Consider the following 57,671-nt stretch of genomic DNA (forward strand, 5'->3'; position numbering starts at 1 on the left):
TTTTTTCACCAGGCAAGATTACACCGTGTATCTTGAACGGCTACAGCGCTATGCCCAGCAGCATCAGGTGGCGATCCACGCTTTTGTACTGATGACCAATCATGTTCATTTACTGGCAACACCTCAGGCAGAAAAGAGTAAGCCATTCAACTTTGGCAGCCATTACCTGCCTATTTAAGTTTGGGTAACACGGCAGATGAACGGGTCCCGCACCAACAGCGATAGCTTACAATTCGAATTTAGCACTGTTGTGGGTAGGGTCTATTAAATTACGGTCACAGCATAACGTTTAAAAAGTACTCAACAGAATTCTTGAATTTTAAAAATGCGTAATTTCCTGCACCGCCGCAAATTTTATGTAGTATTATTAGCCTATATGGACGATAAAAAATCACATCTCATCAAAGGGTCCAGCATTGTCCAGATGTTTGATCCACTCTCTGCTGACTGGAATCAATTTCCGCCACAAGGCGACGCTTTTTCTAAAGAAACCGCCTTTTTTAATAACGCTGATTTACATAGCCTAAATGCCATTTTCAATAGTTTCCTGCAAGTGATGGGGGTGGCGATAGCCCTAATCGATCTTAAAGGCAAAGTGATTGCTTCGTCTAAATGGCAGCGCGCCTGTATCAGCTTCCACCGCGAAGCAGAAATTACGCAGCAACGCTGCTATGAAAGTGATTTACAGCTTTCACAACATATGTTGGAAGGCAAAAACTATGCTATTTATCGCTGCAAAAATGGTTTAACCGATTGCGCCACGCCATTGATAGTCGACGGTGAACATATTGCGAACTTGTTTATTGGCCAGTTTTTATTAGACCACCCCGATGAGGCGTTCTTTGTAGCACAAGCTCAGCAGGCGGGTTTTACGCAGACTGAATATATGGCCGCAATTGCCGAACTGCCAATTATAAAAGAAGCGGCACTCCCCGCTTTGTTAGAATTAGTCAACGCCCTCGCACAGCAAATTGCCAGCTTATGTAAAGCTAACACTAAGAATCAGCTGATTATTAGTAGTGTGGAGCAACAAGTACACGAACGCACTCGGGAGCTGCAGCAACAGAACAATATTTTGAGCATGATTAGCCGCGATGAACCGCTAACGGATATATTGCACGCCTTAGTAAGACTACTAGAAGCAGAGCATCCCGACGTGTATTGCTCAATCTTGTTATTAAATACGGCCACACAAACTCTGCATACCGGTGCCGCACCTTCGCTACCTGAGGCTTATAATCAAGCACTAGACGGTGTGCCAATAGGGCCGACTATCGGCTCTTGTGGTGCTGCCGCTTTTACCGGCAAGGTGTGTTATGCCGAAGATATTTTCACACATCCCAATTGGCAGGCGTATCTTGAGTTAGCCAAGTTGGCTGGGGTAAGGGCCTGTTGGTCACAACCAATTATCAACTCGAAAGGTGAGGTTTTAGGCACCTTTGCACTTTATCATTGCCAGGCGACCATCCCTACGACGACCTTGTTAGCAAAAATTGATGCTTATAGTCACTTAGCCGAGGTGGCTATAAGCCGTCATCTCTCAACAAAAACTATTCGTCATTTGGCGCTATACGATGGCTTAACCGATTTACCTAATCGTACTTATTTATACGAGCGCCTTGAGTATGCTATGGCTCAGAGTACACGCAATCAGCAGTATTGCGCCTTACTGTTTATTGACCTCAATAACTTTAAACTGGTCAACGACTGCTATGGCCACTCAGTAGGAGATGCTTTACTGATTGAAGCTGCAAAACGGCTGCTAATACAGGTGCGTAAAACAGATACTGTTGCGCGTTTTGGTGGCGACGAATTTATTGTCTTGCTAACCGAGCTGAGCAATGAGCTTGCTTTAGCTGAGCAACAAGCTCAGCTTATTACAGCGAAGCTCAAAGTAGAGTTGCGGCAACCCTATCAACTTAATACGGCTACTCTGATTGATTACTGCAGCGCCAGTATTGGTATGGTGGTATTTCAAGGTAATCAGCTAACTACAGACGAGCTACTACAGGCTGCAGACACCTCGATGTATTCCGAAAAAAATTTACGGTAACAGTAAAGATTGGCTAAACCATATTAAAGTTGGCCAACACTTTGCTGTATGGTCATAAATCTTACGGATAACACGACATTCGAATGTGGCAGTTTTTATGCCCAAAGAATACTTAAAATAATTAACCCCACTAACGCACTGACAGCCAGTAAGTTGTAGCACGAACTGGTTAGCCAAAACTTCAGTAGTGTTTTCCCCCAACGCTGCTGGTAATAATATTTTTGGCACAGTAATAGATAAAGTGGCATCCAGCACAACACCAGCATAGCGAACCACTCTATGAGTGTCACGGCCCACGGTATAGTCACTGCCCCCGCCAGAGTTGATAACCCAACAAACAATACCGATATTTGCAAAATAAAACTATGGCTATGTAAGGCCACAATTAAATGCTCGGTATAGAAGCGATTCGAGCGAATATAGAACAGCTTTAGCAGTAAGGCGAACAGCGGCAGTAACAAAAACATCATTTGGGGGGCTAAGCTAAAAAATTTATTTATGGCTAACTTCGGGTTGGCCGCAAGCTCAGTGAGTTTTTGCTGAAACTGTTGGTTTAACTCAGCAGACAATAGCGGTATTGCGGTTCCTGTTTCAGCCACGCTGGCTGGCTTTGTTATGCCCTCGGCGGCCAGGTTGGCAGCGACCTCACCGGTAATGGCCTGGCGCAGCGCTATACTCTCGGCAGTGGGCACCTCTACGGTGGTTTCGGGTAATAGTTTGGCAAATAATAAAAAGGCAATAATAGAAGTAAACAAATATAATCGCAGCGGAGGGACATAGGGCGCACGATGGCCTTTAACATAGCGCAAACTTAAATAACCTGGCCAGAACCAAAGCGGCAACAAGGTACGCCACAGCCGGCCGTCCCAATTGCTAAATTCACCCAAAAACTCAGTAACTACCCCTGTGACATTACGGATGTAGGTTTTTTTCTCCTGGCCACATTGATGACAAAAATCACCCTGTAAGCGTGTATAACAATTATCGCAAAAGCGAACAAGGGGGGCTTGCGCTTCCATTGCAGCGAGTTCCAAAATAATTACCAAAAGTAAGCATTAATTGTTACTGTGAATAACAATAAACTCAATACTGAACTGGCAATATATTGCTGCTTTAGAGAAAAATATATTTAACGTTTTTGTTTATATTTTATTATTAGAAATAATGACGAGACTGCCGCCCACGATGTTTAACAAAATTTTTGTTCTTGCCAAGCGGGTTAAGGCACCTTATGTTTTTAACCCGCTATTTTTGCTTGTTGTTTTGCTGCTGGCTAGCAGTAACATTGCAGTAGCTTATCAGCTTGAGATCAAGCAAATCCCTGCCAGCCAGATGGCGCAAAGTTACCCTGCTACCATTGTTTTGCCCAATCGCTATCAGCAAACCAGTGGGCGCTTTCCGGTGTTATATTTACTGCATGGTTATGGTGGGGATCATCAAAATTGGTCCACTGAAACCACCATTCCCAGCTTAGCCGATCAGTACAATATTATTATAGTGATGCCCGATGGAGCTATCGATAAGTGGTATACCGATAGCCCGGTAAATCCACAATGGCGCTACGCTAGCTACCTAGCGCAAGATGTGGTGGCTTATGTAGATAAACATTATCGTACTATTGCATCGGCAGCAGGCAGAGGTATTAGCGGCCTGAGTATGGGCGGCTATGGAGCTTTGCATATTGGCATACAGCATCCTGAGCTATTTGGTGCCTTGGCCAGCACAAGCGGCGGTGTTGATCCCCGGCCTTTTGCCGGGCGCTGGAATTTAAATGCCGTGCTTGGGGAACCAACAGCCAACAGTAATAATTGGCAAGATGCCGCTATTATTAGTCATATTGCTAAACTTAAAACCCAATCTCAGGCGCTATATCTAGATTGCGGCAACGAAGATTTTTTTATTGAAGTAAACCGGCAACTGCATCAGGCATTACGCGAGCAGGCTATTCCCCATTATTATGCTGAGTGGCCAGGCAGCCACAACTGGCATTACTGGCGCAGCAGTATTGAATATCAACTGGTATTTTTTAGCCAGTTTTTTGCAAAGAGCCGATAGATCACCATATAGTTTAATCACCTGACACCGGCGCTTTTTAAACTATATGGGGCTCTGGCGGTATCGCTGCGCTAGATATCAGGGGCTCTATCTCAATGTTGCGTGCTACTTGCTTATTATGTTTGTCAACGCACAGAGCGCTAGCTGTGAATAGCGGATGATAAAAGCTGGCTGCATTTACGCAGCCTGCAGGAGCAAATAATGCAAACAACAACGCTAACATTAATTAGCATTGGCATAGTGCTAACAGGTTGCCTGGTGCTCAGTGGTTGCAAACCAGGCCCTAACACGCAACCTGGGCCACTGGCTTTAACAGTAACTACCGAAGACGGCAGTGGAGATGATGCAAATATCACTACAGCGGTGCACACTAAAATGCTGGCAGATCCTAAATTAAAACATCTGACCATTGATGTTGAAACCCGCAAAGGCGATGTAAAATTGTCTGGTGAAGTCGCAACAGAAGCGCAACGAGTTTATGTAGAGCTTATTGTAGCAGCTGTATCTGGGGTGCATGCGGTGAATAACCAACTAACAGTGAATAACCAGCTGGCAGTAAATTAATCGCAGGTAAACAACACGCCAAACTCCAAAGTGCGACTATGACGCCCGTCAGGGCGTCTAGGGTGTCTGCTAAAGGGCGCGGACTAAGCTCATGTCTTTAGCCAGCTTTTTGCTAAGGGTAACGAACTCACTTATCGCGAAAATAACCAGGGCTGTTGACGTTTGCCGCTTAGTAGCTATTTAACGAAGGTGACAGCTTAAATTACGCCACTTTAAAACGTGCAGCCAATTGTTGTAATTCATTTCCTAAGACACTTAAATCAGAACTGGCTGCGGCAGTTTGCTCACTGGCTGTTGCTGATTGCTCCGCCACATCGCGTATATTAAAGATACTGCGATTAATTTGTTCCGCCACTGTACTTTGCTGCAGTGCCGCAGCCGCTATTTGATGATTCATTTGCTGAATATTAACAACGGCTTCATTAATCACTTTAATCGCTGATCCCACGTTGTCGGCTTTATCAAGTGTACTTTCTACTAAGGTAGCGCTTTTTTGCATATTAGTGACCGAAGCTTCTGCTTTTTGCTGCAAACTGCCAATAAGCTGCTCAATTTTGCCGGTAGACTCTTGGGTACGAAATGCCAAAGCTCGCACCTCATCGGCAACTACCGAAAAACCGCGCCCAGCATCACCAGCGCGTGCGGCTTCTATTGCGGCATTCAGGGCTAACAAATTTGTTTGGTCAGCAATACTCTTTATAACATCGAGCACTTCGCCAATATTGCTGCTTTGTTGGCTCAACTCATTAATAGCCTGCGCTGAAACAGCCACTTCATGCGCCAAAGTCTTAATTTGTAATACGGTTTGCTGTACTACCTGCTCCCCCGCCACCGCCTGCTCGGCAGATTGATTGGCAGCATCCGATGCTTCTTCTGCACTTTTCGCTACGTCCTGCACTGTAGCGGCCATCTCGTTCATGGCCGTTGCCACCTGCTCAGTTTCTTCCTTTTGTTGCCGAACACCGGCAGAGTTTTGTTCAGAAATAGCCGCCATCTCTTCTGTAGCAGAGGCAAGCTGAGCAATGCCTAAAGTGAGGCTTTGTAATACATCGCGTAAACTTAAGGTCATTTGCTGCATAGCGCGCATTAGCTGCCCTGGTTCGTCCTGCCGAGTAGTGGGTAAATTGTTTGTCAGATCGCCAGCCGCAATTTTTTCGGCTACACCAATAACATGATGCAAGGGTGTTACCACCATAGAAGTAATGATTAACGCTGCACCTAAGCCAATAAACAAGGCGATGATGGCTGCTAAAGTGATTACCCGCTCGATGCGGGTTGTTTCTTGTTCCAACCTAGCAAGTTGGAGGGCTACCGACTCCGTAGCGGCCTGATCGGCGGCTCTGGCAGCAACGGTCATTAGCGCCTCGATGCGTAGCGCTTCGTCCGAACCTAAAGTTGCCGACCCAAGCTGTGCTAAGTGTTGTTGGTATACAGTAAGATGTTGCAGCATTTGCTGCATAAAGGCCTTAGCCTCTTCGGTAGTCATCTGTGTCAAGCTTTGTTGCCCAAGGGTATAGGCGTTGGCTGCCAGTTCTAACGCTTGCTGGTAGTAGTGTCGCTCATTACGCAGCATATAGTTTTTTTCTTGTTGGCGCGCTTCGCTAATCAGTAAATTAGCTTCGCTTACATCAGTCACCAGCTTAAATCTCGCCGTTTGGCTTTCTAAACCGTTATAACTTAACACTGAGATCATGACTAGAATTAATAATACTAAGCTAAAGCCAGATAAAAGCTTTTTGCGTACGCTGAGATTCTGTGTGCGTTGTAATAAAGAAGCCATAGCCACCCTTTAATTTATTGATTTAAATAAAATTTCAAAGGCTTCTTTAGAAAGAAGCTCGTTTTTAGTTTAGAAGTAAATTCGAATATCGCAAGCGGCATTGTGAGTTAGTTTCCGTGAAATTCTTTGTTTAGTTATTAGCCACTATTGACGATTCACTCTTTTACAGGTAAAACGTTTAAGATGGTAGGGCGATCCATTGATAATAGGACGCATATCAGTTGTAGAGGTTAACCAAAATCGGCAACACTTGAATAAAAAGCGATAAATAGCAGTAAAACCTGCTGTAACTGCCTATTTTAAGCGTTAAGAACACTATTATTATAAAAGCAAACAGGTGTGTACTTTACTTCTTAATCTGAATCGTTTTAGTTGCTGCTATAAAAACAACACTTTAAAGATCGACAAGGGAGACAACAAATGAAAAAAACACCATTCAGCCGTTCGTACTTAGCACTGGCTATTGGCTTAGCCTTTAGCGCTAATGTGTTACATGCTCAGCAAAATAATACCGAAGCAGATGCGGCTAATACCGAACAACCTGAAGCCACAACAGGCCTTGGTTTTGAGCGAATCCTGGTTACCGGCGCAGTGTCACGTAATCAAACCGTTATGCAGTCCAGTGTGTCGGTTAGTACCCTAACTTTTGATGATATTGATGCCAGCGCGCCCAGAAGCACCGCTGAAATATTTCGTATGCTGCCCGGTGTTCGGAGTGAATCAACCGGCGGCGAGGGTAACGCCAATATAGCCGTGCGGGGCTTACCGGTGGCGGCAGGCGGTGCTAAGTTTCTAACTTTGCAAGAAGATGGTTTGCCCGTATTACAGTTTGGCGATATCGCCTTTGGTAATGCCGATATTTTTGTACGGGCAGACGCCACCCTTTCGCGGCTGGATGTGATTCGTGGCGGCTCTGCCAGTACACTAGCCAGCAACTCGCCTGGTGGTGTCATTAATTTTATCAGTAAAACAGGTGTAGAAAACGCTGGTAGCATCGCGCTTACAACAGGTTTAAATTATGATCAGTTCCGCACTGATTTTGAATACGGTGGTGATATTAACGCAGATACCCGCTTTCATTTCGGGGGCTTTATCCGCCAGGGTGAAGGCATTCGTGATCCTGGCTATCAGGGTGAGCGCGGTTATCAGTTAAAAGCCAATATTACTAAAGAGTTTGATACTGGCTACGTGCGTATTTATGGTAAGCATTTAAACGATCGGGTTGCCAGCTATATGCCAATGCCTATGTTTGCCGACGGCAGTTCTGTACCGGGCTATGACTCTCAGAAAGACACCTTACAGTCGGTATATTTAAGCCAAACTGTGCGCTTAAACGGTGAGAATCAGATCTCACGTGGCGATTTACGTAATGGTATGAACCCGGAAGTAAACAGTTTTGGTGTTGAAGCCTTGTTTGATCTGGATGACAATTGGTCTATCGATAATCGTTTCCGGATTAGCAGCGTCAGCGGCAATTTTATTACCTTATTTCCAGCCGAAGTCGATAGCAGCCAAAGTATTGCGAACAGTATTGCCGGCGACGGAGCCATTGTAAGGTATGCCGTTGGGCCACAAGCAGGCGAGCTATATAACGCGAATGCTATGCGGGTACATACCTTTGATGTGGAAATTAATGATTTTGGCTCTATCGTCAATGATTTGAAGCTTAGCCGCAGTTTTGGTGATGTAAACGTTAGCTTAGGTTACTACCTGGCTGACCAATCCATCAATATGTCATGGTTGTGGAATTCATATTTTATGGCTTTAAAAGGCGATAATGCTGAATTGCTGGATGTGTATGCCGCGAATGGTGCCGCTTACTCTGAACAGGGATTATTAGCTTATGGGGTGCCGTTTTGGGGCAACTGCTGTCAACGCAATTACAACACCGATTACAGCATTAAAGCCCCGTATGCGTCGGCAAGTTGGGGGCTGGGTGATTGGTCGTTAGAGGCCAGCGTGCGCCGCGACATCGGCAAAGCCCGCGGCAGTTATGCCGGCGCTGTGCAAAGCAGCCGGGATATGAATGGTGATGGCATTATTAGCCTGGTAGAACAAAGCGTGTCAGGGATTGATTTGGGCAATCCACAATTAGTGAATTATGACTGGGGTTATAATTCATACTCTGTGGGTGCAAACTATCAATATAGCCGTGATTGGGCTATGTTTGGTCGGGTAAGTAAGGGCGGCAGAGCTAATGCAGATCGCTTATTGTTTGGTAAGGTTAATGCCGATGGCTCAGTGGCGAAGGAAGACGCCATTGATCAAGTGAAACAGTATGAACTGGGTAGCAAAAGCCGTCATGGCAATTTGAACCTGTTTGCCACCCTCTTCTTTGCCGAAACCGATGAGCAAAACTTTGAAGCGACTACCCAGCAGTTCTTTGACCGCGTTTACAAAGCAAAGGGGATCGAGCTGGAAAGTAGCTACCGTATTGGCGACTTTGACTTACGCGGCTCAGTAACCTGGACCGATGCAGAAATCAGTAAAGATGCCCTGAACCCTGACGTAGTTGGCAACAAGCCGCGCCGCCAAGCTGACTTTATTTACAACTTGTTAGCTCGTTACACCATGGACAATGCCCAAGTGGGCGTTAGCTTGGTTGGCACCAGTGCCTCTTACGCACAGGATAATAATGATCTGAAGTTTAGTGGCTATACCCAGGTAAATGTCTTTGCTAATTACGAGCTGGCGCAGAACTTAACGGTGTCGGTCAATATCAATAACCTGTTTGATACCATTGGTATTACCGAAGCAGAACAAGGTAGTGTGCCAGCAAATGGTATTATTACCGCCAGAACGATCAATGGCCGCACAGCATCTCTTGGATTACGTTATCAGTTCTAAGGCACTGCACCGCTTTTCCAACTGGTATTGTTGAGCAAGATATGCAAAGCTGCAAGTTTACTTGCAGCTTTTTCGTTTTAGTACAAAATAAGTCGGCGCCGTTTAGGTATTAAGGATAGTTAAGTTATGGCAAAAATCACCCTGAAATCTCTGGCGAAACACCTCGGTGTTTCTGTAGCGACGGTTTCAAATGCCTTCAACCGGCCCGATCAATTATCTGCCGATTTACGGCGGCATATTTTGGCTGAAAGTGAAAAGTTAGGCTTTACTGGCCCCAACGCCCAGGCGCGCAGTTTACGCACAGGGCGCTCAGATATGATTGCTATTGTGCTGTCTGACACGCTCGAATATTCGGTAAGTGATCCTGTGGCAAATCAGCTAATTAAAGGCATTGCCGAGGTGCTGCAGGCTCATGGTAAAGATATGCTGCTATTGTCGGGTGCGAAAGCCGTGCATAGTACTGCTGAAGCCTTACCCGATGGTTTTATTATTTACGGCAGCCCGATGAATCATGAACAACTAGACCGGGTACGACAAAGTGGCAAACCCATGTTAAGTGTCGATTGCAATTTACCGGGTATGGGCTCAGTCAATATTGATAATAGTCGCTACGCTTACGAGATTGCCTTGTATGCCATGCAAAAACAGCAAGGTAAAGTAGCTGTGCTGGGCTTACGCCTAATAGATTCAAACCGGGTTTGCCGTATGCAGCCGACAGAGCTATACGGGCAAGATGAGGCCATATCGCGCCGACGGCTTGATGGTTACCTGGCCGCCGCCGCAGAGCTAAAACGCGATTTACCAGCTGATCAGGTATGGCACATTCCGGTAAATACTCACCCGTACGCCGAAATTGCCGCACGTGAGGCTTTAACGCAACATCCAAGGCCGCAACTACTGTTATGCATGAGTGATCGCATTGCCTTAGGAGCTATGAGTGTGGCACGTCAGCTTGGTTTACGCATTCCAGAAGACCTTTGTATCGTTGGTTTTGATGGTATTGAAGAGGCGGAACGTGCCTATCCTGCCTTAACTACAGTAGCACAGCACAGTGATGAAAAAGGACGTACTGCAGCACGCTTGCTGCTCAACGGCGATTGTCAGCAGGATGTGATGCTGGAGTGCGAGTTACGTTTAAGAACCAGCTGTTAACGCAGCGGGTATCTAGCCCACCCTCTCCTAAAAGCCAAGCATGATAGCAGGCTAAGCCATTCCAATTTCACCTGCGGGTATAATCAGGCTCGTTCAGTATAAAAAAACAAACTTCGCCCTTGCATCTTAAACGTTTTAGATGTAGTTTTATGCTTATAATATACTCAACCGCATGCGCCCTGTTGCAATACCTGTGCAGACCGTTATCAGCATGGATGTGCATTAACGTTGAGTAAAAAATAATGTTCGCCGAGCGAGCCAAACAGGCAAGCGTTAAAAGCAGAACAACATAACTAATCAGCTAACATAAAGCTGATAACGACAGGGTAGAAAGATGCAAAAAACACAACCGCTCAATGCCGCTGTGGTGGCTAACCACACCCATTCTCAGGTTAAGTGGATGACTTGCCTGATGTTCTTTGTTTTTGCTATGACCACTGACGCTGTCGGCGTTATTATTCCGGAAGTCGTCAAGCAGTTTAACCTCTCCCTAACTCAAGCAGCGGCTTTTCATTATGTGCCGATGATATTTATTGGTTTATCAGGTCTCTTTCTGGGGCAACTGGCTGATCGTCTGGGTCGGAAAAAAATTATTTTATTTGGCTTGTTTATCTATACCCTGGCGTGTGTCGCCTTTGCGGTTGGCCAGAGCTTTATGTTTTATTTATTCCTGTTGGGGTTGTGCGGTTTAAGCATTGGTTTATTCAAAACCGGTGCTTTAGCGCTAATTGGCGATGTCAGCAATAATTCGAAAAGCCATACCAGCCTGATGAATCGGGTGGAAGGCTTTTTTGGCTTAGGCGCTATAGCCGGCCCAGCGCTGGTAGCCGTGTTGCTAACCTATGATATGGCATGGGAGCAACTCTATTTACTGGCCGGTTTAATTTGTGCCATTTTGCTGGTGATTGCTTGGCGCATGGAGTACCCCGCCTACACCGTACAACAGCAAAGCTCTATTTGGGATTGCCTGGCGTTAATTAAGAATCCTTATGCGCTGGGGTTTTCGCTGGCAATTGCTTGTTATGTAGCAACAGAAGTGGCTGTTTTTGTTTGGCTACCAACCTTGCTACAACAATACGATGGCCAGTGGACGACACTGGCCGCACATGCCATTACGGTATTTTTTATTCTGCGTACCATAGGCCGCTTTTTAGCAGAATGGCTGCTGAGTAAATTTAGCTGGACCATTTTACTGGCTTGGTTTAGCAGTGCTATTGCCTGCTGCTTTGTGCTCAGCATGCTAAATGGTGTGGCCTGGGCTCTTTGGTTAATGCCGTTATCGGGCCTATTTATGTCAATGATGTACCCTACTTTGAATTCAAAAGGCATTAGTTGTTTCCCGCGCAATAAACATGGTGCCGCAGCGGGGCTTATTTTAGCTTTTACGGCGTTAGCAGCAGCATTAGGGCCGCTCTTAATGGGTATTATCGGCGATATTTTTGGCGATGTCCGTTATGGTTTTTATCTGGCAACTGGCTTTGCTTTGCTGATGGCGGCAGGCTTATGGTGGAACCACTTTGCCAACCCGGCTGAAGCGCAGCTGCAAAAGTACAGCCACTGATTTCCCTCTCTTGGTTTAGCTCTCTCGAGTTATACTGTTTGCCCCGCGCTGCGGGGCTTTTTTATGCTAAATTACCGCTTTGTTTCTGATTATTACTCACTATAAGTCCGAGAATTGCCATGCGCCAACTATTAAAAATCTGCAGCTTGCTTATTGCGGCAGCCACCTTACCAGCCTGTGACGCACTAAAAGGCCCTTCACCTGCAGAGCAGGTGGAGCGCACCATTCGCCAGGAGGTTAATGCCAATCAGCGCGGCTTAGAAGCCCTTATTCAAGTAGCGGAACCCACTGCTTACGATGGTTTTGCCTGGCGTAGAGGCGAGCCACTGCAAATTCGCCAACGTACTGCCGAGGGCATGAAGTTGCAAGAAGACGCTTCAGCGCCAGAGATTATTGCCACAGCAGTAGAGTTTAATGTGCCCAGTTTTAGCATTGTGCGTTATCAGCAAGGTTGGTTAGTGGTGTTTCGTAATTATGTGAGCGAGCATTGTCAGGCGGTGTATGCCTATGCCTATCGCGGTACTCTGCCAGATACACCGCAATGTGCCGACACGCTTTTTGCAGAGCAGGCCAATGGCCAGTGTCAGTCAGCTATTAATTCAGAGTGGGTAGTGTTTAAAGAGTGGTTCTTTGCAGAGACCCTCGCGGATGACGGTAATCCGATTTGTCAGCAAAAAGCAGCAAAGGGCTGGCAAGCGGTAGCTAGATAATCTTACCAAGATTAGTACATCCGGCGGCTAAACGCGCCGTACAACTTTGCCGAGGGACGCCGTAAACCCATCCATGGGGGCTCCTGTTTTTCATCCATGAAAAACACGCCCTCGATCAAAGTGTACTATGCGTTTACCGCCTCGTTTGAACCTTGCTGATCTTTCACGAACGTTTTAAATAAACCTGTGTAGTCAGGCAGCGAGCCGATATTGCTAAACAAAGCGTGTACGGCATGGATGCCGGACAGGAGACCCCATGGATGGGTTTACGGCGTCTTTGTGTGCAATATCGGCTGCAAGCAGCCTAACGGTTTGACTAAAACGATCTAACAGAAGAAACCTCGAAGCCGGTGGAGAAAATTACTACCCAGCTAAGGGCATTGCGCCAATCTCAAATCTGCAAACTTAGCTAGCCGGCGTTAACCACAACACTTGATAAGGTTGTAAGGTAATTGTAGGCGCCTGATAGCGGGTTGCTGTTAGCTCGTCTTGCCAACTGCTGGCTGGCAAGCTAGTAAATGGCTGCGGCGCTTCACTAAAATTGACCACACACAGCACACTTTGCTGATCTAACTGCCGGCGATAAGCAAAGAGATGTTGATTGCCGCTTTGTAATATCTCGGTACTACCACTGCCAAGTGCCACTAGGCGACTACGCACCGCAATAAGCTGTTGCAATTGAGCATAGATTTTACCCGATAAGCTGCTGGCATCCGTCGCTTGCGCTAATTGTTGCTCGCTTACCTTAACCCGGTTTACCCAGCGGCTATCGTCTTTTTTCGCTTCATCTTGCGTATAGCGGTAATCGTTTAACAAGCCGAGCTCATCACCCATATACAACAGCGGTAAGCCACCAATACTTAAGATCACACTATTAAGCAAATATATGCGCGCTAACGCATGGGCTAACTTAGGTTGATCGTTGGCGGCAACCGCCTGCTCTACCCCAGTAAGGGAAGCCAGCATACCAGCAACCCGGCAATCGCCGGTTACCGGGTTTTGCTGAAAAGGCACGCCACTGGCAAAGCTGCCAGCAAACTGCCCGGTATAAAATTGATTTAAAAATTGTCGGTGATGATCAGGGTTAATCCCCAGTTGCCAGGCTACATTATCATCAAAGGTCCAGCCAATATCGTCATGGCAGCGAATATAGTTTACCCAGCTGCAATAGGGGTCAATAGCAAAACGCCGCTGTAAGGATTCGGTTAATAAGCGGGTCTTGCGGGTAGCCAGGCTGTTCCACAACAACGCCATCAACAACGGGTTATAAGATAGCTGGCACTCAGCAGGCGAGATGTATTTTACCACTTCGTCAGGATGCACTATCGCTTCTGATTTAAATTGCAGTGCCGGTGCGGCAATACTCGCTACTGCATTAAAAGCCTGAATAAGCGTATGCGCTTTGGATAAGTTTTCGCAGTTGCTGCCCGCTTCCTTCCATACAAAGGCCAAAGCGTCTAAACGTAATACCGCTGCTCCCTGGTTGGCTAAAAACAGCATTTCTTCTGCCATGGCATTAAATACTTCAGGATTGGCGTAGTTAAGATCCCATTGAAAGCTATTAAACGTGGTCCAGACCCAGCGCCCTACCGCGGGTTCAAAAGTAAAGCTGCCACGACGGATCTCCGGAAAAATCTCTCGCAGCCAAGGCGCATATTGGTCACGCTCTTGCTCGTCAAAAAAGAAATAATAATCTTGAAATTGTTGCTCACCAGCTTTAGCTTTTACCGCCCAGCGGTGTTCGTCAGACGTATGATTAAACACAAAATCTAATACTGGGCGAATGCCTTCAGCATGCAGTTTTTGCATCAGCTCAGATAACTGTGCCATAGAACCCAAATGCGGCATGGTTTTGCGATAATCAGATACTGCATAGCCACCGTCACTATTCGGCTCAGGTGCTTTAAACAGAGGCATTAAGTGCAAGTAATTAATGCCGGTTTGTTTAAGATAAGGAATACGTTGCGCCAAACCATTAAAGTCTCCGGCAAAGAGATCGACATAGCAGGCTGAACCTAACGCTGTTTGTGATTTATGCCATTGCTGTGGCGCTTCATCTTCGGCCAATAAGTAGTCTGGCCGCTGCACTAATGCACGAGCTAAAAGCTTTAATAGCTGCTCTAGGTGATAGTAGCAATCGTATCGCTCGCCATAAAGGTTTAAATACAGTGGCAATAGTTGGGGTAGTGTTTGCTGTAAACGCTCCTCAAGAATTGGCCAGCGCCCTTTTGCCGTTGCTTTAAGAGATAAGCTAAATCGTTTAAGTAAAATCTCACATTCAATATCAAGCTGTGTTGTATTCTGTAGTAATTCGCGGGATGTTTTTTTCATAATTACCTGCTGTGCCTTGCTAGCCTTGTTATGGCTATCTTTGCTCTATTCGGCAAGAATTTCAAGCAAAAGCTAAAAAATAATCAATTTTAGCTACTAGCTTCTTTACACCGTTACAGCAATCAGCTAATTTGAACTTAAACAATTAAGCATATGTGCAGTTAAGTGAGCTGTTATGCTTAAACATTATTGCAGCGTGATAACTCACTGCATTATGACAACAGACTCCAACATGACAAGAGCAGGCTTTTTATGACAATTCCCGTATGCTGTTTTGGCGAAGTATTAATCGACTTCTTACAAGATCCACAGCAACCCGCCCTGTTTCGCCGCTTTGCCGGCGGAGCGCCCGCTAACGTTGCGGTGGCTGTCGCCAAACTTGGCGGCAGTGGCCATTTTGTTGGCATGTTGGGTGCCGATATGTTTGGTGATTTTTTACAAACAGAATTAGAACATTATGGTGTGGACTGCAGCGCAACTGCCCGCACCAGTGCAGCTAAAACAGCCTTGGCCTTTGTGGCCTTAAATAGTGAAGGAGACCGTAGTTTTTCGTTTTACCGGCCGCCCGCTGCCGATTTACTCTATACCACAGCACATTTACCTGCTGATTTTTGGCGAAATCGGGGTATTTTGCATTTATGTTCTAATAGCTTAACAGACCAAGCCATCGCTGAAACGAGCTTTGCCATGATAAACGAAGCCAAGGCTCGTGGTTGGATAATTTCCGTTGACGCTAATTTAAGGCATAACCTTTGGCCAACAGGCTCTGCCGATCTCGCATTGGTCAACCAACTGTTAGCACTGGCTGACGTGGTTAAACTCAGTGATGATGAGTTAAGCTATTTAGCCGCGGCTCAATCTGAAACCGATTGGCTTTTAGAGTTACAGCACACCGCTAGCTGGATAATAGTAACAGCGGGCAGCAAAGCAGTAAAAAGCTATGTTGCGAGTCAGCAGCTCAGTGTAGCCGTTACCCCGGTAAAGGTGGTCGACACCACAGCCGCCGGTGACGCCTTTGTCGGCGCCTGGTTGTTCCAGCTCAGCCAACTACTGGCACAATACGAACTCACGGCAATAGCGCAGAATCTGAGCTTACAGCAGCAGATTATTACTAAAGCCATTCATGCTGGCTCGTTAACCTGCCAACATTTTGGAGCTTTTACCGCGTTACCTACCCGTTTTGAATGGGAAGCAAGCTAGCAGCTTGTTTTATACCGCAAGTCGCTGTAATAAGCTTACAGCGACTTTATCAAAAATAATAATGGCAAATCGAATATTCGAAACTACACTTGTTAAGTACCCTTACTAAAAGGAGTTTTGCCATGCGCAGTGTTCCTCTAATCCTCGTTGTAGCTTACTGTGTAAGCCTAAGTTTGTTAGTTACCGCCTGTAAGCCTGTTTCACAAACTCCACAGCAACAAAGCGTTTCTGTGACCGAAACAGCCCCGCCCCTAGAAAATACCTGTGTGCTAAGAGCTGGCTTTGATGCCTGGGAACCTTATCACTATCTTGGTCAAGGACAACAAGCTGTTGGTATGGATATCGACATTCTGCAAGCTTTAGCCGCAGAGCTAAACTGCGACTTGCAGTTGGAGCAAGATACCTGGACAGCTTTGCTTACCAAGTTAAGAGATGGCGAGCTTGACTTACTCCCTGGGGCATCCCGCAATATTGAACGCGAGAATTACGCATGGTTCTCTGAGCCTTACCGCCAGGAGCAATTTGTACTCTATACCCGCAATGATGCTAATCTGGAATTTGCCGATATACCCACCCTGCTTGCTGCAGGGAACAGAATTGGTTTGGTAAGCGACTATTACTACGGTGAAGAGATTGATAGCTTATATGGCAGCACACCACAAGCCTTTGTGAGCGCTCAGATAGCGGAGCTAAATTTGGCGAGGCTACTCGATGAAGACATAACTGCAGCATTAGAAGATAGTTATGTCGCCACGGCAATATTGCGCAGAAAAGGCCTGGATCGTGACATAGTTGCCAGCTCACTACGTTTACCTGCCTCAGACGTACACCTGATGTTAAGTAAAACCAGTATTAGTGAAGCACAGCTTGCTGAGCTAAATGCCGCCATTAATCGCTTAAAACAGAATGGCAGTTTAGCGCAATTATTACAGCAATATCAGCAGTAAGCGGCATGGTAAATGAAACTTAGCCAGTGACTTAGTGTTCAGCAGCCAACCGGCCTGTACGTTTCCTTTGCTTCTCTGCGTACATGGCCTTGTCTGCGTATTCCAGCATGGTGTCTGCCGTTAGCTTAGCATCAGTATACAAGACCCCAATGCTGGCGGTGACACTGAGTATTTGCTCACCATAGTGATAAGGCTGATTCAGGGAATCTTGTAGGCGCTGATGTAACTCTGTTAACTGCTGCGGTAAACTAATATCTTCACAAATTACTAGAAATTCATCACCACCTAAGCGGCCAGCCAGGTCGCTTTGCCGGCAGCATAGCAGCAGACGCTTACTCACTTCTTTTAGCACCCAGTCTCCAGCCTGATGACCAAATTCATCATTAACTTGCTTAAAACCATCCAGATCAATAAAAAAGAGCGCCATTTTCCGTTGATAGCGTAAAGAGCGGGCGCGTGCTTGTTGTAATTGTTGGTATATAGCACTGCGATTCGCCAAATTGGTGAGGGTATCGGTCGACGCCAGCACCTGCAAACGTTGATTAAGCCGCTCTAGCTCTGCGGTACGTTGTTGCACTTTAAACTCTAATTCGGTTTCATGCTGCTGTAATTCGGCAACCCGACGCTGCTCAGTTTGCAGCATCTGCTGTTGTATCACGCTATGTTGTTGCTTTAAGCGGTTAAAACGCTGTGCCAGCCCGAGCGAAATCAGGATCATTTCAATAGCGGAGCCCAGTTGCATAGCATTGACTGTAAAAGTATTGGAGGGTAGAACGCCGAAATTACGCAACGACATAACGACAGTACCTAGCCATAGCATACTCCAGGCGAGTGCAAATAACCTCGCTCCAGGAGCATGCTGCAGCATACCTTTGATGGCACAAATCGTTAAAGTAAAGACCGTCATAATGCCAATTAATGACATAACAATTAATGCTACTTGCACAGGTATAAAAAATACGCTTATAAGGGCAAAAGCTTTCAGGACGATAAGTCGCCGTAACCAGGGATCCCAACTGGGTAAGAACTGTCGGGTATGCAGGAAGTCGCGGGTGAACAAAATAGCGGCCAAACTGGCAGCGGTAAACCCCAGAGGCAACATGCGGTTACCAAAGCTTAATATTTCTGACCAAATAAAAACGGCACCTAAACCATTAAGGGACAGAGCACCAATACCAAAACCCAAGACAAACAACACATACCAGAGAAAAGCTTTCTCGCGCAACGCCAGATACAGTAAGAAATTATAGCTGGCCAGTGCAATGATTAAGCCAAAATACAAGGCCGGCAGCAGGTAAGCGTAGCGGGTGTGCGCAATAAAAGTATCGTTATCCAGTAACTGATAGCTAAGTGTGACACTCCCCTCAGTCACTACTCTTAGCCATAAGGTGCTGCTTTCTGTTGCAGGTAACACCAGAGGAAAAACCAGTTTCCGGTGTACAAAAGCTCGCTGCGGTAAAGGTACCGTATCACCTGAATGCAGCTCGAGAATACCTGTGGTGTTTTCAAGGTAAAGTGTGACATGGTCAAGTGATGGATAATCAAAAACCCACCACCATTGGCCAACACTAGTCGGCGTTAGGGTTAAATGCAGCCAATAAGCGCCTTTTTGATAGCCAAAGCTAAGATTGTCTCCCGCTGCAACAAAATCAGTTACTTTTGCTTTTACCTCATTCAGCGTAAGCTGCCCGCTCACATCATGAAAAATCAGCAGCGGCGATACGTCGCAGCATTTGGTTTCATTAGAAGCATGTGGAGCCGTCGATATCAGCGGATCGTAGAGTAATAACCAACTTATAAATACTGTAAGCAGCATAAAGTAATAGCACACCATTCAATCCGATAAAGCTATATTAGCGGAACTGCAGGTAAAATGAAGCCACAATACAAAATTAATACGTTTTATCATCAAGCTTTACAGTTGCATCGCCATCGCTTCCGAAACAACAAATGAAATGGCTGTCAACGCCAAGGCTAAACGCACTGCTGCTGCCTCCTTCACTGGGTAACAGTTATATATTGCAGCAAATGATCGTTTAGTAAAATTTCCCTTGAAAGCGAAAAAACCGACCCTATATAGGTAACAGGTAGCCAGCTATGGTGCCTGTTAAACAACCCGCCCGTTCAATAGAAGGGCAAACATACCGAAGGGTATAACTACCAAATTGCTAATGAGGACTTGGTTATGACTAATGTAGATTTTTCTCCGTTTTATCGTTCTTTTATCGGTTTTGATCATCTGGCAGCCCTGATGGATGCCGCCGCGCGTAATGAAAAGCAGCCCGCTTATCCACCCTACAATATTGAAGTAACAGGGGAAGATCAGTACTGCATTACGATGGCCGTCGCCGGCTTTACCGAGCAAGAACTGAGTATTGAAACCGAACACAATACGCTCCTGGTAAAAGGCCAGAAACAGGCTAAAGACGAAAGCCGCCGCTTTGTGCATCAGGGTATCGCCGAGCGCAATTTTGAGCGTAAATTCCAGCTATCTGATTATATTAAAGTCACCGGCGCTCAGCTAGAAAACGGTTTGTTGCATATCTTATTGGTACGTGAAGTACCTGAAGCGCTAAAACCGAGGAAAATTAGTATTGTTAGTGAAAAAAGCCAAACCAGAGCTCTAGAACAAGCTAGCTAATCAAACACTGGCTTCTTCCACAGAAACATCAGGGGCCCAAGCCCCCCCTGATGTTTTTTGATTATTGGCTATTACAAGTGCTGATACACCAATCGCTATTTAAACTGATTATTAGTAATAACTACCGAAAAGTCTTAACACCCTGAACTAATTTCAAATTTAGTCAGTAAACCTTGAATATATAAGGGATACTGGCATAATCTTAATATCTTCTGAATTCAGTATCAGTCTGGGATAAATAGCCCCTATGGCGGTTAACAGTAACTCTACCCTACTAAAAAGACTTATCCAGCAAAGTTTTATTGATGGTGAGAAGGTATCACGCCTAATTAATGAAAAAGGTCGGCAGTATCGCACCTTACCCGAACTATTAATTAATGAAAAACTCATCTCTGCTCAAGATCTTGCAGAAACTGCTGCCAGCATTAATCAACATCTTATGTTGGATCTGGATCATTTCAATATTGCCTCAATACCCGATGAGCTGCGCAACGAAAAGCTGACCCGCAAAAGCGATATGCTACCCTTAAGTAAGCGTGGCAGGACAATGTATCTGGCGGTAGTCGATCCTACCAATATCGCGGCAATTGAAGATTTTGAATTTAATGCAGGCTTAAACGCTGAAGTAGTTGTAGTGCAATACGATAAACTGCACAAACTGCTTGATAAGCTATTTGAGAACGCTTACGACAGTATCGGCAGTAATGAGGGTGACTGGGACCTCTCTGCTATGGGTGTGGTAGAGGATAAGGCTGATGAAGCTGACTCAGTGCAAACCGAGAAAGAAGACCAACCCATCATTACCTTTATTAACAAGATACTGTTAGATGCTATTCGCAAAGGCGCTTCAGATTTACATTTTGAACCCTACGAAAAACAATACCGCATTCGCTTTCGCATCGACGGTATACTTAACGAAGTTGCCAGTCCGCCGGTGGCATTATCTACCCGTCTATCGGCGCGTTTGAAAGTTATGTCCAGACTAGACATAGCGGAAAAACGGGTACCGCAAGATGGTCGAATTAAACTCAAAATTTCTGCAAAAAAATCTATCGATTTTAGGGTAAGTACTTTACCGACCCTCTGGGGCGAAAAAATTGTAATGCGGATCCTAGATTCTGACAGTGCCATGCTGGGTATTGATGTTTTGGGATATGAGCCAGAGCAAAAACAACGCTACCTGGATGCCTTGGCTCAACCGCAAGGTATGATATTGGTAACAGGACCAACTGGTAGCGGTAAAACAGTATCACTCTATACAGGCATTGCCATATTAAATACCGAAGAAACCAATATTTCTACCGCGGAAGATCCTGTAGAGATTAACCTACCTGGCATTAATCAGGTGCAAGTGAATCCGCGTGCTGGGCTAACTTTTGCGTCGGCATTAAAGGCTTTCTTACGCCAGGATCCCGATGTCGTGATGGTAGGGGAAATCCGTGATTTGGAAACCGCTGAAATAGCCATCAAGGCAGCGCAAACCGGTCACTTGGTACTATCGACCCTCCATACTAATTCAGCACCAGAAACCCTGACCCGCTTGCTCAATATGGGGGTTCCAGCATACAACGTGGCAAGTTCCGTCTCTCTGATTATTGCGCAGCGTTTAGCTCGTCGACTATGCCCAAAATGCAAAAAGCAGGAAGATATTCCGCATGCGGAATTACTGCGCCAAGGCTTTCGGGAAGAGCAACTAGCTAGTATTACTATTTTCAAACCTGTTGGTTGTGATCACTGTACAAACGGCTATAAAGGTCGGGTAGGTATTTATGAAGTTATGCCAATAAGTCAGCGAATGGCTGATATAATTATGGAGAATGGTAATTCTCTAGATATTGCCACCCAAGCGCAACGTGAAGGAATTTATAACCTCCGACAATCTGGTTTAATTAAAGCCGCAGCCGGTGTTACCAGTTTAGCGGAAGTAAACCGGGTAACCAAAGGATAATAGCAGATGGCGCAGACACAAAAATTTAAAATTAAAGAGCTGCAAGTCTTCACTTATAAAGGCATAAATCGTAAAGGTGATCGTAAAACTGGTGAAATTAAAGCGACCAGTATTGCTGAAGCCAAAGCACTGCTGCGACAGCAAGGTGTCACTGCCTCTACGCTTAAGAAAAAAGCCCGCTCGTTGTTCGGAGATGAAAAGCGCATCACTGCCGCCGATATTTCAATTGTCACACGGCAAATTGCCACCATGTTAGGGGCTGGCGTTCCTCTGGTACAATCTATTGATTTAATTGCAAATGGCTCCGACAACAAAAGCCTACGGGCGCTAATGCAAAAAATTTCTGTGAAAATCCAAGCTGGCTTACCACTATCCGATACTTTGCGTGAGCATCCAAAATATTTTGATGATCTTTACTGTGATTTAGTGAAGTCAGGCGAGCAGTCGGGTGCTTTGGATAGAATTTTCGATCGCATCGCTATTTATAAAGAAAAAGCGGAAGCGCTTAAATCTAAGATTAAAAAAGCCATGTTCTACCCCATAGCAGTACTGGTGGTTGCGGCTATTGTCACCTCCATATTATTGATTTTTGTGGTACCACAGTTTGCTGAAATATTTGGCAGTTTTGGAGCAGAACTCCCTGGCTTCACTTTATTTGTGTTAGGCATTTCTGAGCTGATGCAACAGTATTGGTGGCTGGTTTTAGGTATTCTGATTTTAACCGGTTTCCTTACCGGCAAAGCTTATCGAAATAGTCTTAAATTCCGAACGGCTGCCGATGCCTTAATATTAAAAGCGCCGGTAATTGGCAATATATTAAATAAAGCTGCCGTTGCGCGTTATGCACGCACCCTCTCTACTACCTTTGCTGCCGGTGTGCCACTGATTGAGGCTTTAGAATCGTCAGCCGGCGCTGCGGGCAACGAGATTTACAAAAACGCTATTATGGAAGTACGAGATGAAGTGTCGTCGGGCAATCAGATGCATTTCTCCATGAAGCAAACGGACCGTTTTCCAGAAATGGTAATTCAAATGGTCGCCATTGGCGAAGAGTCAGGGGCACTAGATAGCATGCTGGCCAAAGTCGCCAATATTTATGAACAAGAAGTTGATGATGCCGTAGACGGCTTAACGGCATTATTAGAGCCACTGATTATGGCGGTGTTAGGGGTAATTATCGGTGGCTTAATTATTGCCATGTACCTGCCCATTTTCCAGTTGGGGAATATCGTCGGATGATAGAGTTTTTAGCCGTTCTGCAACAAATGCCGTGGTTGTTTATCAGTATTGTTGCCTTGTTCAGTTTAGTGGTTGGTAGCTTTCTCAATGTGCTGATTTATCGTTTACCTATTATGATGGAGCGCGAGTGGCAATCTGAGTTTAAAGCCTATTTTCAGCAGGCTCAGGAACAGGGGGCGGTAGCGACCTTCAACTTAGCGGTACCCCGCTCAGCTTGTCCCAGCTGTAACACGCCTATAGCCGCTTACGATAATATTCCGCTGTTAAGCTGGTTAGTATTGAAAGGACGCTGTCGTCATTGCCAGGCAGCTATTAGTACACGCTATCCCGCAGTAGAACTACTTACCGCAGTACTATCTGCCACCATTGCCTGGCAACAAGGGCCTACGCTAACCGCAGCTCTGCTGATTTTTTTAACGTGGGGCTTAATTGCACTTAGTTTTATTGATATTGATAAGATGCTGTTACCTGATCAACTTACCTTACCGCTGTTATGGCTGGTGTTACTCTTTAGCTTATCCGATGCTGCCTTAGTAACACCAGCTCAAGCGATTCTTGGTGCAGCTGCCGGCTATCTGAGTTTATGGTTAGTGTACTGGGCTTTCAAAATACTCACGGGTAAAGAAGGCATGGGCTATGGTGACTTTAAGCTACTGGCCATTTTTGGTGCTTTGCTTGGCTGGCAACAGCTACCGCTGATTATTTTATTATCGTCGCTAGTCGGAGCTATTATCGGTACCAGCTTACTGGCTATCCAGGGTAAAGATAAAGCCACACCAATTCCTTTTGGCCCTTACATAGCCGCCGCAGGCTGGATTGCGATGCTTTGGGGAGAGCAAATCACTGGTCTTTACCTGGGCTATCTTGGTTTATGATCATAGCGGACAACCTTAGCTTGCTGATAGGCTTAACTGGGGGTATCGGCAGCGGTAAAAGCACCGTGGCAGACCAGTTTGCAAAACTGGGCGCGAGCTATGTTGATGCGGATATGGTTGCCCGTGAAGTAGTTGCGCCAGGTACTAGCTGCTTAGCGGCCATCGAGGCAAAATTCGGCAGCGTTATTTTGCAGCAAGATGGCCAACTTGACCGTGCGGCACTCAGACAACTTATTTTCCAGGATCTAAGCGCTAAACAGTGGCTGGAGTCTTTGCTGCATCCGGCTATCCGCCAACAAATGTTGCAACAACTGCGAAATAGCCAAACACCTTACACTTTGTTAGTTGCCCCACTGTTGCTAGAAAATGGTTTAGATAAACTAGTACAGCGCGTCTTAGTGATTGACGTTAGTGAGGAAACCCAGCTACTGCGTGCTATAAAACGTGACCAGAATAGCGCCGAGCAGATAAAAGCTATTATGGCCGCGCAGTTTAGCCGACAACAGCGTTTAGCCTTAGCTGATGATGTTATCGACAACAATGGCACGACTAACGAACTTTTACAGCAAGTGGCGCATTTACATGAAAAATATCTTGAACTAAGCGGCAAAATAAGACACAAAGAGCAGTGATGACTGCAGAAATAGTATACGAACATCCACTAAGCGAAAAAATCCGCACTTATCTGCGGATTGAGCACTTATTCTCACAATTAGCCGCCCTTTATGCTGAAGCTAATCATGCACAGCAACTTAGTTTCTTCAGCACACTGTTTGCGCTCATCGATGTATTAGACCGTAACGATGTTCGTCCCGACTTAATTAAAGATGTTGAGCGTTGTGAAAGCCAATTGGTCGCTTGGTCGAGCCATCCCTCGGTTTCTGATCGCAAGTTACAAACACTACTACAACAAGCACTGCGCTTGCAAAGTGAATTATTACGCAGCGGTAAACTGGTTAATCAACTGAAAGACGATAAGTTTCTGGCGCCATTACGCCAGCGTTTTGCCATGCCTGGTGGCTGTTGTTACTTCGATATGCCACAATTGCAATATTGGTTGGGCTTGCCCACCACCGAGCAGCAGCAGCAAAAATCTGACTGGCTAACGCAACTGCAATTGGCAGAGCAAGCTATACAGTTTGTACTCAGCTTTATTCGTGAGCGTGGACAGTTTTGTGAAATTTATGCCGAGAATGGCTTTTACCAACAAAACGCCGAACAATATGAGCTACTACGTATTAAATATACGCACAGCTGCTGCTCCTTTCCTACCGTAAGCGGTAACCGCTACCGTTATGCTATTCGATTTATGCAATTGTCAGAACAGGATGGTCGTAGTGCCTGTGCCGATGCTGTGCGTTTTCAGCTTGCCTGCTGCTAAAGAGCAGCAATTACAGCGCCGCAACTCAACATCGTTATCCCTTATCTGTTACAATTTACTCCTGTGATAACCTTACCCAACAATAAGCGGAGCGACTTGTGTCAGTAACAGTAAAATGTCCGGTATGCGAAAAAAAGGTCATTTGGGCCGCAGAATCTGCGTTTCGCCCTTTTTGTAGCGAGCGTTGCAAACTGATAGATCTAGGCGATTGGGCAGCGGAGAACCATCGTATCCCGGATAAACTACCGATTGATCAGCAGTTGTCTGAAGAATACCTGGCTGAGCTGGAGCAGGATATGCTGCAACAGGACAACCAGTTTTTTAAAGATTAAACGAGCATCACAGCAGTTTTAGTTATAGTGGCCAGTAGCAAAGTTAAGCTAAACCGCAAAACTGTTGTTGCAAACGGGCAACAATAGGCTGATTAGCATCGGGAAAGGTCAGCTGATGCAAGCTAGCGATATCTACCCACTGCACAGGTTGCCCTTCCACGCCATGCGGCTCGCCTTCAAAAGCACTAACCAACCAAATGTCGAGCAACACTGAACGCTCTGGATAGTCATAGGCTAGTTGCATTAGCGGTTGGCAGGCAGTCACGCTGATTGCCAGCTCTTCTCGCAATTCGCGTTTAAGGGCGTTTTCAGCGGCTTCACCCTGTTCCAGCTTCCCTCCTGGAAACTCCCACTTATCACCCTGATGTTGCTTGGCATGACGCAACGCCAACAGCACTTGCTGCTGGCGGATAATGACCCCTACGGCAACATGCAGTTGCGGCTTAGCTAAGTTGGCCATGGCAGTGTTTGTATTTCTTACCTGAACCACAAGGGCAAGGATCGTTACGGCCCACTTTCACGCCATCTCGCATTACAGGTGCACTATTTTGTACCCCTGGCGGTAACTCACCGCCGATTTGTTCTGCTTCGTCATGCTGGTAATTATGTGGCACATTGTCGGCTTTACGACGTTGCTCTTCAACAGCTTCAACGTCTTCTGCAGCTCGCACCTGTACCCGGCTAAGTACGCCAATCACATCCAGTTTCAGGTTGTCCAGCATGGTCGAAAACAATTCGAAAGCTTCACGCTTATATTCCTGCTTAGGATTTTTTTGAGCGTAACCACGTAGATTAATACCCTGACGCAAATGATCCATGGCAGCCAAATGCTCTTTCCAATGCGTGTCCAGGCTTTGCAGCATAATGGCTTTTTCGAACTGACGCAGTACTGAGGCGCCAACCATTTGCTCTTTTAAGGTATAAGATGCTGAAATATCTTGTTGGATCCGTTCGCGCAGCTTCTCTTCAAACAACTTTGAATCGTCTTTTAACCATTGAGCAATAGGTAACTCGACACCAAAATCTGCTTGTAAGCGTTTCTCCAACCCTGGAATATCCCACATTTCATCCAGCGATTGCGGCGGGATATAGTCGTTAATCACACTTTCAACCACATCTTCACGAATAGCATTAATGGTGTCGCTAATATCAGTGGCATCCAGTAAATCGTTACGCTGCTCATAAACTACTTTACGCTGATCGTTGGCAACATCATCAAACTCAAGTAATTGCTTACGAATATCAAAGTTACGTGCTTCAACTTTACGCTGTGCATTCTCAATAGCTCGGCTCACCCAGGGGTGCTCAATAGCCTCGCCCGGCGCCATACCTAAACGACGCATCATTCCCGCCATCCGATCTGAGGCGAAAATACGCATTAAAGCATCGTCCAGTGACAGATAAAAACGTGAAATACCCGGATCGCCCTGACGGCCGGCACGGCCGCGTAACTGGTTATCGATACGGCGAGATTCATGCCGCTCGGTACCAATAATATGTAAACCACCGGCGGCAATTACCGCATCATGCCGCTGCTGCCAATCGGCTTTCGCTGCAGCAATGGTAGCGACATCTACATCGGCACCCAGTGCTTTAAGTTCAGATTGTAAGCTACCACCTAATACGATATCGGTACCACGGCCAGCCATGTTAGTAGCAATGGTTACGGTGCCTGGTCGACCGGCATCAGCAATAATTTGTGCTTCGTTGGCGTGAAACTTGGCGTTTAATACTTGATGTTTTATCTTGGCTTTATTTAATAAATTCGATAAATACTCTGAGCTTTCAATAGAGGCAGTACCCACCAGTACTGGACGACCCGCATCACGCGCTTTTTGAATATCTTCAATAATAGCGTTGTATTTATCATCTGCGGTCAGATACACCAAGTCAGCCAGATCCTGACGCACCATTGGTTTATTGGTTGGTACTACAATGGTTTCTAAACCATAGATTTGCTGGAATTCGAAAGCTTCTGTATCTGCCGTACCTGTCATACCGCCCAGTTTGTCGTATAAACGGAAGTAATTTTGGAAAGTAATAGAAGCAAGTGTTTGGTTTTCGTTTTGAATACGCACGCCTTCTTTGGCTTCGACCGCCTGATGCAGACCTTCTGACCAGCGGCGTCCTTCCATAGTCCGGCCGGTATGTTCGTCAACAATAACAATTTCACCCTCTTTTACCACGTAATCAACATCGCGCTTAAACAGCTGATGCGCGCGCAAGGCAGCGTACACATGGTGTAATAAAGTGATATTAGCGGCAGAAAATAAGGTGTCATTTTCAGCAATCATGCCACGCTCGCGCAGCATTTCTTCTACTTTAATTTGACCTTGCTCGGTAAGGTAAACCTGACGGGCTTTCTCATCTACTGTGAAGTGGCCATCGCCATGATTGCCTTCTTCATCTTCTTTTTCCTGCTTGACTAACTCAGGAACCAGTATGTTGATTTGCTTATAGAGTTCTGAGCTATCTTCTGCCGGACCAGAGATAATCAGAGGTGTTCGGGCTTCATCAATTAAAATAGAGTCTACTTCATCAATAATGGCAAAGGCTAAATCACGCTGTACCCGGTCTTGCGGTGAAAAGGCCATATTGTCACGCAGATAATCAAAGCCAAATTCGTTATTGGTGCCGTAGGTAATATCAGCAGCATAAGCTTGTTGCTTTTCAGGATGCGCCAGGCCAGGAATATTTACGCCAACTGTTAGCCCTAAAAAACTAAACAACGGCTCATTAGTTTGTGCGTCGCGCTTTGCCAGATAATCGTTAACCGTAATAACATGCACGGATTTACCGCTTAACGCATTTAAGTACGCTGGCAGGGTGGCGGTTAAGGTTTTACCTTCACCGGTGCGCATTTCAGAAATTTTGCCTTGATGCAGTACCATACCACCTAGTAATTGCACATCAAAATGCCGCATATTAAAAACACGTTTACTGGCTTCACGCACGGTGGCAAAAGCTTCGGCAAGAATGTCATCCAGACTGGCACCATCTTTTACCCGTTGCTTAAACTCGCTGGTCTTATTTTTTAGTTGTTCGTCACTCAGCTTTTCGTATTCAGCTTCCAGGGCATTAATTTGTAACACCTGTTTTTTTAGCTTTTTTAAGAAACGGTCATTACGGCTACCAACTAATTTGGCAAAAAGTTTTCCAAACATTATCCAGATACCATTTTAAGTTAAAACTGCTATGCAGCCCTGGCTATGCCAGTGTTTATAGTGATTGTAAAATCCGTACTACCTGAGGTAGTAGCAGACTTGACTGGGCCCTTCAGTCGCTTGGGTATAGGTCTGTCACAAAAGGCAGACACTGGCAAAAGTTAACAGGATATGGTGCTGAATTATCCGGTTTTCAAGGGGCTTATGCTACTGCCTGCCTTGAAAAACTGTTACACTTTATTAGCCATTATCCTCGTCAACACAGGTTACCTGCTGATGAAACGTTACAGCCATAAACCGGAAGATTTAGCCAAGTTGTTTGGCCAAAGCCCGTTGGCTAAAGTACAACGACAGCACCAGCAAGTTTCGCAGCTTAATGCCGAACTCTGCCAGATCCTGCAATTATCACATCTGAGTTTTTGCCAGGTAGCCACCATAAAAGATGGTCGAGCTATTATTTTGTGCAGTTCAGCTGCCTGGGCTACCCGTCTGAAAATGCAACGCGATGCCATTCTAGACAATTTCCGCAGAAAAATCTTGCCTGATTTAGCCGGGATTGACATTGAGGTGTCACCAAATGGTCAAAATATTCCTTTGCTTGTGCAAGAAACTGCCGCTAAGCCCTATATGGCCGCGATGAGTGAAGATAGCAGAGCAAAGTTACAACAAGCCGCTAACCTGACTAATGGCCCAGTGCAACAAGCTTTGCAGCGACTGCTAAAGTAGCCATACCGTACCGGAGTTGTATGGATAACTTGGTTTTGGTACCGGAGTTATGTGGATAACAGTACCGGAGTTGTATGGATAACTTGGTTTTGGTACCGGAGTTATGTGGATAACATAAAGAGTTAAAAAAGAGGGTTTAAAAAAGCCGCTTAGCGGCTTTTTTAACATCAGACAGTTGCTTAGGCTAATTGGGGTGCAAGAAAAGAGATAGGCATTTCTGCTTTGTCTTCAAAGGTAACAAATTCCCAATTTTCCTGATTGGCCAACACGGCGCCTAATAATTGATTATTCAGGGCGTGACCTGTTTTAAATGAGCAAAACTCACCTAAAATGCTGTAACCGGCCATATACAAATCACCAATCGCATCCAGAATTTTGTGTTTGATAAATTCGTCTTCATAGCGTAAACCGTCTTGGTTTAACACTCTGAACTCATCTAACACCACAGCATTATCCATACTGCCACCTAGCGCCAGATTGTTCGCCCGTAAAAACTCAACTTCGTGCAGGAAGCCGAAAGTACGGGCGCGGCTGATGTCTTTAATAAAGCTGGCGGCAGAGAATTCCATCACCACATGCTGGGTAGTCTCAGAGATCACCGGATGATTAAAGCTGATAGCAAAGTCTAGTTTAAAGCCATTATACGGCTTGAACTCAGCCCATTTATCGCCATCTTCTACCCGCACCGCACGTTTAATCCGAATAAATTTTTTCGCTAAACGCTGTTCGGCAATCCCCGCTTCCAGCAATAGATAAACAAATGGATTGGCACTACCGTCCATAATCGGAATTTCTGCCGAATCAACATCAATAACCAGGTTATCAATGCCTAATCCAGCAATAGCCGCCATCAGATGTTCGGTGGTTGACAGGCGCACGCCCTGTTCATTAATTAAACAGGTACACATCACGGTATCACCCACTAAAGAGGGGGTAATTTTAAAGTCAACAACCGGGGTCAAGTCTACACGACGAAATACAATACCTGTATTGTCAGGTGCAGGCCGGAGAGTAAGCGTAACCTTTTCACCTTTATGTAGCCCAACACCTACGGTACTGACTGTGTGGTTGATGGTACGTTGTTTAATCATAAGTTTTTCCTGCTCAATTAGTAAGCAACGATAAACGGGCGCGCAGCATAGCACATGACACTCACTATGCCAAATTATAGCTTAACAGCTGATGAATTTCATCCGCCGTAAAAACTGTTCAAGCATAGCCGCTCAGCGGCTATGCTTAGTCTGCCTGCTTACGCAAAAATGCTGGGATATCGAAGATATCGATACCACCTTTTGCCTCGGCCTGAGGCTTAGCCTGTGGCAATTCCTCACGCTGAGCAACCGTTGCCGGTGCAGCTTGCCGCACGGCATTGCCATGTTGGACATAAGTTGCCGTTACAGGTTCAGCACGGTGCGCTGGCACTAAGCTAATATCTGGCCGACGATCAGCTCCGATACCAGTGGCAACCACTGTTACCCGTAACTCGTCATGCATTTCTGGATCAATTACCGCACCCACTACAACGGTCGCATTCTCAGAAGCAAAGGCTTTAACCGCATTACCTACGATTTCAAACTCTTCGATACTGATGTCTAGACCTGCAGTAATGTTTACCAAAATACCTTTGGCGCCTGACAAGTCGATATCTTCCAATAACGGGCTGGAAATCGCCTGCTCTGCTGCCTCTTCCGCCCGGTCCGGACCACTGGCGCGGCCAGTACCCATCATGGCAGTGCCCATTTCAGACATTACGGTGCGAACGTCTGCAAAGTCCACATTAATTAGACCAGGACGGGTAATTAATTCTGCGATACCCTGCACGGCACCCAGTAAAACATTATTAGCCGCTTTAAAGGCATCTAACAAACTGGTGCCTTTACCCAATACTTTTAATAGCTTATCGTTTGGAATAGTAATCAAGGAGTCAACATGTTTGCTTAACTCTAAAATACCTTCATCAGCATAGGCGGTGCGCTTTTTCCCTTCAAACGGGAAGGGTTTGGTTACCACAGCAACCGTTAAAATACCTAACTCTCTGGCAACTTCAGCCACGATTGGCGCCGCACCTGTACCAGTACCACCGCCCATACCTGCAGCGATAAAAATCATATCGGCGCCTTGCAGGGTTTTCTTGATGGTTTCCCGATCTTCTTCAGCTGAACGCCGACCAATTTCTGGATTTGCACCAGCGCCTAAACCTTTAGTGACGCTGGCACCTAGTTGTAAGGTCACATTAGCTGAAGAATTACGTAACGCCTGTGCATCCGTGTTGGCCGCGACAAACTCTACACCTTCTATATTGCTGGCAACCATATATTCAACAGCATTACCGCCGCCGCCGCCAACGCCTATCACTTTAATAACAGCTTCTTCGCTGTGGTTTTCCATTAACTCAAACATAGCTCTCTCTCCGTTTTTTACGCTTACTTAAAACTGACCATTAAACCAGCTGGTAATTTTTTTGAAAAAACTACTTACTGGATCCCGGCTTTGACCGGCAGCCTTATGCTGGCTGCGCACGTCTTTGCCATAAAGCAACAAACCAATGACACTGGCATAAGCCGGATCATTTACATATTCTCTTAAACCGGTTATATGCATCGGATAACCGAGCCGCACCGGCATCTGGAAGATATCTTCGGCAAACTCCACCGCACCTTCCATTTTCGCTGTACCGCCGGTAAGTACCAGACCTGCAGCAATTTGCTCTTCTAAACCACTGGAGCGTATTTCTTCTTGCACCAGCTCAAATAACTCCTGATAGCGTGGCTCAACCACTTCTGCCAGCGTATGCCGTGACATTGAACGCGCTGGCCTGCCGCCAACACTAGGCACTTCAATACTTTCTTCCTTGCCGACCATGCTGCGCAAGGCGCAGGCATATTGCACTTTTATATCTTCGGCATGGCTCAGCGGTGTGCGGAAAATTTTAGCGATATCGCTGGTTACTTGATTACCTGCCACCGGAATCACTGCCGTGTGACGCAAAGCACCGTTGGTAAAGATAGAAATATCAATAGTGCCGCCGCCAACATCTACTACGCAAACACCCAGCTCTTTTTCATCGTCGGTCAAGACGGCATAACTGGATGCCAGCGAAGAAAAAATGAGCTGGTCGACATGCAGCCCACAACGCTCTACACACTTTTCAATATTCTTCGCCATATCGTTGGCACAAGTAATAATGTGCGCCCGGGCTTCCATGCGCACACCAGACATGCCTACCGGGCTTTTAATACCCTCTTGCATATCAACCGAAAATTCTTGCGGCAGCACATGCAGCATGCGCCGCTCTGCAGAGATCGGCACTGATTTAGCTGCATGAATCACATTGGCCACATCTTCGTTGGTCACTTCAGTATCATTAATTGGCACCATACCGCTTTCATTTTGACAGCGAATATGTTTACCGGTAATACCAAGATAAACGGACGATACCTGGCAGTCGGCCATCAGTTCAGCTTCATTAATCGCCCGTTGCACCGCCTGCACTACCAGATTAAGATCATTTACGCCGCCTTTATCCATGCCGCGGGAGGCATGGCTACCCACGCCAACGATGCTTAGTTGGTTGTCTGCAGTAATTTCACCGACCACTGCTTTTATCTGGGCAGTGCCGATATCCAGGCCAACAATTAAATCCCGCTCTAACGACTTTGTCATGTTTTTCTCTTTGTTTCTGTTATTGCATAGCGCACGGCAATACCCGTGTCGTAACGTAAATCTACCTCAGCCATCCCGGCTGTATTATGTTGCTGCATCGTCGGATATAAATCCACGAAGCGCTGTAACCGTTTTAACGTATCATCCCGCCCCAACTGCAGTAGCACGCCATCTGCCAGCTCTAGCCGCCAGGCAAAACGTTCTGTTAACCAAACCTTGCGAACATCAAACTCGTGCAGCGCTAATAATTGCTGCATATGACTAAACATGTTCAGGGCATCCTGCTCAGTGCCAGCCGGCCCGTGCAATATCGGTAAAGGCATTTGCAACTGTTCTAGCGGGGCACTAAATACTTCCCCTTTTTTATTGATAAGTTGCTCAGTATTCCATATCGCTACCGGTTGCTGCTCTGTTACCACCACCACCAGGGTATCAGGCCATTGTTTGCGCACGGCTACCTGATACACCCAATGTTGCTGATGCAGGAACTGCTGCACCTGATCCACATTCACACTAAAAAAATTACCCACATATTCTTGCTGCAACCGCTGCTGTAATGCAGGCGCGTCTAAATGCTGGAAATTACCATACAGCTTTACCTGCGATATGGGCGCACTTTGCTGATCTTGTACCCAGTGCACTAATTGCCAGCTTAAATAACCGAAAAACAGCAACGAGAAGCCAAAAAACACTACCCCGCTAATAAAAGCGGCGCGGCTAGGTGTTGGCTGAACAGCTTGCTGCAACGTCATTTTAGCTGCGCGCCTTCTCAGCCTGACTCAAAATAGCCAGCACCAACTGTTGGAAACTATAGCCAGCGGCTTTCGCTGCCATGGGTACTAAAGATTTTTCGGTCATCCCCGGCACCGTATTAACTTCCAGCAGATAATGTTGCCCCTGTTGATCTAACATCAAGTCAACCCGTCCCCAGCCGCTGGCACCTACCGCTTTAAAGGCGGCCAGCGCCGTTGCTTGCATCGCTTCTGTTAACTCTGCCGTCAAGGGTGCAGGACACAGATACTCAGTGCTATTAGCCTGATATTTAGCTTCGTAATCATAAAAAGCACGTGGTGTACGCATTTCTACTATCGGTAACACTTCATCATTTAACACGGCGATGGTGAATTCACGACCATTGATCCAGCACTCCAGCAACACTTCCTGGTCATATTGATGCGCCGTGGCAATAGCCGTCGCCAACTCTTCCGCTGTGCTGGCCGCACTCATACCAATGCTAGACCCTTCATTAGCCGGTTTTACCATTACCTTGCCGCCTAATTGTGCGAGCATAGCGGCATAATCGGTATCATCCGGGCGGGCCACCAAAAACGGTGCTGTGGGCAAGCCTTGTGCTTGAAACAACCACTTGCAGCGAATTTTATCCATTGCCAGCGCCGAGCCTAAAACGCCGCTGCCGGTATAAGGTAAACCCAGTAATTGCAAGGCCCCTTGCATAGTACCATCTTCTCCGCCTCGGCCATGCAGCACAATAAACACTTGATCTGCCTGTAAGCTGCTTAATGGCTGCTCTTTCGGATCAAAGGCAAAAGCGGCAACTCCGGCCTCTTGCAGCGCATTTAGCACGGCCTTGCCTGAACGCAGTGACACTTCTCGTTCCGCTGAATGCCCACCAAACAACACCGCCACTTTACCAAACTGATTCATAATGGGGCTCCCTTAGTGGCTTTTAACTGTTCAATATCTAATTGCATAGCCGCCAACTGCTTAACCAAGCTGCCAATATTACCTGCGCCCTGAGTTAATACTACATCGCCATCTTGCAGCACATCAGCCAGGCTGGCGGCTAAGTCGGCGGGTTGTGCTACATAAATCGGTTCAAGTTGGCCTCGGGCCCGGATAGAGCGCGCTAAACTGCGGCTATCAGCACCGGCTATCGGTGCTTCGCCGGCCGCATACACTTCCAGCAACAGTAGGGCATCCACTTCCGATAGCACCTTGGCAAAATCGTCATACAGATCCCGGGTACGGGTATAACGATGTGGCTGATAACACATTACCAAGCGGCGCTCTGGCCAGGCGTTACGCACTGCAGCGACAGTAGCCGCAACTTCAGTTGGGTGATGGCCATAATCATCTAGTAGCAATACTTTGCCACGACCAGTATCAAACTCGCCATATTGCTGGAAGCGGCGACCAATACCTTCAAATTTGCTTAGTGCCGCTAAAATTGCTTGCTCGGCAATACCTTCATCCTGCGCCAGTGCAAAAGCAGCGGTCGCATTTAAAGCGTTATGCTTACCCGGCAGGTTTAGGCTAACTTCACGCTGATTACCCTGTGGATCAGTAATCAAAAACAGACTGCGTGTACCTTGTTGGCTAAAATCGCTAATAACATAATCAGCATCACTACTAAAACCGTAAGTCAGCACAGTGCGGCCAATACGTGGGATGAGCTCCCGTAACACAGGATCGTCCAGACATACTACGGCCATACCGTAGAACGGTAGGTTATGTAAAAACTCTAAATAGGTGGCTTTCAGCTTTTCAAAGTCACCTTGATAGGTGTCCATATGATCAGCTTCAATGTTAGTAATAACAGTGGCCATCGGTTGTAAATGCAGGAATGAGGCATCACTTTCATCCGCTTCAGCAATCAGATAACGGCCAGCCCCCAGCCGAGCATTAGAACCAGCAGAGTTTAACAGACCACCAATCACAAAGGTGGGATCAGCGCCTGCCTCGGCAAAAATAGAGGCCATTAAACTGGTAGTTGTTGTTTTCCCATGGGTGCCCGCAATAGCAATACCATGGCGAAAACGCATTAACTCACCCAGCATTTCGGCTCGGCGTACTACTGGAATTCTTACTTCGCGCGCTGCGGCCACTTCAGCATTATCGGCTTTAATAGCACTGGATACCACCACTACACTGGCACCGCTAATGTTGTCGGCACTGTGGCCAAAAAACAGCTCGGCACCTAAACCGCGCAGCCGATCAGTAACAGCGCCGGGCGCAATATCCGAACCCGATACCTTGTAACCTTCATTTAATAGCACTTCGGCGATACCGCCCATGCCAGCACCACCAATGCCAACGAAATGAATACGCTCAACCCGGCGCATCGCCAGTTTTTTATGTTGTAGGGTGGTAATCATACTGCTCGTCCTGTTACTTGCTGACATAATGCGACGACCTCGGCAGTGGCATTATGCAGTGCCTGCCTGCGAGCATTTTCTCCACGCTGCTGCAGCACACCTTTATCTTTTAAACACGGTGCCAAAATTGGCACTATTCCCGGCTCGGTTAATTGCGCTTGTGCTAACAACCAACCCGCCTCTTTTGTTGTCAGGCTTTTGGCGTTTGCCGTTTGATGATCGTCAATAGCGCTGGGCAGCGGTATAAAGACCGCGGCTAAACCGGCCGCCGCGATTTCGCTGACTGTTAAAGCCCCGGCACGGCATATGACGACATCGGCCCAACGATAAGCCTCTGCCATATCTGTGATAAAAGCACTTACCGTCACTGCCACACCTTTTTCCACTAACGGCTGATAAGCTGCCTGCACGGCCTTCAGCATCGCTTCACCGCTTTGATGACGGACGGCTATCGCACCTGCTGCCGCTAAAGTGGCAAATTGCCCAGGTAATTGCTCATTTAACGCCTTGGCACCTAAACTACCGCCAATCACTAAAATGCGAAGCTCAGGGTTTTCTGGCCGATTTTCCCGACAGCTCAGCAATTCCGAGCGCACCGGGTTACCCACCACATATTGTTTACTGGAACCGGCAAACGCCTGTGGAAAGGCGACCAGCACCTTGTTAGCCAATTTAGCCAATAATGTATTAGTACTGCCGGCAACGGCATTTTGCTCGTGAATAAGTAGTGGCACACCGGCTAACCAGGCAGCTAGGCCACCCGGACCACTGGCATAACCACCAAAACCCAGCACTAACGCAGGCTTTAATTGCTTAATAAGCTTACGTGCCTGCCAAACTGAGCGCATTAACATCAGGGGGGCAGCTAACAGATTGCGTAAGCCTTTACCACGCAATCCTGAAACCTGAATAGGGTAAAATGACCAGCCAAACTGCGGTACCAGACGAGCTTCCATTCTGTCTGCCGTACCCAACCAGGCGATATCCCAACCTGCTTCGCTTAATGCTTTAGCCACGGCTTGCGCCGGGAAAATATGGCCGCCAGTGCCACCTGCCATAATGAGTGCCAGAGGTTTAGTCATTTTTACCCCCGCTGACGGCTTGTTTACCCTGCATCCGCACTTCAAAATCAATGCGCAGTAATAAAGCGGCTGCCATTAACATAATAATTAAGCTACTACCGCCATAACTAACAAAGGGCAAGGTCATGCCCTTAGTCGGTAACATACCGCTCGCCATCCCGGCATTCACTGCGGTTTGAAAACCAATCCAAATAGCCAAGGCATAGGCTAAAAAGCCATGAAAACTCATGCCTTTTTGCAATGCGCGGTTACCCATCATTAGGGCACGGAATACCAGTAAAAATAACAAACATAATAAAACGGCGATTCCCAGAAAACCCGTTTCTTCCCCTATCACCGCAATAATAAAATCGGTATGCGCTTCAGGCAGGTACTCCAGCTTTTGAATGCTGTTCCCCAACCCCTGGCCAAACCAACCGCCGCGACCAAAAGCCATCAAAGATTGTGTTAGCTGGTAACCACTACCAAAGGGATCTGCCCAAGGGTCCAGAAACGCAGTCACTCGTCGCCAGCGATACTCACTGTAGAAGATCAAAACACCCACGGCGGCAAGACCAGTCAGCATCAAAGCGATAAATTGCCACAGCTTAGCGCCGGCTAAAAACAGCAAAACTACCGCTGTAGCGAACATCACTATTACTGTGCCTAAATCTGGCTGCATCAAAAGCAGTACCGCAAAGACAAAAAGCATAATCAAGGGCTTAATAAAACCCATCAGGTTTTCCCGCACTTCTTCATGTCGCCTGACCAGATAACTGGCCAGATAAACGAAAAAGAACAGCTTAGCCGGCTCCGCAGCTTGTATATTGATAGGCCCAACGGCTAACCAACGGGTTGAACCGTTAACGTTGCGACCAAAAATAAGCACTGCCAGCAGTAGTACTAACGCAAAAAAGAGTAACTGCATATTGTAGTTGTGCCAAAAACTTACCGGTAAACGCATCACTACATAAGTGGCAATACAGCCCAGGGTCAAATACACCAGGTGACGATAAGTAAAATGCAGTGGATTACCAAACAACCTTTCAGCCACAGGGATAGAAGCGCTGGTCACCATCACCAACCCTATTGCCAGTACCAATAACAACACACTTAAAAATACACTGTCGTAATTACCCTGATCTTTGCTTTGCCACCAGCTATCCAAGCGTGGTAACGGATTAAAGCGGCCGCCAAGCAGGATAGCTTTCATCACTTCAGCTCCTTCACGGCTTTAGCAAACTGTTCACCGCGATCGGCATAGCTTTTAAACATGTCTAAGCTGGCACAAGCCGGTGACAATAACACCATATCACCCGGCTTAGCTAAATCAGCTGCCAGGCGCACAGCCTGCTGTAAGGTTTTTACCGTTTTGCTGCCCGGCTTTAATGCGGCAATGGCCGGTCCATCCTGGCCAAGCGTAATCAGCTCTTGTACGTCTTGCGTTAACACAGCTTGTAGTTCAGTTACGTCAGCACCTTTGGCATCGCCACCGGCAATTAAAATCAACTTACCGGCAACACTGCTGCGTAAACCAGCCAAGGCAGCGTGGGTCGCGCCGATATTCGTTGCTTTAGAATCATTCACCCAACGTACGCCGTTTAACTCGGCCACCAGCTCGCAACGATGAGATAAACCTTTAAAGGTGCGCAGTGTTTCTGCTATCGCCTGGCGATTGCCGCCTGCTGCCAGTGTCAATGCTGCTGCCACCAGCGCATTGAATTGGTTATGTTCACCAAACAAACTCATTTCGCTAAGAGGTAACAAGGCTTCACCGGCGATCTGTAACCAAGGCTGTTGTTGTTGCACAACGATGCCATAACCCTCTTGGTTGAGCTTTAAACTCAGCGCTAACTCTGGTTGTTGGCTACCCGGTCTGGTAAGCGCATCTTCGGCGTTATAAATAGCCAGTTTACTGTGCCGGAATATCCGCCTTTTTGCCTCTGCATATTCTGCCATGTCGGTATAGCGGTCCAGATGATCAGCACTGACATTTAAGTTGGCACTGGCTAAAGTGTGCAAATTGTCGGTGGTCTCTAATTGGAAGCTCGACAGCTCCAACACAAACACCGCTGTTGCTGGCTGGGCAATGGCTTCCAGTACCGGCAAGCCAATATTACCGGCGGCTACAGCGGCGATACCACTTTGTTTCAGCATAGCTTCGACTAACATCGTCACGGTAGATTTACCGTTTGAGCCCGTAATGGCGACTACCGGTTTAGTATTAAAGCGGGCAAATAGCTCAACGTCACCGATCACTTCAGCGCCTTGCAATCTGGCAAAACGTAAGGCCGGGTGCTTTATTGATAAACCTGGACTAACAATAATAAGTTCCATTTGCGCCAGGCGATTCGCATCTAGCTCTCCCAAATAAATGCCGTCGACCTTTTCTGGGCTAATTTGCTCTAAGGCGGCCGGTTGCTTCCTTGTGTCCATCAATACCGGCTTAACGCCTTTTGACAGCAAAAAGCGCACTGTGGCCAGACCCGAAAGGCCTAACCCCACTACAGCAATACGTTTTGCGGTCAGTTTTGCTTGCATCTGTTATCTCAGTTTCAAGGTGGCTAATCCCACCAGCACAAAAATAATGGATAAAATCCAGAAACGCACAATAACGCGTGGCTCTGGCCAGCCTTTTAATTCGTAATGATGGTGAATAGGCGCCATGCGGAAAATACGTTGCTTCCGTAGTTTATAAGAGCCCACTTGCAGAATCACCGACAGGGTCTCCATCACAAAGATGCCACCCATAATAAAAAGTACAATTTCCTGGCGCACCAAAATGGCGATAACACCTAAGGCCGCGCCCAGCGCCAGCGAACCCACATCACCCATAAAGACCAGCGCCGGATAAGTGTTAAACCACAAGAAGCCTAAGCCTGCGCCAATTAGCGCCGCGCAAAAGACCACCAGCTCACCGGCATAGGGTAAAAAGGGAATGTTTAAATAATTTGCAAAGTTAACGTTACCGCTGGCATAGGCAATAATGGCAAAGGCACCGGCAACCATGATAGTGGGAACTATAGCTAAACCATCTAAGCCATCGGTAAGATTTACCGCGTTACTGGTACCCACAATGACGAAGTAACTTAAGGCGATAAACAATAAACCCAGCTGTGGCATTACATCTTTGACAAAAGGTAACAGCAGTGCTGTCTCTGCCGGTCTCTCTGCTGTGGCATATAAAAAGAACGCAGTAATAATGGCAAACACCGATTGCCAAAAGTACTTCCAGCGGGCAATCAGGCCGCGCGGATCTTTACGGATGACTTTGCGATAATCATCAACAAAACCAATAGCGCCAAAGCTCACTAGTACAAAGAGGACTACCCAAACATATTTATTGGCCAGATTGGCCCACATTAAGGTAGAGATAACTACCGACGCCAAAATGAGCAAACCGCCCATAGTCGGCGTACCCTTTTTAGAGAAATGACTTTCAGGTCCATCGTTACGAACCACTTGACCAATTTGCATACGCTGCAAAGCAGCAATGAGCTTGGGCCCAAAATACAAACTGAGTAATAGTGACGTTAGCACCCCCAAAATTGCCCTGAAGGTCAGATAACTGAACACGTTAAAGGCGCTGATGTATTGGGTTAAATATTCTGCTAACCATACTAGCATGGGCTGGTCTCCTGCTGACAACGTTCTAGCAAGTCCTGTACAACTAATTCCATTTTCGCACTACGCGAGCCTTTTACCAGGAGAGTGACTTCTTGCTGGGCTAAAATTACCGGCAAAAGCTGATCTAACATCGCTTGCCGTTGACTAAAATGCGCGCTTTGTCCGTGGAACAAATCGCTGGCGCTCTGTGATAACACGCCAACAGTGAACAATAGATTAATACCCGCCTTTTTAGCGTATTCACCTATCTGTTCGTGGTATAAACGCGCATTTGTGCCCAGTTCACCCATATCACCCAGCAGCAAACCACGAAATCCGGAATAGCTTGCCAGTAAGTCAATCGCAGCCTTAACTGATTCGACATTAGCATTGTATGTATCATCAATTACCCGTAACGTTGGGCTTAGCTGCAGTAAATTCGTACGTCCTTTGACTGACGGCATCTGAGCTAAGCCAGCCTGTATCTGTTCAGGGCAAATACCTACTGCCACTGCGGCAGCGGCTGCCGCCAGAGCATTAGCGACATTATGCCGACCCGGTACTGTCAGCTTTATTGGATAGGTTCCCGTTGGGGTATGCAAGTTGAAATAAGCACAACCTGAAGCTGCTAATTGCACTTCGCTGGCATAGAAGTCCGCTTCGGTATTATCCAAACTAAAAGTAACTAATGGTAAGCCCTGCACTTGCTTTAACCAATATTGGCTGTAGTCACTGTCGAGCGAGACAACCGCGGTACCGCCCTCAGTTAATCCACTGTAAATCTCAGCTTTGGCTCTGGCCACACCGTAAATATCGCCAAAGCCTTCAAGGTGTGAGGCGGCAGCATTAGTAATTAACGCGACATCTGGTTTTACCAACGCTGTGGTGTAAGCTATTTCACCATGATGGTTCGCACCAAGCTCAATAACGGCATATCGATGCTGCTCGGTTAATCGCAACAACGTTAATGGCACGCCTATGTCGTTGTTAAAATTGCCTGCCGTAGCCAACACCGCAGCTTGCTCTTTAGCTGAGTCAACACCAGCCGCAGCTTTAGTTAGAATGGCGTGGAGCATTTCTTTTACGGTAGTTTTACCAGCACTGCCTGTTACAGCGATGGTTTTAGGCGCAAGCTTTTGTTTTAGCGCTGCAGCCAGTTGGCCCAGCGCTACCCGGCCATCCGCCACCAAAATATAAGGGAGAGTAACCGAAGCAGGTGGCTCTTCACTGCAAATCAAGGCAATAGCGCCTTTATTCGCTACTTCAGCTAAAAAGCGGTTACCGTCAAAATTAGCCCCTTTTAACGCGATAAATAGCGCTGCGCCAGTAATGGTACGACTATCGGTACTCACTGTATCAATTATTACATCAGTGCCCTGCATGCTCGTATTTAACATGCTGGCGATCTCGGACAATTTCAGCCTGATCATGATGCCATCTCCGCCACTAATTGCTTTACATAAGCTCGCTCATCATAGTGATAAGCCTTAGTACCAATAATTTGTTCAGTTTCGTGGCCTTTGCCAGCAACCAGCACGATATCGCCCGCGACAGCGCCGATAACGGCTTGCTTAATGGCCAAACGCCTCTCAGGGACTAGGCTATAAGTACCCTGCGGTTGCATACCTGCAGCGATATCCCGCAAAATCTGTAATGGGTCCTCAGTGCGTGGATTATCTGATGTTAAAATGACCTTATCTGCCAACTGCTCTGCCAACTGGCCCATCAGTGGCCTTTTACCTTTATCGCGATCCCCACCACAACCAAAAACGCACCATAGCTGATTGCTGCAGTGTAGCCGTAGCGCTTTTAAGGTTTGCTGCAAAGCATCTGGCGTATGCGCGTAATCAACGACCACCAGAGCGCCATTAGCTAATGGATATTGTTCCATCCGCCCGGCAACAGGCAGCAGTAAAGTCGCAGCTTGCTGTAATTTGCTAAGTGGTTGGCCCAGTGCTTGTAAACAACGGATTGCCGCTAGCGCATTTTGTACATTGAATTCACCCAGCAAACCAAACTGTTGCTGAGTTTGTTGTCCAGCGAAAAGTAACTGACAATGCGTTCCATGAAGATTGGGCTGCAACTGCTGATAACATAGCACTTCCGGTTGCTCAGCACAGTCAGCGGCGGCGCCATAGCCGTAAACAGGGAGCAAACTATGCTTGGCGTAGTTTGCTCCGGTTTCATCGGACAGGTTCAACACAGCTAAGGCACTTTGCTCTGGTCGAAATAATAACGCTTTTGCTTCAGCATAAGCTTGCATAGTGCCGTGGTAATCTAAATGATCGCGACTTAAGTTCGTAAACACCGCTGCCGCAAAATATAATCCCGCTACGCGCTGCTGCACCAGAGCATGTGAAGAAACTTCCATAGCGACTAGACGTACGCCAGTGCTCACTAGCTCAGCGAAAATTCTTTGTAAATCAACAAAGTGAGGTGTGGTATTGTTAAGTGGCGTTAACTGCTGCCAATCACCGTAGCCAAGTGTGCCAATCACAGCGCTCTTGATGCCGAGCTGTGCCGCCAATTGCGCGATAAAGCAACTTACCGAAGACTTACCATTAGTGCCCGTTACGCCAATTAACGTTAGCTGCTGTTGTGGTTTGCCGTAAAAACTGGCCGCTAACTCAGGTAATAGCGACGCTAAATTCGGTAATAGCTGGATACGTTGGTCGGTAAAACTGCCCTGGCTGGTCAGCACCAAAGCCGCACCATTTGCCAGCGCTTGCTCAATATATAAATTACCGTCGGTTTTAGTACCCGGTAATGCAATAAAGACATCGCCCGGCTTTACTGCACGACTGTCAATCCGCAAATCATGTAACTCAAGATCAGGCGAGCCCGGTAATAAAGACTTTAACCAATGCTGACTATTAACCGGCATTTTGACCTCCGCGCACTGCAGTAATTCTTGGCAGCGTGTGGGCATCTGGCGGCAAGTTTAGCAATTGCATCGCGGCGCCCATAATATTGGCAAACACCGGTGCGGCAATTTCACCACCATGATAAAAATCACCGGCTGGTTCGTTTATCACGACTACCGTCGCTAAACGTGGATTGCTTATAGGGCCTACACCAGCAAAGGATGCAATATAATCATTGCCATAGCCGCCAACAATCGACTTACGGGCGGTACCGGTTTTACCACCAACCCGATAGCCTGGCACCTGCGCCCTGGTCGCCGTGCCACCAGGCGCTATGCTGGCTTCCATCATTTCCAGCATGGCTAACGCATATTCTTCTTTTATCGCCCGCTCACCCGGTTCAGGTTCCGATGTTTTAAAGATCGTTAGCGGTCTATTGATACCGCCATTGGCCAAAGTCGCATAAGCTCGCGCTAACTGCACTGCCGTCACTGACAACCCGTAGCCATAAGAGTAAGTCGCCCGCTCAAAGTCAGACCAACGCTGCCGGAAACTAAACATACCCGTACTTTCACCAAGCAAGGATATCCCCGACTCTTGCCCTAATCCCATATTATGATACAAACCAATCACATGCTGATGTGGCACGCCCAACACCAAACGAGCCACCCCCATATTGCTGGATTTTTGAATAATGCCAGCCAAGCTTAAACTGCCATAATTATTGGGATCGCGCACCCAGCTGCCACCTATGCGCATAAAGCCGGGACTGACATCAACCACCGTTTTTAAATTTGCGTTGCCATACTCCAGCGCACTCAGCACTGCCAAGGGTTTCATGGTAGAGCCCGGCTCAAAGGAGTCAGTGATAGCACGGTTGCGAAATAAGTATACTGGCGTGTTACGTCTATTGTTTGGATTAAAAGAGGGGCTATTCACCAGAGCGAGGATCTCACCGGTGTAAACGTCAATGACCACTGCCGAACCGGAAGCCGCACCATTAGACAATACCGCTTTCTTGAGTTCACGATAGGCTACCGCCTGAATGCGCTGATCGATACTTAGCTGGATATCAGCAGGCGGTTGCGATTGCTCCCGCTCTATTACTTCAATTTCGCGGCCTTTGGCGTCTTTTCGAAAGACTTTCCGCCCTGCGGTACCGGTTAATAAATCGTCAAAGCGTTTTTCTATACCTTCCACACCAACATCATCGACATTGGTAAAGCCAATCAGTTGCGCCGCCACTTCACCGGCGGGGTAATAACGGCGTGATTCCTGCCGAAAATGAATACCAGGCACTTTGAGTTTGCGCACATACTCCACTACAGCAGGGTTCACCTGACGCTGTAAGTACACAAAACGGCGTTGCGGATTATCGCCAATACGATTTAACAGTTGCTGCGGTGTTAATTGCAAAATCTCGGCAAGCGCATGCCAACGACGTTCATCAGCGGGGGAGTTGCGTTCCAGTACTTCTTTCGGATCGGCCCAGATGGCCTGTACTGGGACGCTAACAGCTAAAGCTTCGCCATTACGATCTAAGATCATACCGCGCATCACTTTGTCGGACTCAACCCGTAAGGTGCGCAAATCCCCCTGCGTGACCAGCATATCTGGCTCAACAACCTGCAACCAGGCCGCGCGGGCTACCAAGGCAACAAAGACGGCACTAATACTGACCAGCACAAAAGCAAAACGCCAGCCTAAGACGGCTGGTTGCGTTTTGCTTTTTGCTTGGGCCTTGCTTACCGGGCGTTTCATGGCAAAGTCACCGTAACATCGTGCTTACCTGTTGGCCGCTGCATATTGAGCTGCCGCCGGGCAATTTCCTCTACCCGACTGTGCTCGGCCAGCGCACGCTGCTCTAATAATAAATTGCGCCACTCGGTATCAAGATGATCACGCTGCTGGTAATTTAACTCCTGTTGAATAGTGAGCTGTCGGTTAAGATGCGACATTTGCACTACCGCCAGCGCAGAAAAAATACAAGCTAGCAGCAGCACGATGACCAACTTGCGCTGCCGTATTTCCTGCCCAATCAGTTTTACCAGCTGAATCTGCGTCATAACGCTTGCCTCTCGGCAATTCGCAGCACCGCGCTTCGTGCTCTGGGGTTTGCCGTGAGCTCTTCGCTTGAAGGCATAATGGCTTTGCCAATTAGCTTAAGTGGTATGGCTTTATATAATTGCGCCTCAGTTAATGGCATGCCACGCGGCACAGGCTCTGCTTTGGAATGCCGACGCATAAATTGCTTCACCATCCGATCTTCTAAAGAATGAAAGCTAATCACACAAAGCCGACCGCCAGGTTTTAATGCTGCCATAGCACCTTGCAAAGCCAAATTGATTTGCTCTAACTCGCTGTTCACATAAATGCGAATTGCCTGAAAACTGCGGGTAGCAGGATGCTTTTTCTCTTTCGCGCTTTTAGGTACCACATTACTTATTAGGCTGGCCAATTCAGCGGTACGTAGCAAAGGTTGCTCAGCACGTTGTGCAACTATGGCATTAGCGATACGCCAGGCGAATTTCTCCTCGCCATATTCACGTAGCACAAAGGTAATATCCTCCACATCCGCAGTAGCCAACCATTCAGCAGCCGACATACCCGAGCTGGGATCCATCCGCATATCTAAAGGACCATCGCGCATAAAGCTAAAACCACGCTCAGCATCATCTAACTGCGGAGAAGAAACGCCGAGATCTAATAAAATACCGTCAATTTTACCGAAGATAGCGTGTTCTTCAGCAATATGGGCCAGGGCGGCAAAGGGGCTGTGGGTGATATGGAAACGCGCATCGGCGAGCAGTGGGGCTGCGGCAACAATGGCGGCGGGATCGCGATCAATAGCAAATAATCGGCCAGAGGGGCCGAGTTGTTTAATAATTTCCCGGCTATGACCGCCGCGACCAAAGGTGCCATCTAAATAGATGCCATCCGTTCTGATTGCCAAGCCTGCCAGCGTTTCCGCCAGTAGCACCGAGATATGTGGATTTGTTGTCATTTACAGTACAAAATCCTGTAATCGCTCTGATAATTGAACAGTACCTGCCTGCGCTTGCTCTTGCTCAATGTCAGCACAGAGACGCGCTTGCCAAGCTGCTTCATCCCAGATTTCAAATTTATTTAATTGACCTACCAATCGGATGTTTTTACTTAAGCCTGCATGCTGGCGCAGCGACGCGGGCAACAAAATGCGGCTACTTTTATCCATCTCGCAATCGGTCGCATTACCAAGCAACAACCGCTGTAAACGGCGCTCTTGCGGGTTAAAACTAGACAGAGACTTTAATTTTTTTTCTATTTCTTCCCACTCTGCCAACGGAAACAATAACAAACAGGGATCATGCAAATCGATGGTACAGATCATCTGCCCCTGATATTCAGACAAAAGGCGCTCACGGTAACGCGCTGGCAGCGCTAACCGGCCTTTTTCATCTAATGTCAGCGTAAATGATCCACGAAACATTTTCGTTCGCCTACGTTAAGTGCTTGTGATTGCCTAGCGAAACATCAGGGACGACAAAACGGTGTAGGAATTACCACTATCACCCTTTACTTCCCAAAATGATCCACAATTACCCACTTATCCCCACAATGAGACAGTTTAGGGTGCTGCTTCTACTGCTGTCAAGGTAAAAACAGCCGCTAAGATCGAATAAGATCCTTATAAAATAAGTGTTCTAGCGAAGTGAATGATTTTGGTAAAGAATTCTTTTTGCTTGTCTCTAATGAACTGGCCAGACAGCAAAGTTGCCAACATCCTTGCTATCTGAGAATAAATTATTCAATATTGTTTGCTTGCTCAAACAGAAACCGGCAGTCAGGGAATAACGCTATGCTCAGCTTGTTGAAAATTAAAGGAATACTTGACCAGCTCTCTGCTAGCGAACGAAAACTGGCAGATTTTATTCTGGATAACTCTCACTTATTACGTGATTATTCATCACAGCAACTCGCCGACGCAGTCGGAATTAGCCAATCCAGTGTCGTGAAATTCTGTCAAAAACTTGGGTACAAAGGTTATCCCGATTTAAAGCTCGCCATCACCGAGGCGATAGTAACGGCAACAACACTACAACGCGAGCAACAAGACTCCGGCAATGAAGAAGGTAGTCTTGCGCAATTAGCAGAGCACTTACAGCAAAGTTTGCTACAAAGCTTGCGAAACTTACTGAGTATTAATACCGAGAAGACACTGCATCAAGCAATACAGCTGTTAGATAAGGCCGATAAGGTTTTGTTGGCGGGGAGCTCGCACTCGGCAGTCGTCGCTACAGATATGCAATGCCGTCTGTTAGCGCTGGGTAAAATGGCGTTGTATCATAGCGATCCGGCAATAAGCTTGCAGCTAGCCAGAACGTTAACAACACAGAGTGTGCTGCTACTTATCTCCGATTGCGGGCAGAATACAGATATTTTAAGATTGGAGCAGTACGCCAGACAGCGCAAACTCAAAGTTATCTCGCTCACGCGCTTTCAAACCAATGCTCAAAGCGCTGCCGCTGATATTACCCTTTTTACCCTGGGCAGTGAGGCAGATGCACAATTACAACAACTTATTACCCAGCAAGCACAGCAGCATCTATGCCATTTACTTTACTTAGGCCTGTGCCAACATCCAGCAAACCGGCACCACTTAACGGAGCATGCTCCGTTAATGGCCTTGTTGGAAAAGAACTAAGGTAACATTTCCAGCCCCTGTATCGCGGTGATCCCTAAGCCAGGTGCATCACCAATGGTAATATCCGCTTCATTAAAAGTGACACTGCTGGTTACCGGATTAAACGCACACAAAGATGGCCCATCTAAATCAATTTTGGTAATCACATCTGCTTTGGCCACCGCCACATGCACTGCCGCTGCAACACTAATACTGGACTCCAGCATACAACCAATCATACATTGCATATCATAAAACGAGCAGATGTCCGCAATTTTAATGGCGTTAGAAATACCGCCGGTTTTCATCAGCTTAATATTAATAATATCGGCAGCGCGCATCTTTATAAGCTCAATCACTTCACGCGGCCCAAAGCTACTCTCATCGGCCATTACCGGGGTATGCACCCGTTCGGTAATATACTTCAGGCCTTCTAAGTCATAGTATTTTACTGGCTGCTCAACCAGCTCCAGGCGTACACCGGCATCTTCCAGCTTGTGTAAGGCGTATACCGCTTCTTTGGCTGTCCACCCCTGGTTTGCATCGAGTCGAATAAGAGCCTTGCCGGCTACCGCGTTATAAATCGCTTTCACCCGCTCGATATCTACCCCTATATCTTTGCCCACCTTTACTTTAAGTGTTTCAAAGCCCCGGGCAACAGCGTCTAACGAATCCGCTACCATCTTATCGATATAGTCAACACTGATGGTAATATCCGTAGTCAATTTAGGCACGCCGCCCCCCAATACTTTATAAAGGGGTGATCGATACTGCTGGGCAAATAAATCATATACCGCCATCTCTACTGCCGCTTTGGCACTGTAGTTTTTCATAATGCAGTTTTGAATCAGCCGGATAATATGGTTTAAATCGCTGATGTCCTGCCCGAGCAATTTCGGCTTAATAACGGTGCGAATAGCTTCAATGATGGAGCCGTGGATATCACCGGTAATCACGGCAGTAGCAGGTGCTTCTCCATAACCCTGGTGGCCGCTATCCGTTTCCACAATAACAATAACATCTTCAATTTCATTTACCGTGCGCAACGCGGTTTTAAAGGGTGTTTTAAGTGGCACCCTAAGCATACCCAAACGGATATCGGTAATTCTCATAATAACCTCAGTTAACGCAACGATTTAATAGCATAAAGTCGGTCCAGATAGCTTTGTTCTGGAGTCAGGTGTAAAGGTGTTAAGGGCGTAACAGACACGCTATTTAAGGTGCCACGATAAAACTCACCAGCGGCGTTATAATAAGCCAGATCAAAAACCGCATGGATCACAAAGGGTTCACCCGCACTTTCCCCCAAATACAACATCACATGGCCCGGCCGGTAAATAAAATCTCCTACCTTAGCCCGGCGAATAGCTGCTAGCTTTTCTGTATGAGGCGCCGCTTCCGCAAAGCGGGTATTTTGGCCAAAGGCACCATAACCTTGCTGCCCTGAATTACGCGGCATCAACAAACCAAAGGTCCGAAAAATATCCACTAAAAAACCGGTACAATCCACGCTATTGTAGTCATAACCCCAGCCATAGCGTTGCCCTAAATATTTAAATGCCTGACGCACAATCTGCTCAGTGGTATAGGGTAAATAGCCTTGCTGTACATCCTGATTACGGGCAACCAGTGCTGGTATCAACTCCAGGTTTCCTGCGCTGTTACGCACGGGTAATTCTATAATAAAGCTGGCGTGAGGGTTCTGACCATGGACGTTATGCCCCACCTCAGCCGCGCTTAATAGCGGTACCCGCACGCCCATATCCAATTGCAGCTCAGAGATAGCCGCTATTTCTGGCGTGTAATTCGTGATCGCTTTGGCGCCGGTAACCACTAAAAAAGGCTCGCGCGCCGCATACGCCAGCACTTGCTCGCGCGGGCCAAGTGCCAGTGCCTCTGCCCTAACCCAACCGGTATAATGATAGTTTTGCACCAGTAACCAGTTTTTGTCCTGGCTTTCATGCAAAACGGCTACAGGCTCCCCCACAAAAAGCGCGGTTTCCTGCAAGCGATTTAAATCCAGCGCCATACTTTCATTAAATACCCGCAGCTCAGTTGGCATAGCTAACATCAGCGCGCGGCGGGTAACCAGGGCGAAACGCGTTGGATTTTCAGCTTTGACGCCTACTAAATTAAGTTGCTGCTGGATTGGCAGCCAGTCTGACGCATTTAAAGGCCGGCCATCAGCAAAATAACGCTCGCTATCAGGGATGGCGCTAACGTGCCGCAGTAAAGTCAATAAGTCTTCACGGCTTCGCTGCAAAGGTACATCAGCAATAGCCTGCATTTCCGGCTGTACAGTAAAAGTTTCAATATTACGCTTAGCAATTTGCTCTGGGGTTAGGATTAATTGCTCTGCCTTAGGTAACTGTTGTAACCAGTAATCTGCACTTAAATGTTGTTCTTCCAACATAGGAATATCAGATTGCCAGTTTTGCGCTTGCGCACCACTCAGCAAGAAATAACTGCACAACCAAAACATCAGCTGCACTGTGGAGCACTTACGGGTACTTGCCTGTTGAATTTTCTGCAAACCTGCTCCTTGGAATGAAATATTCCAGATATTGTTATTTTTTAGCATAAATTATTTTCAAAACCAATAAAAGATTGCTATGTTAAATCTGTGCAGAAAATCTACACCCCTGCACAGCGGAGCTCTGCTTGGCTACGCAAGCTTGAAATAATTATAAAGGGTGACATATCCAGGAGAGATTGCAATGAAGTTGAACAGGCTCATTCAGTCCCTTGCCCTTGCCGGCTTGGGCTCGACATGTGTGATGGCGCAGGAAACTGCTATTCCGGACGCCGATGATGCAAAAGTAGAACGCATCCGGGTTACCGGTTCTAATATCAAAAGAACTAATATTGAAGGTTCTCTGCCGCTGACCGTGTTCAGCAAAGCAGAGATTGATGCCCAAGGTATCACTTCTGCTGAACAGCTTTTAATGCAATTAAATATTGCCGGTAATTCATCCGATAACCTGGCAAGTAATGGCGGTATTGTATCTGAAGAGCAACGGGGTAATAACGGTGTTTCAGGCGCTAACCTACGTGGTCAGGGTGCCGATGCCACACTGGTATTGCTAAATGGTCGACGGGTAGCAACTCACGGTCTAAAAGGCCGGGCAGTTGATCTAAACTCTATCCCTTTTGCGGCACTAGAGCGGGTAGAAGTATTACGTGATGGTGCCTCCGCCATGTATGGTACCGATGCTATCGGCGGTGTTATCAACTTTATTACCAAAAAAGATTACACTGGTGGTGAAGCCTCTGCTTTTGTTGATGCGACCGAGGCGGGTGGTGGTAATATTTACCGTACTAATGTGTTAATCGGGGCCGGTGATATAAATACCGATGGTTGGAATATCTTCGGCACCTTGTCTTACAAGCGTAACGCTACCCTAAATGGTACCGATCGCGATTTCTCTAATACCTTTCAACCGAATCGGGGTTTATCACCTGATACACGCGGCACCCCCTTTGCGACGGTATTTAACCGTGGCGCAACTCAGCCCAATCTAATTGGCACTGGACTTATCGACCCGCTAGATGGTCAATCTATTATTGCTGTGAATATTCTGGATTTACCTGGAGCATCTGGCTGTGCCAGCGGCGGCGATATGATGGGGCCCTATGATGAGAGATTATGGAGTTCTTTATCATCTCGTTATGCTTGTGCCTGGGATTATCCGGCTGCAGCCCGCATCCAACAGCCCCAGGAAAGCGTTGATTTTATCAGTAGAGCCTCATTTAAAATCAATGAAAACCACTCAGCTTATGTCGAGCTGGTAGCCTCTAAAGTTGAAGTCAGTAAGGCTTTCGAGCCCAATCAAATTTCGCCAGGTGCAGTGTTCGGACCTGATACCTGGTACCCAAGTACCGGCGAGTCTTACAATCGCATTTACAATGCGTTGGCCAATTATTTTGGTGCAGACCAGTTAAATTATGGCGAGCGCATTGCTTACCGCTGGCGTTGTATAGCTTGTGGCCCAAGACAAATTGATACTGAGACGACCTCTTATCGGTTAATGGCCGCGTTTGAAGGTATTATTAGCGGTATCGATTGGGACTACACTGCCGGTATTTCCAGAGCAACCAGTGAATCGGACTCGGTATTAGGTAGCGGTTATCATTATACCGATGCCTTGCAGCAAGTCTTAGGCAGTGGCCTAATCAACCCGTTTTTAATGCCAGGACAAAGCCAGTCCGCCGCCGGTATGGCCGCACTGGACGCAGCCTCGGCCACCGGCGTTAAACTCTATGGCGGTGAGTCTATTATGACGCAAATCGATGCGACCTTTACCGGTGGCCTCGGATTTGAATTGCCGGGAGGTGAGATCCAGGCGGCTATCGGTGCCGACTTGCGGCGGGAAGAATTCAAATTTAACGGTGACGAACGTGCCGAGATGCGCCCTATCTTTAACGCGCCTTTTGACAATGCCAACGTTTTAGATAAAGTCAGCCGGGATATTAAAGCGGTATTTGTAGAGCTGTATTTACCGCTTTTTGATAGCTTGGATATCAGCCTGGCCGGTCGTTATGATAAATATGATGGCTTTGGCAGCACCACCAACCCGAAAATTGGCTTTACCTGGCGACCACTAGATGGTTTCCTGGTCAGGGGTGCTTTCAGTACGGGCTTTAAAGTCCCTTCATTTAACCAATTGTTTAATGGTACAACTGAGTCACAATATACTGGCTTAGACTTAGCTGACCCCGCAACCTGTCCAGGTGGTGTAGCCAGTGAAACCATCGCAGGTTGTGCTTCTATTCGTCCGGTAGAGATCTTCGGCGGTAAAGACGATTTGAAACCGGAAGAATCTGAACAGAAGAGTATTGGTTTTGTTGCCGCACCTTTTGACAACTTTAATTTTAGTGTCGACTGGTGGGAAATTGAACGTACCGATACCATTCGTTCAGCGCCAAGAGATGTATTAATTAACAACTATGATGTGTTTCAGGCGAACTGGATCCGTGATAGCAGCGGTCAAGTCGTCGCTATCGACCGACGCTATATTAACTCGGGCGGTACCCTAACCCGCGGTATTGAAGTCGATGCTAACCTGACGGGTGATTTTGCCGGCGGTAAATGGCGCCTAAATATGAACGGCAGCTATATCGACAGTTTTAAAACCAAAGGTTTAGAAACACTTCCTTATAGCGATAATCTGGTAGGTGAATATGTGCGTTATTTCAACTTACCCATTAAATGGAAACACACCCTTAACCTAAGTTATGTAAAAGGGGACTGGAGCTATACTTTAAGTCAGCTGTATCGTGATGGTTATAAAGATGAGCTACCGGTTAGTGTGCGTAACGGCAGCTATATTCCTGTTGATTGGAACCCGGATGTGAGTAGCTATATGACCTACAACTATAGCATGAGCTATACCGGCTTCCAGGATGTGAAATTTACTTTTGGTATAAAGAATATCTTTGATCAGGACCCACCTTTCACCGCGCATCAAAACGATTTTGCTGCCGGCGCGGCCTGGGAGCCAAGGATCGCCGATCCTCGTGGTCGCGCTTTTACCTTACTACTTGAATACAAGTTCTTGTAAGTTAGGTAACGTAAAATAGTCATCGCAAAAAGAAGAGGCACAGCGCCTCTTCTTTTTTATTTATGAAAAATATCTACAGGCTCACCCTTTAATTTTATGGCCTGTTACGGCATAAAATAAAATCATGCCATAGCACGGTATCAGCAGCCAGTAAGCTGCCTGCCCCGAGCTTTGCTCTGCTAAATAGCCATAGAGCAAAGGCAATACCGCACCACCGGCGATCCCCATAATTAATAAGGCTGACGCCGTTGCCGTAAGCTTCCCTAAACCATCCAGCGCTAAAGGCCATACTGCAGGCCACACCAAGGCATTGGCTAACCCCAGCAAGGCTAAAAAGAACACAGGATCAGGCACTGTCGGAATGCCCAACCAGCCGGTAAAAAGGCTTGCCAACAGGGTACTTTCAACCGATGACACTAAGATACCGATACTAAAAGCAATACCGGCGAATGCCGACAATAACAACGCCTGTTGTTGGCTAAGCCAGCGCGGGATACAAATAATGCCCAGTACATAGCCCAGTACCATAAAGGCCATGGTATAGGAGGTTAGGGTACCAAAATGCGCCACCCCTAAACTCTGGCCAAACAAGCCGATGCTATCACCGGCAATAACTTCCACCCCAACATAACAAAATAAGGTCAGCGCACCCAGCCAAACCTGCGGATAGGCCAACACTTTCTGCCACTGATATTGACCACTTTGCTGTTCAATATCTAATTTGGGTAATGGTGCCCACCAGACAAATAGAGTCAAGCCAGCTAACACTAAGGCCATTAGCAAATAAGGTTGCACTAACCGCTGCGATAGCTCAGTAAGTAGAGCAGCACGATCGCTTGTTGAGAGCATGGCCAAGGCTTCATCGCTATAAGCCTCCATACCAGTTAAGATCCAGGCCGTAAACAGCAGCGGCACAATAAAGCCCGCGCCTTTATTAACAATACCCATACAGCTGATACGCATAGCCGCACTTTCGCGTGGCCCCACGCAAACAATATAGGGATTAGTGGCCGTTTGCAGAATGGTTAAACCGGTGCCAAGAACAAACAGGGCGAATAAAAACAGGCTAAAGGTTGCCGACAACGCCGCGGGTACAAACAACAAGGCGCCCGCCACCATCACCACCAAACCAATAAGCATACCGTTTTTATAACCAAAACGGCCGAGTAACGCCGACATTGGTAAGGCCATGACAAAATAGGCAATATAGAATACAAAGGCGACCAGCATGGCCTGAAATTCGGTGAGCTCACAGGCTATTTTTAAAAATGGAATTAAGGCACCATTGAGCCAGGTTACAAAGCCAAAGACGAAAAATAAAATACCTATTAACAGCATAGGTAAAAAGCTACTACTGGACGATGCTAAAGTGCGGCTGTGCATAGTGGATGTTTCCCCTGTTAGTTGCTTGCTAAGAGCGCAGCAGCCATAGCAACGGCGTAACCTGATCCGTTACTGGTTAGCGACAAGTGCTCGCGCTGTAGCTAGCGTTTATGTTTTTTATAGTATTGATTTAACTTGTTTTAATTGTTTTGTTGTATAGCTGTTATTAGCTTGCCAGCCCCGCTACCCAGGTCTGCCTCACCTCTAGCGCCGAGGTTAACCAAACCAAATCAGCGCGACCGCCCACCTTTATCTGCCCTAACTGCGGTAACCCTAATAACCGCGCCGGGGTATTGCTGGCCATCCTTAAAGCACTGGCACAGTCTATTTCTAGCTGCCGCACCGCATAGCGCACGGCACTGGCCATATCTAGCACTGAGCCAGCGAGGGAGCCTTCGCTATTCGTCAGCTTCATGCCCTGGCGAGTTACTCGACCACCGGCAAAATTAAATTCCTGTTGTGCGGTACCTACCGGTGACATAGCATCGGTGACTAAAATCAACCGCTGCTCGCCTTTCATTTGATAAGCAATTTGTGCGCTGAGTGGGTGTAAATGTTCACCATCAAAAATAATGCCGCAATACAGGCGCGGATCGGCCAGGGCCGTGCCGACTAAGCCCGGTTCACGCGAGGTAAGATTCGACATACCGTTATACAGGTGGGTAACACAGCTGGCACCTGCAGCAATCGCGGGTAAAATCTGGGCACTGCCAGCATTGCTATGCCCTAAACTGACGATTACGCCAGCGGCAGTAAGTGCTGTTATCTGCTCAACAGGAACCGTTTCCGGCGCCAGCGTTAGCATGACCACCCCCAGGTCCTGCCGGCAGTACAAGGTCATTTCCGCCGCGGTCAGCGGACGCAAGTAATGTTGTGGATGACAGCCGCGTTTCGCCTGTGCTAGGTGCGGGCCTTCGAAATGAATACCAATAATCCCTACCATCTGTTTGGCGCGAGCCGCTGCCACGGCATCTGCGGCTTGCTGCATCACGGTTAAATCATCTGTAATAACCGTGGGCAACATGCTGGTGGTGCCATATTGCTGATGAGCGGCAAAGATTGTGGCTAAAGATTCCACACTCGGCGTCGTATTAAACAGGGCGCCACCGCCACCGTTCACCTGAATATCAATAAACCCTGGGCAGAGCATACCATCAGAGCAATCTTGCATAGGCAAGTTGCGCGAAGGTGTCGTCTCTATCGCGGTAATATAACCCTGTTCAATCCTTAGATAGCCTTGGCTAAACCCGTCCGCTAACAGTAACTGGGAGGCTTTCAGGTAAAATGCAGCAGATGACATAGGTTACTCCTGTTTGAGCTGTGCCAGAATAGCTGCCCCGCGCACACCGCTGGCATCACCGCCCTCAGCCGCTAGCACCAGAGGCGCTGTCACACCGGCAAATAAATGGTGTTGTATTGCAGCGGGCAGTGCCGTAATTAATTCAGGGATCTGCGATAACCCCCCCCCCAATACCAGGCAATCTGGTTCCAGTGTTAAACACAATCCGGCTAAATGTGCGCCCAGAATATCCAGGTACACCTCAAAGGTTTGCTGCGCCAGTGTATCCTGCTGCCGATAGGCATTGACCCAGTCGACACTGCTGGCGGCCTTAGCCGTATAATGTTGATATAAACGCCCTAACCCCGTCCCCGAGATATAGGGCTCAACACAACCAAGCAGCCCGCAACCACACTGACGTAGCGGTAGTTGATGGCGTTGTGCCACTAAGGCAGATATCGCGATATGGCCATATTCTCCGGCCACACGCCCAGTCAGTAGCTGCCCATCCAGACAAAAACCACCACCGGCGCCGGTGCCTAGAATATACCCCAGTACTTTGCGATATCCCTTGCCGGCACCCGCAACTGCCTCGGATAAGGCAAAGCAACGACAATCATTTCCAATTACCACAGTACGGGCTAAGTGCTGCGTCAATAGGGCCGCAACCGGCTGATCGGTTAAACAAGGGACATTACTGGAAATAACAGTACCGTCTGCGCGAATAACGCCAGGTAAAGCGATACCCAGCCGCGCCCTTTGCCCACAGAGGGCGTCGGCTTTAGCAATTTGCGCCACCACGGTTGCAAGAAAAGCCTGTAGATCCTGAGTAGGGGTGGCAACCCGCCAGCGCTGCTGCACCTGTAACTGCGGATCAAAAATCGCCAGCTCTATTTTACTGCCGCCAATATCCAGTCCATAACACCAGCTCATGCTTATTCTGCCAGCAATGGGTATAAGGTGACACCT

At 47.1% G+C, this 57,671-nt stretch carries 47 protein-coding genes (1 of these 47 only partly in view); 19 read left to right on the top strand and 28 right to left on the bottom strand.

Annotated elements, in window-relative coordinates:
* The first annotated feature begins 325 nt into the window (after positions 1 to 325).
* Positions 326 to 2,053, top strand: coding sequence for a PocR ligand-binding domain-containing protein (locus tag IE163_RS12250; RefSeq protein ID WP_229833555.1), 1,728 nt, complete (start codon positions 326 to 328; stop codon positions 2,051 to 2,053).
* Between the two features lie 95 nt (positions 2,054 to 2,148).
* Here IE163_RS12250 and IE163_RS12255 read toward each other — a convergent pair whose 3' ends face one another.
* Positions 2,149 to 3,072: a DUF3667 domain-containing protein gene (locus tag IE163_RS12255; RefSeq protein ID WP_189433269.1), complete on the bottom strand. Its 924-nt coding sequence runs from the start codon at positions 3,070 to 3,072 to the stop codon at positions 2,149 to 2,151.
* 166 nt (positions 3,073 to 3,238) lie between these two features.
* Between IE163_RS12255 and IE163_RS12260 the strand changes: the two genes are divergently transcribed.
* Both IE163_RS12260 and IE163_RS12265 read left to right on the top strand, forming a co-directional pair.
* Positions 3,239 to 4,108, top strand: coding sequence for an alpha/beta hydrolase (locus tag IE163_RS12260; protein ID WP_189433270.1), 870 nt, complete (start codon positions 3,239 to 3,241; stop codon positions 4,106 to 4,108).
* Positions 4,109 to 4,309: 201 nt separating this feature from the next.
* A complete protein-coding gene (locus tag IE163_RS12265; protein ID WP_189433271.1) occupies positions 4,310 to 4,672 on the top strand; it encodes a BON domain-containing protein in 363 nt (120 codons plus the stop codon).
* 202 nt (positions 4,673 to 4,874) lie between these two features.
* Here IE163_RS12265 and IE163_RS12270 read toward each other — a convergent pair whose 3' ends face one another.
* A complete protein-coding gene (locus tag IE163_RS12270) occupies positions 4,875 to 6,452 on the bottom strand; it encodes a methyl-accepting chemotaxis protein (protein ID WP_189433272.1) in 1,578 nt (525 codons plus the stop codon).
* Between the two features lie 420 nt (positions 6,453 to 6,872).
* Between IE163_RS12270 and IE163_RS12275 the strand changes: the two genes are divergently transcribed.
* The 4 genes from IE163_RS12275 (at position 6,873) to IE163_RS12290 (ending at position 12,722) form a co-directional block, all read left to right on the top strand.
* Complete coding sequence (locus IE163_RS12275; RefSeq protein ID WP_189433273.1) at positions 6,873 to 9,299, top strand: TonB-dependent receptor domain-containing protein; 2,427 nt, start codon at positions 6,873 to 6,875, stop codon at positions 9,297 to 9,299.
* Between the two features lie 126 nt (positions 9,300 to 9,425).
* Positions 9,426 to 10,451, top strand: coding sequence for a LacI family DNA-binding transcriptional regulator (locus tag IE163_RS12280; RefSeq protein ID WP_189433274.1), 1,026 nt, complete (start codon positions 9,426 to 9,428; stop codon positions 10,449 to 10,451).
* A gap of 334 nt (positions 10,452 to 10,785) precedes the next feature.
* Positions 10,786 to 12,012 (top strand): MFS transporter, encoded by a 1,227-nt coding sequence (locus IE163_RS12285; RefSeq protein WP_189433275.1) that lies wholly within the window; start codon positions 10,786 to 10,788, stop codon positions 12,010 to 12,012.
* 119 nt (positions 12,013 to 12,131) lie between these two features.
* On the top strand, positions 12,132 to 12,722 hold the full coding sequence (locus IE163_RS12290) for a hypothetical protein (protein ID WP_189433276.1): 591 nt from the start codon (positions 12,132 to 12,134) through the stop codon (positions 12,720 to 12,722).
* Between the two features lie 405 nt (positions 12,723 to 13,127).
* On the opposite strand, the gene IE163_RS12295 is transcribed toward IE163_RS12290, so the two are convergent.
* On the bottom strand, positions 13,128 to 15,053 hold the full coding sequence (locus IE163_RS12295; protein WP_189433277.1) for an alpha-amylase family glycosyl hydrolase: 1,926 nt from the start codon (positions 15,051 to 15,053) through the stop codon (positions 13,128 to 13,130).
* A gap of 252 nt (positions 15,054 to 15,305) precedes the next feature.
* On the opposite strand from IE163_RS12295, the gene IE163_RS12300 reads away from it, so the two are divergent.
* Together IE163_RS12300 and IE163_RS12305 are read left to right on the top strand one after the other, a co-directional pair.
* Entirely contained in the window at positions 15,306 to 16,253 is a 948-nt protein-coding gene (locus IE163_RS12300) for a carbohydrate kinase family protein (protein WP_189433278.1), read from the top strand.
* Between the two features lie 122 nt (positions 16,254 to 16,375).
* Positions 16,376 to 17,200 carry a substrate-binding periplasmic protein gene (locus IE163_RS12305; RefSeq protein ID WP_189433279.1) on the top strand — a complete coding sequence of 275 codons (825 nt, stop codon included), beginning with the start codon at positions 16,376 to 16,378 and terminating at the stop codon, positions 17,198 to 17,200.
* 31 nt (positions 17,201 to 17,231) lie between these two features.
* Here the strand turns inward: IE163_RS12305 and IE163_RS12310 are convergent, their stop codons facing one another.
* Complete coding sequence (locus IE163_RS12310) at positions 17,232 to 19,016, bottom strand: diguanylate cyclase domain-containing protein (protein WP_189433280.1); 1,785 nt, start codon at positions 19,014 to 19,016, stop codon at positions 17,232 to 17,234.
* A gap of 369 nt (positions 19,017 to 19,385) precedes the next feature.
* Between IE163_RS12310 and IE163_RS12315 the strand changes: the two genes are divergently transcribed.
* The 7 genes from IE163_RS12315 (at position 19,386) to yacG (ending at position 25,616) form a co-directional block, all read left to right on the top strand.
* Positions 19,386 to 19,841, top strand: coding sequence for an Hsp20 family protein (locus IE163_RS12315; RefSeq protein WP_189433281.1), 456 nt, complete (start codon positions 19,386 to 19,388; stop codon positions 19,839 to 19,841).
* A gap of 247 nt (positions 19,842 to 20,088) precedes the next feature.
* The gene (pilB, locus tag IE163_RS12320) at positions 20,089 to 21,789 is read left to right on the top strand and encodes a type IV-A pilus assembly ATPase PilB (RefSeq protein ID WP_189433282.1); all 1,701 of its coding nucleotides are present in this window, start codon (positions 20,089 to 20,091) and stop codon (positions 21,787 to 21,789) included.
* 6 nt (positions 21,790 to 21,795) lie between these two features.
* Positions 21,796 to 23,028, top strand: a complete 1,233-nt coding sequence (locus IE163_RS12325) for a type II secretion system F family protein (protein ID WP_189433283.1) — start codon at positions 21,796 to 21,798, stop codon at positions 23,026 to 23,028.
* Positions 23,025 to 23,903, top strand: coding sequence for a prepilin peptidase (locus IE163_RS12330; RefSeq protein ID WP_189433284.1), 879 nt, complete (start codon positions 23,025 to 23,027; stop codon positions 23,901 to 23,903). The genes IE163_RS12325 and IE163_RS12330 overlap by 4 nt, the downstream gene beginning before the upstream one ends.
* The gene (gene coaE, locus IE163_RS12335) at positions 23,900 to 24,535 is read left to right on the top strand and encodes a dephospho-CoA kinase (protein ID WP_189433285.1); all 636 of its coding nucleotides are present in this window, start codon (positions 23,900 to 23,902) and stop codon (positions 24,533 to 24,535) included. Before IE163_RS12330 ends, coaE begins: the two co-directional genes overlap by 4 nt.
* A complete protein-coding gene (zapD, locus tag IE163_RS12340; protein WP_189433286.1) occupies positions 24,535 to 25,284 on the top strand; it encodes a cell division protein ZapD in 750 nt (249 codons plus the stop codon). The genes coaE and zapD overlap by 1 nt, the downstream gene beginning before the upstream one ends.
* A gap of 98 nt (positions 25,285 to 25,382) precedes the next feature.
* Positions 25,383 to 25,616, top strand: coding sequence for a DNA gyrase inhibitor YacG (gene yacG, locus IE163_RS12345; protein WP_189433287.1), 234 nt, complete (start codon positions 25,383 to 25,385; stop codon positions 25,614 to 25,616).
* 43 nt (positions 25,617 to 25,659) lie between these two features.
* On the opposite strand, the gene mutT is transcribed toward yacG, so the two are convergent.
* A complete protein-coding gene (gene mutT / locus IE163_RS12350) occupies positions 25,660 to 26,076 on the bottom strand; it encodes an 8-oxo-dGTP diphosphatase MutT (protein WP_189433288.1) in 417 nt (138 codons plus the stop codon).
* Entirely contained in the window at positions 26,060 to 28,780 is a 2,721-nt protein-coding gene (gene secA / locus IE163_RS12355; RefSeq protein WP_189433289.1) for a preprotein translocase subunit SecA, read from the bottom strand. Before secA ends, mutT begins: the two co-directional genes overlap by 17 nt.
* Before the next feature lie 276 nt (positions 28,781 to 29,056).
* On the opposite strand from secA, the gene IE163_RS12360 reads away from it, so the two are divergent.
* Positions 29,057 to 29,506 carry a DUF721 domain-containing protein gene (locus IE163_RS12360; RefSeq protein WP_189433290.1) on the top strand — a complete coding sequence of 150 codons (450 nt, stop codon included), beginning with the start codon at positions 29,057 to 29,059 and terminating at the stop codon, positions 29,504 to 29,506.
* A gap of 179 nt (positions 29,507 to 29,685) precedes the next feature.
* Here the strand turns inward: IE163_RS12360 and lpxC are convergent, their stop codons facing one another.
* From lpxC to mraZ, 16 genes are all read right to left on the bottom strand, one after another.
* Positions 29,686 to 30,597, bottom strand: a complete 912-nt coding sequence (lpxC, locus tag IE163_RS12365) for a UDP-3-O-acyl-N-acetylglucosamine deacetylase (RefSeq protein WP_189433291.1) — start codon at positions 30,595 to 30,597, stop codon at positions 29,686 to 29,688.
* 145 nt (positions 30,598 to 30,742) lie between these two features.
* Positions 30,743 to 31,906: a cell division protein FtsZ gene (gene ftsZ, locus IE163_RS12370; RefSeq protein ID WP_189433292.1), complete on the bottom strand. Its 1,164-nt coding sequence runs from the start codon at positions 31,904 to 31,906 to the stop codon at positions 30,743 to 30,745.
* 27 nt (positions 31,907 to 31,933) lie between these two features.
* The gene (gene ftsA / locus IE163_RS12375; RefSeq protein ID WP_189433293.1) at positions 31,934 to 33,169 is read right to left on the bottom strand and encodes a cell division protein FtsA; all 1,236 of its coding nucleotides are present in this window, start codon (positions 33,167 to 33,169) and stop codon (positions 31,934 to 31,936) included.
* Entirely contained in the window at positions 33,166 to 33,921 is a 756-nt protein-coding gene (locus IE163_RS12380) for a cell division protein FtsQ/DivIB (RefSeq protein ID WP_189433294.1), read from the bottom strand. Before IE163_RS12380 ends, ftsA begins: the two co-directional genes overlap by 4 nt.
* A 1-nt stretch (position 33,922) precedes the next feature.
* Positions 33,923 to 34,834 carry a D-alanine--D-alanine ligase gene (locus IE163_RS12385; protein WP_189433295.1) on the bottom strand — a complete coding sequence of 304 codons (912 nt, stop codon included), beginning with the start codon at positions 34,832 to 34,834 and terminating at the stop codon, positions 33,923 to 33,925.
* The gene (gene murC, locus IE163_RS12390) at positions 34,831 to 36,285 is read right to left on the bottom strand and encodes a UDP-N-acetylmuramate--L-alanine ligase (protein WP_189433296.1); all 1,455 of its coding nucleotides are present in this window, start codon (positions 36,283 to 36,285) and stop codon (positions 34,831 to 34,833) included. Before murC ends, IE163_RS12385 begins: the two co-directional genes overlap by 4 nt.
* Positions 36,282 to 37,367 (bottom strand): undecaprenyldiphospho-muramoylpentapeptide beta-N-acetylglucosaminyltransferase, encoded by a 1,086-nt coding sequence (gene murG, locus IE163_RS12395; protein WP_189433297.1) that lies wholly within the window; start codon positions 37,365 to 37,367, stop codon positions 36,282 to 36,284. The genes murC and murG overlap by 4 nt, the downstream gene beginning before the upstream one ends.
* Positions 37,360 to 38,559 carry a cell division protein FtsW gene (gene ftsW, locus IE163_RS12400; RefSeq protein ID WP_189433298.1) on the bottom strand — a complete coding sequence of 400 codons (1,200 nt, stop codon included), beginning with the start codon at positions 38,557 to 38,559 and terminating at the stop codon, positions 37,360 to 37,362. The genes murG and ftsW overlap by 8 nt, the downstream gene beginning before the upstream one ends.
* Positions 38,559 to 39,887: a UDP-N-acetylmuramoyl-L-alanine--D-glutamate ligase gene (murD, locus tag IE163_RS12405; RefSeq protein ID WP_189433299.1), complete on the bottom strand. Its 1,329-nt coding sequence runs from the start codon at positions 39,885 to 39,887 to the stop codon at positions 38,559 to 38,561. The genes ftsW and murD overlap by 1 nt, the downstream gene beginning before the upstream one ends.
* Positions 39,888 to 39,890: 3 nt before the next feature.
* Positions 39,891 to 40,973 (bottom strand): phospho-N-acetylmuramoyl-pentapeptide-transferase, encoded by a 1,083-nt coding sequence (gene mraY, locus IE163_RS12410; RefSeq protein ID WP_189433300.1) that lies wholly within the window; start codon positions 40,971 to 40,973, stop codon positions 39,891 to 39,893.
* Positions 40,967 to 42,382, bottom strand: coding sequence for a UDP-N-acetylmuramoyl-tripeptide--D-alanyl-D-alanine ligase (locus IE163_RS12415; RefSeq protein WP_189433301.1), 1,416 nt, complete (start codon positions 42,380 to 42,382; stop codon positions 40,967 to 40,969). The genes mraY and IE163_RS12415 overlap by 7 nt, the downstream gene beginning before the upstream one ends.
* On the bottom strand, positions 42,379 to 43,836 hold the full coding sequence (locus IE163_RS12420; RefSeq protein WP_189433302.1) for a UDP-N-acetylmuramoyl-L-alanyl-D-glutamate--2,6-diaminopimelate ligase: 1,458 nt from the start codon (positions 43,834 to 43,836) through the stop codon (positions 42,379 to 42,381). The genes IE163_RS12415 and IE163_RS12420 overlap by 4 nt, the downstream gene beginning before the upstream one ends.
* Positions 43,826 to 45,577 carry a penicillin-binding transpeptidase domain-containing protein gene (locus IE163_RS12425; RefSeq protein WP_189433303.1) on the bottom strand — a complete coding sequence of 584 codons (1,752 nt, stop codon included), beginning with the start codon at positions 45,575 to 45,577 and terminating at the stop codon, positions 43,826 to 43,828. The genes IE163_RS12420 and IE163_RS12425 overlap by 11 nt, the downstream gene beginning before the upstream one ends.
* Complete coding sequence (ftsL, locus tag IE163_RS12430) at positions 45,574 to 45,882, bottom strand: cell division protein FtsL (protein ID WP_189433304.1); 309 nt, start codon at positions 45,880 to 45,882, stop codon at positions 45,574 to 45,576. Before ftsL ends, IE163_RS12425 begins: the two co-directional genes overlap by 4 nt.
* A complete protein-coding gene (gene rsmH, locus IE163_RS12435; protein ID WP_189433305.1) occupies positions 45,879 to 46,820 on the bottom strand; it encodes a 16S rRNA (cytosine(1402)-N(4))-methyltransferase RsmH in 942 nt (313 codons plus the stop codon). Before rsmH ends, ftsL begins: the two co-directional genes overlap by 4 nt.
* Positions 46,821 to 47,285 carry a division/cell wall cluster transcriptional repressor MraZ gene (gene mraZ, locus IE163_RS12440; RefSeq protein WP_189433306.1) on the bottom strand — a complete coding sequence of 155 codons (465 nt, stop codon included), beginning with the start codon at positions 47,283 to 47,285 and terminating at the stop codon, positions 46,821 to 46,823. It abuts the gene before it with no gap.
* 369 nt (positions 47,286 to 47,654) lie between these two features.
* On the opposite strand from mraZ, the gene IE163_RS12445 reads away from it, so the two are divergent.
* The gene (locus IE163_RS12445) at positions 47,655 to 48,500 is read left to right on the top strand and encodes a MurR/RpiR family transcriptional regulator (RefSeq protein ID WP_189433307.1); all 846 of its coding nucleotides are present in this window, start codon (positions 47,655 to 47,657) and stop codon (positions 48,498 to 48,500) included.
* Here the strand turns inward: IE163_RS12445 and IE163_RS12450 are convergent.
* A complete protein-coding gene (locus IE163_RS12450) occupies positions 48,497 to 49,591 on the bottom strand; it encodes a dipeptide epimerase (RefSeq protein WP_189433308.1) in 1,095 nt (364 codons plus the stop codon). The two genes, IE163_RS12445 and IE163_RS12450, sit on opposite strands and share 4 nt — an antisense overlap.
* Before the next feature lie 11 nt (positions 49,592 to 49,602).
* Positions 49,603 to 51,012, bottom strand: coding sequence for an SH3 domain-containing protein (locus IE163_RS12455; protein WP_229833556.1), 1,410 nt, complete (start codon positions 51,010 to 51,012; stop codon positions 49,603 to 49,605).
* Positions 51,013 to 51,196: 184 nt separating this feature from the next.
* Between IE163_RS12455 and IE163_RS12460 the strand changes: the two genes are divergently transcribed.
* Positions 51,197 to 54,040 (top strand): TonB-dependent receptor, encoded by a 2,844-nt coding sequence (locus tag IE163_RS12460; RefSeq protein ID WP_189433309.1) that lies wholly within the window; start codon positions 51,197 to 51,199, stop codon positions 54,038 to 54,040.
* An 81-nt stretch (positions 54,041 to 54,121) separates the two neighbouring features.
* On the opposite strand, the gene IE163_RS12465 is transcribed toward IE163_RS12460, so the two are convergent.
* The 4 genes from IE163_RS12465 to IE163_RS12480 all read right to left on the bottom strand — a co-directional run.
* Entirely contained in the window at positions 54,122 to 55,423 is a 1,302-nt protein-coding gene (locus tag IE163_RS12465; protein ID WP_229833557.1) for a sugar MFS transporter, read from the bottom strand.
* Between the two features lie 166 nt (positions 55,424 to 55,589).
* Positions 55,590 to 56,723: an N-acetylglucosamine-6-phosphate deacetylase gene (gene nagA / locus IE163_RS12470; RefSeq protein WP_189433310.1), complete on the bottom strand. Its 1,134-nt coding sequence runs from the start codon at positions 56,721 to 56,723 to the stop codon at positions 55,590 to 55,592.
* A 3-nt stretch (positions 56,724 to 56,726) separates the two neighbouring features.
* A complete protein-coding gene (locus IE163_RS12475) occupies positions 56,727 to 57,635 on the bottom strand; it encodes an ROK family protein (protein WP_189433311.1) in 909 nt (302 codons plus the stop codon).
* 2 nt (positions 57,636 to 57,637) lie between these two features.
* A protein-coding gene (locus tag IE163_RS12480) for an SIS domain-containing protein (RefSeq protein ID WP_189433312.1) crosses the window boundary here: on the bottom strand, positions 57,638 to 57,671 show its end. 1,106 nt of this gene lie beyond the right edge of the window; 34 of the gene's 1,140 nt are visible here — the last part of the coding sequence; its start codon lies off the right edge, out of view; the stop codon is at positions 57,638 to 57,640.

Source organism: Alishewanella longhuensis (assembly GCF_014653435.1).
GTDB lineage: Bacteria > Pseudomonadota > Gammaproteobacteria > Enterobacterales > Alteromonadaceae > Alishewanella > Alishewanella longhuensis.

Bases quoted from the DNA above. Each gene is read 5' to 3' on its own strand.
- IE163_RS12250 (WP_229833555.1), top strand. From the start codon at position 326: ATGCGTAATTTCCTGCACCGCCGCAAATTTTATGTAGTATTATTAGCC.
- IE163_RS12255 (WP_189433269.1), bottom strand. From the start codon at position 3,072: ATGGAAGCGCAAGCCCCCCTTGTTCGCTTTTGCGATAATTGTTATACA.
- IE163_RS12260 (WP_189433270.1), top strand. From the start codon at position 3,239: ATGTTTAACAAAATTTTTGTTCTTGCCAAGCGGGTTAAGGCACCTTAT.
- IE163_RS12265 (WP_189433271.1), top strand. From the start codon at position 4,310: ATGCAAACAACAACGCTAACATTAATTAGCATTGGCATAGTGCTAACA.
- IE163_RS12270 (WP_189433272.1), bottom strand. From the start codon at position 6,452: ATGGCTTCTTTATTACAACGCACACAGAATCTCAGCGTACGCAAAAAG.
- IE163_RS12275 (WP_189433273.1), top strand. From the start codon at position 6,873: ATGAAAAAAACACCATTCAGCCGTTCGTACTTAGCACTGGCTATTGGC.
- IE163_RS12280 (WP_189433274.1), top strand. From the start codon at position 9,426: ATGGCAAAAATCACCCTGAAATCTCTGGCGAAACACCTCGGTGTTTCT.
- IE163_RS12285 (WP_189433275.1), top strand. From the start codon at position 10,786: ATGCAAAAAACACAACCGCTCAATGCCGCTGTGGTGGCTAACCACACC.
- IE163_RS12290 (WP_189433276.1), top strand. From the start codon at position 12,132: ATGCGCCAACTATTAAAAATCTGCAGCTTGCTTATTGCGGCAGCCACC.
- IE163_RS12295 (WP_189433277.1), bottom strand. From the start codon at position 15,053: ATGAAAAAAACATCCCGCGAATTACTACAGAATACAACACAGCTTGAT.
- IE163_RS12300 (WP_189433278.1), top strand. From the start codon at position 15,306: ATGACAATTCCCGTATGCTGTTTTGGCGAAGTATTAATCGACTTCTTA.
- IE163_RS12305 (WP_189433279.1), top strand. From the start codon at position 16,376: ATGCGCAGTGTTCCTCTAATCCTCGTTGTAGCTTACTGTGTAAGCCTA.
- IE163_RS12310 (WP_189433280.1), bottom strand. From the start codon at position 19,016: ATGCTGCTTACAGTATTTATAAGTTGGTTATTACTCTACGATCCGCTG.
- IE163_RS12315 (WP_189433281.1), top strand. From the start codon at position 19,386: ATGACTAATGTAGATTTTTCTCCGTTTTATCGTTCTTTTATCGGTTTT.
- pilB (WP_189433282.1), top strand. From the start codon at position 20,089: ATGGCGGTTAACAGTAACTCTACCCTACTAAAAAGACTTATCCAGCAA.
- IE163_RS12325 (WP_189433283.1), top strand. From the start codon at position 21,796: ATGGCGCAGACACAAAAATTTAAAATTAAAGAGCTGCAAGTCTTCACT.
- IE163_RS12330 (WP_189433284.1), top strand. From the start codon at position 23,025: ATGATAGAGTTTTTAGCCGTTCTGCAACAAATGCCGTGGTTGTTTATC.
- coaE (WP_189433285.1), top strand. From the start codon at position 23,900: ATGATCATAGCGGACAACCTTAGCTTGCTGATAGGCTTAACTGGGGGT.
- zapD (WP_189433286.1), top strand. From the start codon at position 24,535: ATGACTGCAGAAATAGTATACGAACATCCACTAAGCGAAAAAATCCGC.
- mutT (WP_189433288.1), bottom strand. From the start codon at position 26,076: ATGGCCAACTTAGCTAAGCCGCAACTGCATGTTGCCGTAGGGGTCATT.
- secA (WP_189433289.1), bottom strand. From the start codon at position 28,780: ATGTTTGGAAAACTTTTTGCCAAATTAGTTGGTAGCCGTAATGACCGT.
- IE163_RS12360 (WP_189433290.1), top strand. From the start codon at position 29,057: ATGAAACGTTACAGCCATAAACCGGAAGATTTAGCCAAGTTGTTTGGC.
- lpxC (WP_189433291.1), bottom strand. From the start codon at position 30,597: ATGATTAAACAACGTACCATCAACCACACAGTCAGTACCGTAGGTGTT.
- ftsZ (WP_189433292.1), bottom strand. From the start codon at position 31,906: ATGTTTGAGTTAATGGAAAACCACAGCGAAGAAGCTGTTATTAAAGTG.
- ftsA (WP_189433293.1), bottom strand. From the start codon at position 33,169: ATGACAAAGTCGTTAGAGCGGGATTTAATTGTTGGCCTGGATATCGGC.
- IE163_RS12380 (WP_189433294.1), bottom strand. From the start codon at position 33,921: ATGACGTTGCAGCAAGCTGTTCAGCCAACACCTAGCCGCGCCGCTTTT.
- IE163_RS12385 (WP_189433295.1), bottom strand. From the start codon at position 34,834: ATGAATCAGTTTGGTAAAGTGGCGGTGTTGTTTGGTGGGCATTCAGCG.
- murC (WP_189433296.1), bottom strand. From the start codon at position 36,285: ATGATTACCACCCTACAACATAAAAAACTGGCGATGCGCCGGGTTGAG.
- murG (WP_189433297.1), bottom strand. From the start codon at position 37,367: ATGACTAAACCTCTGGCACTCATTATGGCAGGTGGCACTGGCGGCCAT.
- ftsW (WP_189433298.1), bottom strand. From the start codon at position 38,559: ATGAAAGCTATCCTGCTTGGCGGCCGCTTTAATCCGTTACCACGCTTG.
- murD (WP_189433299.1), bottom strand. From the start codon at position 39,887: ATGCAAGCAAAACTGACCGCAAAACGTATTGCTGTAGTGGGGTTAGGC.
- mraY (WP_189433300.1), bottom strand. From the start codon at position 40,973: ATGCTAGTATGGTTAGCAGAATATTTAACCCAATACATCAGCGCCTTT.
- IE163_RS12415 (WP_189433301.1), bottom strand. From the start codon at position 42,382: ATGATCAGGCTGAAATTGTCCGAGATCGCCAGCATGTTAAATACGAGC.
- IE163_RS12420 (WP_189433302.1), bottom strand. From the start codon at position 43,836: ATGCCGGTTAATAGTCAGCATTGGTTAAAGTCTTTATTACCGGGCTCG.
- IE163_RS12425 (WP_189433303.1), bottom strand. From the start codon at position 45,577: ATGAAACGCCCGGTAAGCAAGGCCCAAGCAAAAAGCAAAACGCAACCA.
- ftsL (WP_189433304.1), bottom strand. From the start codon at position 45,882: ATGACGCAGATTCAGCTGGTAAAACTGATTGGGCAGGAAATACGGCAG.
- rsmH (WP_189433305.1), bottom strand. From the start codon at position 46,820: ATGACAACAAATCCACATATCTCGGTGCTACTGGCGGAAACGCTGGCA.
- mraZ (WP_189433306.1), bottom strand. From the start codon at position 47,285: ATGTTTCGTGGATCATTTACGCTGACATTAGATGAAAAAGGCCGGTTA.
- IE163_RS12445 (WP_189433307.1), top strand. From the start codon at position 47,655: ATGCTCAGCTTGTTGAAAATTAAAGGAATACTTGACCAGCTCTCTGCT.
- IE163_RS12450 (WP_189433308.1), bottom strand. From the start codon at position 49,591: ATGAGAATTACCGATATCCGTTTGGGTATGCTTAGGGTGCCACTTAAA.
- IE163_RS12460 (WP_189433309.1), top strand. From the start codon at position 51,197: ATGAAGTTGAACAGGCTCATTCAGTCCCTTGCCCTTGCCGGCTTGGGC.
- IE163_RS12465 (WP_229833557.1), bottom strand. From the start codon at position 55,423: ATGCACAGCCGCACTTTAGCATCGTCCAGTAGTAGCTTTTTACCTATG.
- nagA (WP_189433310.1), bottom strand. From the start codon at position 56,723: ATGTCATCTGCTGCATTTTACCTGAAAGCCTCCCAGTTACTGTTAGCG.
- IE163_RS12475 (WP_189433311.1), bottom strand. From the start codon at position 57,635: ATGAGCTGGTGTTATGGACTGGATATTGGCGGCAGTAAAATAGAGCTG.